Origin of the sequence: Pararhodobacter zhoushanensis (assembly GCF_003990445.1) — a bacterium.
GTDB classification, from domain to species: Bacteria; Pseudomonadota; Alphaproteobacteria; order Rhodobacterales; family Rhodobacteraceae; genus Pararhodobacter; species Pararhodobacter zhoushanensis.
In genome coordinates, this window is record NZ_REEZ01000019.1 from 1 (window position 1) to 40,520 (window position 40,520).

Here is a 40,520-nt window from a genome sequence, read left to right on the forward strand (position 1 = left end):
TGAAGCTCAGAGCGAAACTCGCTTCTCGGTCAGTGCTGGGGAACCGGCGAAATCAATGGGGCGGAGACGGCGCATACGGTGCACCTATGTAAAAAATGTCCTCTGGCAGCTAGATCACGGGGCACCGCACCCTGTCCCTAACCGGGTTCATGACAACGATGCGGACTTCGGCCGAGCGGGTGACAAAGGCTTCACCGCCGAACAAATCCGCGAGAACGGGTACGCCTTCACGGTCTTGAGAAACCCGATCGAGCGCTTCCTTTCTTTGTATTTTGACAAAGTAGTTGGACCGGGTTGGCACAATTTCGTCAATCTTCGCGGTGTTTTGGTCGACTATCACCGTCTCAATCCAGACGCTGACACCGTTGAGGGACACCGCAGAAACTGTGAGATACTTATCAACTGGATTGAGATGAGCCTTAATGGCGAGGCAGAGCTGAGCGCGGACTCCCACTGGACGCTTCAAAGCGACCGACTGCCTATCATGAAGCAGCTCGACTTAAAATTATTGATGCTTGCCAATGTTGACACAACACTGAAGATGCTTCTTGAACCGCGCATTCCAGGGCTAGATCCGACGATACTCAAGGTCGAAAGAAACGAGTCACCCAAGCCCGTATCTCGCAGTCAGATCATGACAAAAGAGCTCCGAGAGTCGATTGCCAGAGTCTACAAGAGGGACATGTGGTTGACGTACATGACTTGGAAATACTGGAATAACGAGAAGCCGTCAAACTCGCGAGAAATACCGCGCACCAGTCAGATTTTTGATTATGCTGAGGCGGCCCTAGATTTGTAGACTGAACCGCGCCGGGTTCGCCGGAGGCTGATTGACGTTAGTTACGCGGTCATGGCTTCAGTTTCCAGAGCTGCGAAGAAGTTGGTCTCTGTTTCTGATGGCGGAATGTTCCCTATGGGCTCGAGCAGGCGGCGGTTGTTGAACCAATCGACCCATTCCAGTGTAGCGTATTCCACGACTTCGAAGTTGCGCCATGGGCCGCGACGGTGGATGCCTTCTGCTTTGAACAGACCGTTGATCGTCTCGGCCAGTGCGTTGTCATAACTGTCGCCGACACTTCCGACTGAGGGTTCGATGCCTGCTTCGGCCAGTCGCTCGGTGTACTTGATGGACAGATATTGCGATCCGCGGTCCGAATGATGGACGAGCCCCATGCCCTTGGTCGGGCGTCGTTCATGGACCGCCTGTTAGAGGGCATCGAGAACGAACCCGCATGCCCTGCGACGTCGAGGGCGTTCTGCACGCGTTGAACAGGCTGCTTGCGCCGGGGGGGCACATCTTTTCCGTGCCGATACGGGGCTCAGGACGTCCGAGGATCAATCGCCCGATCTCACCGAGGCGGAACGCAAGGCACGGTTCGGGCACGAAACCCACCGGCGGATTTTCGGCGCAGAGAGCCTGCAAGAGATGCTGACCGCTGTCTGGGGGCCCGGCAGGCATCTGATCGAACCGATAGAGCTGTTCACAAGGGACGAAATGCGCATGACCGGCATTCCCTACAGGCCTGGAAAGGCGTCAGCTCCCACAGCCTTTTCCAGTATCAGAAAGGACACCCTGTGGCGTCATGATCCAACCGCCAGTTCCGAGAGGTGACTGGGTACAGGACCGCTTCTCCCCCTCAGCGGCGCCTCAGTTCAGCCCTGCGGCCTGTCGCAGCGCCTCGTTCATCCGCGTCTGCCAACCCGCCCCTTGTGCCTTGAAACGCGAGACCACTTCGGGGTCCAGACGCAGGGATACCGCGACCTTCGGGTTCTCGGCCTTCGGGCGCCCGCCCGCAGACTTGCGCATCGTCTCGGCCAGCGCCGGGAAGACCTCGGCGAAGGGCTTCGCATGAGCGCGCTGTGCCTCGGTGGCTTCAGGGGCGTCGGGATCGCTGGCGATCATCGCCTGTATCCTGGCTTCGCTGAGCGGCTTCTTGGTCATAGCAGTTCCCTTTCCTTCCAACTGGCGGGGCGCATCGAAATCACCGAGACGCCCTGAGTTCCCAGCACGGCGAAGACGACAGCAATCGTGCCATCCGCCAGCCGGCCGATCGCCATATGGCGGTTCCCCTTCGCCGGGACGACCAAGGACGACAGGAAGAACATCTCGTCCAGATCGGCAAAGTCGAGCCCGTGCTTGGCCAGATTGCTCAACCTCTTGGGCGCATCCCAGGCGATCATCATGCGTGTACCCTACATCATCAATGTGGTTTTTGTAGATACAAAAACAAGCAGAGGCCACGCGAAAAAAGGGGCGTGTGACGGGATGTCTGGACGGCAGGGGCGCTGCCCCTACCCCCGCTCCATCCGCTTGGTGATCCAGCCCAGAAAGGCCTTGTCCGGCGCGCGCAGGGTTTTGCGCCCCGAGGCTTCCCACATCGCCCGCCACTCGGCTTCCAGAGCGTAGATGTCCCAGCCGGGGGCCGCGGCGCGGGCGGCTTCCAGTGTCTCCGAGGCCAAGGGGCCAAGACCCGTCCCAAAGCCTGCGACCGGTCGGCGCGGGGTCACGCGGATGATGTCGCCGGGCATCTCTTCCAGCCGGTAGTCGGGCAGATTGTCGGCGGCGATCATGTCGCGGATCATCTTGCGAAACACCCGCGACGGCGAGCCTGACCCCGATTTAAGATGCAGCAGCTCCAGCCGCACCCCCCAGTGCGCCTGCCGGCCGCAATGCTTGCGCGCCAGCTCGTAGATGCGCCGTTCCAGCGGTTTGCGCAGGCGGAAATAGTCGCGGCTGATGGTCAGCACCGATTTCGACAGCACCGCGCGGTACAGCCAGTCCGACAGCGTCACCGCGACCGAGATCATCCGCCCGCCCCGCGTCTTGCGCGCGATCTCCCAGCTTTCGATCAGGCCGAAGCCGCGCGTCGTCTCGATCCCGCCAGTCACGATGTTGGTGGTGATGCGCGTGCCCGCCAGCCGCTCGAAGGCCTGACACAGCCGGTTGTACCCGTCGCCCGAAGTCTCGCGGTTGGTCGACACCATGAGGTCATGCGCGCGCAGATGCAGGGTGCGGCTGATCGTGCGTCCCGCATTCACCGCCGCCATCAGCTGGCTGATGCAATAGATCAGGATGTCCTTGTCGTGGATCGTCGCCAGACCGCGGACCGAGGGCGTCACGGTGATGGCTACATCGTTGTGACGATAGCTCAGGATGCGTAGATCGGGCCGGGTCGACAAAGAGAAGACCGGATGCTCCATTGTGCCCAGATCATCCTTGGGCGAGGCATCGAAGATATCGCACAGGAAGAAATCCCGCTGCGGATGGCGGTCAGGAAGCAGAGCGCTGGTCATCGCGGTGTCCCCTCCGTTTCCGCTGCTGTCCGGGCCGCGCCGGATTCGGGGTTTCCCGGATTCGTGGTTTCAATGACATCCAGTCTACGGGTCGCCTTGGAGCCTGTCCAGAAAGCGCCGCGTCATCTTCGGGGGTTCAGAGTCGGGTTGTCGGGGTTTCAGAATCGCCCAAACGTGGTTCTAGATTCACCGCGCCCGGCTGAATGGCGAATTTCAGCTTATATTTCAGCAGGCTAGCCAGGCACTCTGGAACCCTTAACGTATAAATAACATAAAATAACTAAGACGCAGCTGAGGATGGGCAAAACTGGCAGCCGGATCGCCGGTGAGAAGCCTTTGAAAGGGCTGAGAATACAAAAGATGTAGCGTAAAAGCTTTCATGTTCGCGAAAATCGGGTATCTTGCCGGAAACGGCGAACATGGAGCCTTTCGTGACCAGCGAGCAGAGCCTGCCCCCCTATTTTGGCATCCAGCCCGACGCGGCCCTGAGCGAGCTGGGCGGCCCTGTCGGCACCGGCAGTTTTCAGTCTCTGGCGCAGGCCTGCGGGCGGGGCCATGACGATCTGGTACAGCGCGGGCTGAATGAAAGCGGGCATCGCGAATTGCGGCTGTTCTCGACCTGGGAAATCACCCGCTACCTGATCCCGATCGCCCCCGGACATTTCCGCCGGGTGATCAAGGCCAACCCCGAGCTGCCGCAGGGCCGCAGCGAAAGCGAGGGCGGCGCGCGCTGGTTCAGTCTGGACGAGGTTCTACGCCTGCGCGCGCATTTCGCCAGCGAGGGCGCGCGCAGCAAGGAATATCAGCCCTACCGGCCCAAGGGCCTGCCCGCCAAGATCCTTGCCGTGGCGAACTTCAAGGGCGGCGTTGGCAAGACCTCGACGGCGGCGCATCTGGCAATGTCGGCGGCGCTCGATGGGTACAAGGTGCTGGTGATCGACCTCGACAGCCAAGGGTCCATGACCTCGATCTTCGGCAACCGGGTCGAGGATGAATGGCAAACCGTCTTCCCGCTGCTGGCGCGGCACTACGCGAAACATCTGCGCGCCGACAACCAGCGCCGTCTTGATCGCGGTGATGCGCCGATCCCGCTGGACGACCAGCTGGCCGATGCGCTGAAGATCACGTCCGACGAGGTCATCCAGCACACCCACTGGCCCAACATCGACCTGATTGGCGCGCAACTGAACCTCTATTGGGCCGAGTTCCAGATCCCCGTCTGGCGCATGGCCGCGCGGGGCTGGAAGCTGTGGGATGCGCTGACCGATGTGCTGGCCGAAGACGGGGTGCTCGACCGGTATGATCTGGTGATCCTCGATACGCCCCCGGCGCTGGGGTATCTGACGATCAACGGGCTGGCCGCCGCCGATATCCTGCTGGTGCCGACCGGGGCCAGTTTTCTGGAATTCGATTCCACCGGCCGTTTCTTTGACATGCTCTACGCCACCTTCCAGTCGATCGAAGAGGGCGAGAACATGGCCGCCCGCGCGTTGGGCCGGCCCGAGCTGTCGTTCGAATGGGACGCGGTGCGGGCGGTGATTACCCGTTTCGACGGGGTGCAGCAGACCGAGATGGCCTCCTTGATGCAGGCCTGGCTGGGCCGGTCGCTGATGCCGTCACGCCAGGGGTTCACCGCGCTGATCGGGCAGGCCAGCGAGCAGGTCGCCGGGATCTACGAGGCCGATTACCGCGACTTCAACCGCGAGACCTATATCCGAGGCCGCGAAACCTTTGACGAAACCTATGCCATGGTGAAGCGCCTGTTCATCGGGGCTTGGCGGCGCGACGAGCTGGCGCGTGAGGCCGAAGAAAAGGCCGCGGGATGAGGGGGCTTTGGTGTTTTACGCAGGGTCAGGGGGCGGAGAAATCCGGCAGCATTGAAAAAAAATCGTTATTTTTCAATGTATTAAATGGCACGCGTTTCGCGCGCGAAACAGCCCGTTGCGAAACCTTCCGCCCGGCACTCTGCCCCGCGCTTTCCAGCGGTTCGTTTGAAAAGTCACCTAAAATCAATGCGTTGATCCAGCCCTGTTTCGCACGCGAAACAGGCAGCGGTCGCCGTCCTCACCCGATGTTTGCCCTTCCGGGTGACGCTGTTCCCCTCAAGCCTCGCCTCGAAAGGACTGCCGCATGGCCCGCAAACGCCTCAGCCTGACCGGACCCTTCGCCGCGCCGCCCGCGGGCGATCCGCTCGACACCTCTTCGCTTCCGCCCCGGCTGGCAACCCGGGCGATGGGCCTTGGCGTGCCGCCCATCGCCCGGGTTGCCAGTGACGCGTCGGCCACGGCGGCTCTGGACGAGATGACTCAGGCCTGGGTCGAAGCGCAGGCCGCCGGGCGGATGGTGCAGAGCCTGCCGCTCAAGGCAGTTCATGAGACTTGGCTGGTGCGCGACCGGTTGTCTCTCGACAATGAGGAGATGGCCGATCTGATCGAGTCGATCCGCGACCGGGGCCAGCAAGTGCCGATCGAGGTGGTTGCGCTGGAAGATGGACGCTTTGGCCTGATATCGGGCTGGCGGCGTCTGCGCGCGCTCAGGGTGCTGTCACAAGAGCACGATGGTGCGCGGTTCGGCCAGATTCTGGCATTGCTGCGCAAACCGGCAGGTCCGGCCGAGGCGTATCGCGCCATGGTCGAAGAGAACGAGATTCGCGCCAACCTATCCTATTACGAGCGCGCCCGCATTGCCGCTCGTGCCGCCGAGGCCGGAGCGTTCGAGGATGCGCGCGCTGCAGTCAACGCGCTGTTCGCAGCGGGCAGCCGGGCCAAACGCTCGAAGATCGGCAGCTTTCTGGTGCTGGTCGAGGCGCTGGATGACAAGCTGCGCTTCGCCGAGGCGATTCCCGAACGGCTGGGTCTGGGGCTGGCCAAGGCGCTGGACGAGGTGCCGGGTTTTCGTGACCGGCTGCGCGACCGGCTGCGTAAAGCAATACCCGACAGCGCGGAAAAGGAGTTGGCGCTGTTGACGCGCGCGCTGGTCTCGAATCGACCTGCTCCCCCGGTAGAAGCCCTTAAGAAAACAGCATTATCTGAGGAAAGTCGCAACCGCGAAGAGTTAATGCCTGATCCAGGCCTGACCGAGCCGCAAGACAAGGTCTCGATTCTAGGGCCAAAGCGTGTTGTCGAAGAATTTCGCGTTTTCTGCCGCGCGCACAACTTGACCCTCTGGCAAGGCCTTGAAGACCTGATGTCCACACGAAGGAGTTGAGGTATTCCGGATGTTTCATGCCATTTTTAAGCAAACAACTGGTGTTGTTGCCGATCTCGGAGCGGGCCGGCCTGCAAACATGCTTTTCAGAGCCGTTGCCAATAGCGCGAGGTGCATTTGGGCATGGATGCCGCTACGTCGTACATCCGTGCCGTGGGTTTCTCCTCAGCAGTGTTGGAGGATCGTCCCATGCTACCGGAACTGCTCGGCCGTTTTCCGGAAGGCTAAGATTTTTGCACCGTGGCCGCTGATTGCGCTTAGGACACGGGCCGCTGCAGTGCGGCAGTCATTGATTGGCATGCCACTCCAACTGAACCGTTCCGCAAGAAGAAATGACCGATGGAAGAGCGCCGCCCAGCTGTAATCGCTCGAAGCAGGAACCCTACGTGCACCTGGCACTAGGCAGGGCACTGTGGAACCGCTGCTTCAAGGCCTTTGGCGAACGCGTAGCTGGAAGAGGCTTGGAGAACCAACCCGGTTATGGCAAAGGATGAGGCGAGGCTGTTCGCCTTTGATGAATTCTTGGTTGAACTCTTCCCCAAGAAGATGCGTCGCCCGGTCTACCTGCGCCGCGCACTGGAGGTTTTCCAGTTGCGTGCAGAGGGCTTGAGTGGCGGGCAGCGACCCGGCTGTAACCCTTCCGGTTTCCTTCCGTTGGAAGGGTCGCGGAAGGAAACCGGAAGGATATCGGAACGATTGCGGAGGGATTTGGCATGTTTGCGGCCTGTTTCGTTCCGAATTATTCCGCGCTGAAAAGACAAGAAATAATAAGAAAAGAAACTGGCGGGAACCGAGATTGACCAACCGACACGGCGAGAGGTGCAGCGGATTTGGCTTAGAAAACGCGGGGATAATGACGGATGCTGAGGCACAAAAGGCGGGCGAGAAAAGGGTTACGGAGTATCTGATCGACCCACTGGTTGGGCTGTGGTTGTTGCGCCCGGCGGGAATGAAGGTGGAGCAGTTTGACGCCATGCTCGAGGAGTTGGCGCGCAAGCTGCCACATCTGACCTCCGACAATCTGGCCACGCTGGCTGAGCAGATCATCTCGCGCCTGAAAGGCAAGACACGAGCGCCGCGCGGATGTGCTGGACTGTGTCAGCGTGCCTGACGACCATGGCGCGCGCCTGCGCCTGAGCGACGTGTTTGACCGGATGAAAGCGACGCGATCTGTCACGATGTTCCATTCTTTCTCACGCCGGGTGAGGTCTCGGCGTGGCGGCGCTTTCGCGACACGGTCGAGACGGTTGAGGGCTATTCGGTGGGCTGTCGCCCAAGTTGGCGCTCGCGTCCATGTAGCCGCAAAGCGGAGGTGGTTCTGGCACAATGTCGTCAATGGATTGGCACCTGAACCAAATCTGAAATGTGCTTTCGAGCGTGCGGTGCAGACCATGCGCTGACTCCGGCACCGCCCTCCCCCGGTTTGGGTCCTTCCCGCCGAAACCCTGCACGCGGGTAATTCGCGCCCCGGTTCGGGTGGGGGCTGGGTGATCCGCTGGGGGTGTGAATAGGGGTTGTGATTGGGCAATGGCCGAAACTCCGGCGCTTTTTCCGGTCGACGTCGCTGACGATCTGCGCGGCATGCTGGCCGCGATTCCCTTGCCCGAGGGTGTCGCCGACGTCCACATGAATAAGGAAGAAATCGAGTAGGCGATCGGCAAGACGGTCAACGCGGTTGCGAAGTGGACGCGCACCGGAATGCCGGTTGTGCAACGGGGTGGGCAGGGTTGCTCTTATGTTTACCGGCTGTCGCATTGCCGGGCGTGGGTCAACGATCCCGAGGCCCGCGAAAAGGCGGCGTCGGTGCACAACGCAGTACAGGTCAAGACGCGGCATTGCGCGGGCGCTACAAGGCGCGCGGGGGCAATCCGCGTCATGCGCCGGGTATGCTGCAATCGCCATCCGGTTCTTCTACGATACGGACACCTTTCCACAGGGTGTGCCCAAAGTCACCGCCATTGTGCGCGGCAAAAATGACATTTTCGACCCGCGCACCGGCGAGCGGGGCTAAGTCCAGACGCAGAACGCACTGATGACGGCTTCTTTGCCCTCGCAATGGCCGAGGTCGTGTGTGTCGGCTGATACCTGCCGAGAAAAGCCTTCGGGCTTGAGGCTTGAGTGTCGAAACGCCGAAGAATCCTGATGTTTCCCTGTTGTCTTCGACCTCACTATGCTTAAGATAATGACCTATAAATGCAGATATTTTTAGATCGTTATGAACATAATTGAAGCAGCTCTGCCCGGGATCTTGATACTGACTCCTCGCCGTTTCGGCGACACGCGTGGGTGGTTTAGCGAGAGCTGGAACCGTCAGGCGTTGGAAGCTACTGGCCTGCATCTCCCTGAATTTGTCCAGGATAACCATTCTCTCTCGCGCGAGGTTGGAACAGTGCGTGGCTTGCACTTCCAGTCTCCGCCACATGCGCAGGACAAGTTGGTCCGTTGCGGTCGCGGTCGGATCTTTGACGTGGCGGTTGATGCTAGACGCGGCAGCCCGACATATGGTCGTTGGATGGGCGAAGAGCTAAGTGCGGAGAATGGCCGTCAGCTCTGGGTCCCCGCAGGTTTCCTGCATGGTTTTATGACACTCGAAGCGGATTCTGAGATCGTCTACAAATGCACGGATTATTACGCGCCTGAGTGTGACGGTTCGGTGCGCTGGGACAGCTGTGGCATTGACTGGCCTCTGTCCGGGGCCACTCCAGAAATTTCGGAGAAAGATGCTCAGTCCCAGACCTTCGCGGATTTCATCAGTCCCTTCACCTACAGTGATTTGCCATGAAGCTTCTTGTAACCGGGGGGGCCGGGTTCATCGGTTCAGCTGTGGTGCGGCTTGCTGTTGCGCGCGGTCACTCGGTGGTCAATGTCGATGCCCTGACCTATGCAGCCGACCTGCGCAACGTAACCGAGGCGGCGGCCAGCCCGCTCTATGTTTTCGAGCAGGCCGATATTCGTGTTCGCTCAGCGTTGGATCGGATCTATGCTGTTCACCAGCCGGATGCGGTGATGCATCTGGCGGCCGAAAGCCATGTTGATCGCTCGATAGATGGTCCGGGAGACTTCGTCGAGACTAACATCACTGGCACCTACCAGATGCTGGAAGCCGCACGCGCTTACTGGGTGAGCCGGGGCAAACCCGAGAAGTTCCGTTTCCATCACATCTCTACCGACGAGGTCTTCGGCTCGCTGCCGGCCGATCCTTCGGTGAAATTCACCGAAGACACTCCCTATGATCCCCGCAGCCCCTATTCCGCGTCCAAGGCCGCCTCGGATCACCTGGTCCGCGCTTGGCACGAAACCTATGCCCTGCCTGTGGTGCTGACCAATTGCTCTAACAACTATGGGCCTTTCCATTTTCCGGAAAAGCTGATCCCGGTGATCATCCTGAATGCGCTCGCCGGCAAGCCGCTGCCTATCTACGGTGACGGGTCGAACATCCGCGACTGGCTTTATGTCGAGGACCATGCCGACGCTTTGCTCTTGGTAGTTGAGAACGGTGAACTGGGTCGCAGCTATAACATCGGCGGCGAAAACGAGCGTACCAACCTCGAGCTTGTGAATTCGCTCTGCGCGATTCTCGATCGGTTACAACCAAAGCCGCAGGGATCTTATTCTGACCAGATCACCTTCGTCACCGACCGGCCCGGCCATGACGTACGCTATGCCATCGATCCGTCGCGGATCCGGGCTGAGCTGGGCTGGCGCCCCTCGGTAACGCTAGAGGAGGGCCTCGAGCGGACTGTACGCTGGTATCTCGACAACGAGGTTTGGTGGAGGCCCCTGCAGGATCGCCACGGAGTCGGGCAAAGGCTGGGAGTGCGAGGATGAGTGTGGCGAATGGATTCGCGCTTTCTCCGTACTACGCTCAAGGTGATGGTTTCTTCAACCATACGGATCGTCGGCCCTATCACTCCACGCAAGTGGCATTGCCGGATGGCGCGCGTGACTTGCCCTCGCGGATCGATTCCCTTGGCCACTTCAACCACCCATGTAACCAGCAGACAGTATTGGCATTGAAGTCCGAGGGATCATCATGACCGAACGGTTTTTGTCTGACCCGGTTTTGGTATTTGGCAAAACTGGCCAGGTTGCGACTGAGTTACAGCGCTTGCTACCAAAAGCAATCTTTCTGGGCCGCGATATGGCCGACTTGGGTCAGCCTGAACGCTGTGCACAGGCCATCCACGAACATGGTCCCGCGGCTGTAATCAACGCAGCTGCTTGGACCGCGGTTGACAAGGCGGAAACGGAAGAAGCGGCGGCCATCGTCATCAATGGTGATGCTCCGGCGGCAATGGCGAAGGCCTGCGTCGCGCTTGGCATTCCCTTAATTCATATCTCAACTGACTACGTCTTTGATGGAATGGGTGATACGCCCTTCGCCCCAAATCATCCGACCGCTCCCTTGGGGGCATATGGCCGATCGAAGCTGCACGGCGAAGAGGGAGTGCGAGCTGCGGGAGGCATTCATGCGATCTTGCGCACTTCTTGGGTGTTTTCAGCACATGGCAACAACTTTCTCAAGACGATGCTGCGGCTGGGCCGCGAGCGCGAGGCGCTGACCATCGTCGCTGACCAGATTGGCGGTCCCACCCCGGCTAGCGCCATCGCCGAGGCCTGCATCCGCATTGTTCATGATTTGATCGCCGATGCGGGGAAGAGTGGAACATATCATTTTTCTGGCGCGCCCGACACCAGTTGGGCCGATTTCGCGCGCGAGATCATGGTGCAGGCCGGGTTGGCCTGTACGATTACCGACATCCCAACCAATGCCTACCCGACACCCGCTCGCCGTCCGGCGAATTCGCGCATGGATTGCTCGAAGTTAGCGGTGTTCGGTCTTGAACGTCCCGACTGGCGGGCTGCAACCACTTTGGCATTGACCGAGCTAGGAGCGATCTGATGACACATCGTAAAGGGATCATCTTGGCTGGCGGGTCGGGCACACGGCTGTATCCGATCACCATCGGTGTATCCAAGCAGCTGCTGCCGATCTACGACAAGCCGATGATCTATTACCCGCTATCGGTGTTGATGCTGGCGGGTATCCGCGAAATCGCTGTGATTACTACTCCGCAAGACCAAGACCAGTTTAAGCGCACGCTGGGGGACGGATCGCAGTGGGGCATCGCCCTGACCTATATCGTCCAGCCCTCGCCGGACGGGCTGGCCCAAGCCTTTATCCTAGCGGAAGATTTCCTCGCCGGTGCACCCTCAGCGCTGATCTTGGGCGACAACATCTTTTTCGGCCATGGCTTGCGTGAGACGCTGCTGCGCGTGTCGATGCGTACAGAGGGTGGCACGGTTTTTGGCTATCACGTTGCCGATCCCGAGCGTTATGGCGTTGTGGCCTATGGCGCCAAAGGGCAGGTGACGCAGATTGTGGAAAAACCGTCCAACCCGCCATCAAACTTTGCGGTGACTGGACTTTATTTTGTTGATGGTACGGCCCCGCAGCGGGCCCGGGCGGTCAAGTCTTCGCCGCGCGGCGAGCTGGAAATAGTGGATCTTCTTGAAAGCTATCTGAAGGATGGCACGCTGGACGTGGCACGAATGGGTAGAGGGTATGCTTGGTTCGATACCGGCACACATGGCAGCCTATTGGATGCTGGAAACTTTGTGCGCACGCTGCAGGTGCGCCAAGGAACGCTGGTCGGAAGTCCCGACGAGATCGCGTTCAACAAGGGATGGCTGGACGTGGCCGATCTGGAAAGTACCGGGCACGCGATGGCAAAGAACGATTATGGCAAGCATCTGCTTGAAGTGGCACGAGAAGCTAGCCACCATCCACTATGACCCCAGCGATCAACAGTGTCAGCGTCGGCATCATTTCCTGGGAGGGTATGGAGCAGGCCGCCGCTTTAATAGCGGCTCAGGCAGCGGCGGTTGCCGCCGATGTCGTGGTGATTCATTCTGATAGGGCGGACACCCGCCCACAGGCTAGCGGGCGCTGGATCCATGTATCGCAAGAACTGTTCTTCGGTCGCAAGTTCGACGTTTTGCTGTCGTCAATCATGCCAGATAAAGCGCTGCTGCTCATTCAGGCCGATGCATCCTGCGTCGACTGGGGTGGCCTGATCTGCCGTTTCGCACAAGTGCTGTCAGAGCGTCCTTCGGTTGGGCTGTGGGTGCCGCGCATCGATAACACTCCTTTTGATGTCGCGATCGTCGCTGATGGCACGGCGGAAGACAACTTGATCCATGTGACGCAGACCGACGCCATTGTGCTGGGAATAACCCCTAACGTTGTGACCCGGCTTGGGGCGCTGGACTATTCAGAAAACAACTTAGGATGGGGGATTGATTGGGCGGCAATTGCCTTTTGCGCCCGCAAGGGCCTTGAAGTCGTCTGCGATCTGTCTCAGCGCGTCACGCACCCTAAATCACGCAGCTACAATTCGGATACCGCCGATTATCAGATGGCTCATTTCATCGAGCAATTGAACCCGGCCGACCGTGCCTTGATCCAACGCCTTAGGGGCACAATCAAACTGCAAGTTCAGCGGCGCTTTGCCATGAGCCACGTTGATATGCCTCTGCCTTTTAGAAAGACGGATATGACCAACCCATCCGGCAATGAACCGATGAGCTTGCTCGAGCAGGTTAGTTTCCTTCTTGTTCAGCATGGGAAAATCCTAATCAACCTACCGGCTGGGCAGACGGCCAGCACACTGCTAGCCAACGGTGAACGTAGCGAGGCGATTGAACGTTCAGGTAGTTCACCACTGCCCTTCGTGCTGGATTTTAACGAAGATGCACAGGAAGGGATCTACAAGACGCTGACAACCGGTCAGGAATGGTCCTGTCCACGGCAGTCTACGATCAATTTCGCCTTTGACCCCGAGATTGGGCCAGTGCGCACCGAACTAATCGTGCCGCTCGAACTTCCTTCTACATTTGGGGATCTACATTTATGCTTTGGTGCTGCGGTTCATCGGGCCGATGTCGACTTGCTGATTCAGTGGCATGACGATGTGGACGATGGGTACACGGAAGAAATGTGGATCAAGCTGGACCCCCAGTTCCGCGGCGCGTTTGCGGTGGGGGACTACCAGAAGATCGACGTGCGGATCCCTGATACGGGGTGGCCACGCACCCTGCGCGTCAGCCTGTGTTATTGGGGTCGCAAAGATGAGGAGGACGGCGAGCCGGCCGTGGTGCTGTGTACGCGACCCTATCTGATGCCGTCTGCGCAGATGGCATCGACCAGCTCGCATATGGTGGTGATCACTGATGGTGAGATCCACGGTCAGTTGCACGAAATTGCCGTACCGCCCACGGATGGTGACGTGACGCTGATAGTGGGTGAGCGAGCTTACCCTCTGCTGCAAAAACCTCCCCATACTGCGCGGCTGGTTCTGGAAGAGGGTCGCTTAGTGGCCTCATCCGATGCGTTTGGGCGTTACTCGCTGGTGATCAATAACCGTCCCACGGGCTTGCTGTGGCTTGGACCCGAAAAGCAACAGCTGTCGATCTCCAATGATCTTCTGGACAACGTCAGCACCCGGATCGAGTTGTGTGATCCTACCGGTAATATTGTATGCGCGAGCTATTCTCCAATGATTTTTTCAAAGTCCAAGATCCATACAACGCTAGAGGAACCTCAGGTACCCGAGGTTTTGCAACAACCGGACGAAACTGTCGCTCCGGAAACCGTGCAAAGCGATCAAGAGCATCCGGATGCTTGGGCTATCGCGGAATTCTTTGAACAGGATTTCTATCTTGCCAGTTTCCTGTCCGACGAACGGCCGAAAGATCCCAAGTCTCACTACCTAACCAAGGGATGGAAAGAAGGCCGTGACCCAGCACCCTGGTTCTCGACGTGGCATTACCTGTCTATGCATCAAGACGTCGCTGCCGCTGGAATGAATCCGTTCTTGCATTATTGTGTTGCGGGCCATCGTGAGGGTCGTGCGCTGACGCAACTTGGTCGGCAGCCCGGTAAGTCGGTCTTCGATGCCCAGGCCTTCGCTGTCGCTCCCGGGCCGTATTTCGAGGAGTTTGACCCAACGATTGGAGTAGGGCGGCGTAAACGGGCCAAGGTGCTGGCCTATTATCTACCACAATTTCATACTGTGCCGGTCAACGATGAAAGCTGGGGCACCGGGTTCACTGAATGGCGCAATCTGCCGCGTGCGTTGCCGCGTTTCTATGGCCATATTCAGCCGCGGATCCCGCGCGACCTAGGCTGCTACGACCTGTCCGAAGGGGACGTGATGCGCCGCCAGATCGCCATGGCAAAGGCTGCGGGCTTGTTCGGTTTTTGTTTCTACCACTATTGGTTCGATGGCGAACGCGTGCTGGAAACCCCGGTCGAACGGCTGATAGCCGACTCGACTCTGGACTTTCCCTTCTGCTTGATGTGGGCCAACGAAAACTGGACCCGCACTTGGGACGGCTCGGAGAACGAGATCATCCTAGGCCAAAATTATCGCGAAGAAGATGATATTCCCTTCATCGACGATGTCGCCCGCCACATGAAGGATCCGCGCTACATCCGGGTTGACGACAGGCCTGTGTTCTTTATCTATCGGCCCGGGCACATTCCAAACGCTAAGGAGCGATTGGCTGAATGGAGAGATATTTTCCGTGAACGGCACAACCTCGATCCGTTGATCTTCAACGCGCAGGCCTTTGGTGATAATGACCCGCGCGTTTTCGGCCTTGATGGGGCTATCGAGTTCCCACCCCACAAGGTTCTGTCCCGCGCGCCGAACATTGCGGGAGACCTATCGCTTTTTGACAGCAATTTTTCAGGAGACATTCGTGACTATGAAACACTGGTTTCAGCTGCGGCTCTATCTCCAGATTCGGCTGACTTTCCCTTAATTAGGACAGTCTTCCCTTCCTGGGACAATGACTCGCGTCGTCCAGGGCGGAGCACCATTATTGCAAACTCGACGCCTGAAAAATTCGCTGTTTGGCTGGACGAGGCGATCAGATACAGCGAAATTAATCCCATCTATGGCGAACCCATAGTTTGTATCAACGCTTGGAACGAATGGGCCGAAGGCGCGTATCTCGAACCTGACGTCCATTTTGGGAGCGGATACCTTAACGCGATGTCTCGCGTGCTGCACGGCGTAAACCGTGACGAAGGCGTGGCCAAGCACACTCGTATCTTGCTTGTCGGCCACGATACTCTAGCATTTGGCGCACAAACTCTGCTTTGCCGAATCGGATCGACACTAAAGGAACGCTTTGGCGTCGACGTGACGTTTCTGGTTATCGACAGCAACACGCACGACGGTTCGTTCAAGACGACAACGCAATTGATGCAATCAATTGGGGAACTCGTTTTTTTGGATCAGATCGGTGAAAGAGAAATCAATGGTTTTCTGAGAGAGCAGGGCTTCTCCTTTGCTATCACGAACACCACGCCTTCTGGCCGTGTTGTGCCCGCTTTGAAAAAAGCGGGCCTCACGGTCATCTCTTTGATCCATGAATTGCCGAAGCTGCTGAAATCCTATGATTTGGTCACCGAAGCTGAGGCGATTGCGCATGAGGCCGACCATGTGATCTTCCCGGCCGAGATCGTCCGGGATGGGTTCGAAGGATTTGCCGGGACCATTGCCCACAAGGCCGAGATCTTTCCACAGGGCCTTTATAACACTCGCGTCTTGGAAACCCCGTTGGGCGACGACGGTTTGCGCGCGGAATTAGGGCTGGGCATCAACGCGAAGATCGTTTTGGGTGTCGGCTATGCCGACCTGCGCAAAGGCATCGACCGTTTCGTGAGCGCGGGCCTGTCACTATGTTCGACGCATGACGATATCGTTTTCCTGTGGGTCGGTGCCCCGGCAGGAGAGGCAATCCATTGGTTCCAACCGGAAATTGACGCTTCTGGTCTCGGTGATCGGATACGAATCCTGGGGCATCGCGAAGACATCGCGCGCTTCTTTGCCGCAGCCAACGCGTTCTATTTGTCCTCACGTGAGGATCCCTTCCCCTCGGTCGTGCTCGAAGCTCTGGCTGCCGGGTTGCCGGTCATCGGGCACAAAGGCTGCGGCGGGTGCGATGCGCTGATTGATAAACACGGAACGCTGGTCGACAAGTCCGACCCAATGGTGCTAGCCGGTGCGCTGTTGGTTGCGGTCAGCACATCTAACAGCCGTGCCGTGAATGCCCGCCGCGCCGACATCGAACAGAATTATAGCTTCCCTGAATATGTGTTTGGGCTGATTCAGCGGCTGATGCCCGACCTGCCTAGCGTCTCGGCGGTAGTACCTAACTACAAATATGAAGCCTATATCGGTGAACGTTTGCGCAGCGTTTTTGACCAGACTATGCCGCTGCGCGAGGTAATCGTGCTCGACGATGCCTCGCCCGACAATAGTGTCGCTGAAATCCAACGTGTTGCGGAGGCTGCGGGGCGGAAGATTGACCTGCACGTTAACGCCAAGAACAGTGGTTCGCCCTTTCCACAATGGCGCAAAGGAGTCGAGCTGGCACAGGGCGAATATGTCTGGATCGGGGAGGCCGACGACCTAGCGTACCCAACATTTGTCGCGCGGTTGATCGACCAGATGCGTCTTGCAGGCAGTGTGCTTGGTTTTACAGACAGCAACCAGATCGACGAGAATGGAGCGCCGCTTGGCGACAGCTATCGCCACTATATCAACCAAATCGAACCGGGTGCCTTCGACAAGCCCTTTGACATGGATGCCCCCGAATTCCTAGCGCGCTTTTTAGCGGTCAAGAACGTGATCCTGAACGTCTCAGGTGTGATCTTTCATCGGCAGACGCTGCTTGACGCCTTCGACGCAGTGGGGGAAGAGTTGTATTCCTACAGCGTAGCCGGCGATTGGTGTCTGTACGCGGAAATCTGTGCCCAGCAGGGCAACCGCGTCAGCTTCATCCCCGAACCCCTGAACACCCATCGGCGTCACCGCGTTAGCGTGACGCATGCCCTGAAAGTAGATAAGCACTTGTCAGAGATTGCAGAGATGCACAACCGAGTTGGTTCACGCATTTCTTTGAGCCGAGACACTATCGAGAAACAAAAAAAACACTATACCCAATGCGAAGTACACTTGGCGAAGAATGGCTAGCTTTCTAACTTAATATCAAAAGGAGCAACGGGAATGGAAAACCTTGTTGGCAAGGCAATTTCAAACCTAGGAATTTCACTCCCTGATGGTCTCATTGATATATCGGACATCCTTGCACGTCTACACATAAAAAAAGTCTACATTATTTCCATGACGGGTAGGTGTGGATCAACGTGGCTCGCCTCCGAACTTGCTTGCTTTGGGAACGCTGGGCGGCCGAGTGAGTATTTTTCCGAACAGCGCATACCTCACGAACATAAAGACATTGATTTTTCTAGCGTTGAGGAATTTCTAGAATCTTTGATACAAAAAGGAAGAACCGGTGAAACGTTTGGTTTTAAAATCGATGCTAATCGTCTTCGTTGGCTTTCAGAAATCATCGACATCAAGGCGTCTTTTTCTAGTTTAGAGCCCGTTTGGATCGATATGCGCAGAAGAAATATAGTCAAGCAAGGTATTTCATTTCTGCGGGCTAAACAGACTGGCGTATGGCATGTGTTTCAGGGATCAGGCAGATCTGTTGATGCCTCCAAAATACAAAACGGCGCATTCGAAGATAACGCTCTTTGGTCCGAAATAAACAGGATCAGAGATGCTGAAGAATGGCTTGATAGTTTCTATCGTTCAAATGACATCAGGCCGATGAGGATAGTTTACGAGGACATGGTGGACTCAAGCGCCATTATTATCCGGCGAATTCTTTTTAGAATTGGCTGGAATGATGTCCACGGTAAAATTGAAGATAAAGAAGGTGAGGGGGTGATCAAAACAATTAAAATTGGGGACGATAACTATTTGGCTGGCGAGCTTGAGTTTGTTTCGAGAAATATCGCCGCTATCGAACGCCTGTTGAGCGAAAGGGATATTCATGACGGGTATTGAGGAAGAACTTGAGCGCGCGAAAGATATTTGGGCCGCCTCTGAATTCTACACAAATGCTGAGAACTCTACAGAATACTTTTGGGATCCTGAAACACCTTTTGGGCGTCTTCTTGAAGATATAGACCTGAAGGGATATGTTCTTGAGTTCGCGTGTGGTCATGGGCGACACACCGAGATTCTTGTTCGACATGCAAAAAAGGTCATATTTTCAGATCTCATCCATAGAAATGTGGATCTGACTTTGAGCAGGCTCGCCGGCTCAAAGAACGCTGTTGGTTATCATTCCGATGGCAAGTCGTTAAGCTTTTGTAAAAGCTCGAGTATTGATACAGTTTTTTCATTCGGAGATATGATTTTTATGTCTCCGGATTTGATTGAACTTTATCTGCGCGATATCTATCGCGTACTCAAAGTTGGCGGGCGAGCAATCTTGCATCACTCAAATGTCGATGCTGACCTCGCCTCGTTTTCCGCACTCGGTGGTCGCTTCAGGATGACCTGCGAAAAATTTGCCTCGATGTCCGAGGATGTCGGTTTTTCGGTAGTTCGCCAAGCTACAGTTGATCATAGTCTTGCGCCGGCACTGGATGGATTAACTATTGTTGAGAAGCCGGGCTTGAAGCTGAAAATGAGGCGCTCTAAGAGACGCTAAAAATGGAAGATTGGGCTTTCGCTCTTCTTTTTCTGGAACGTTAAGAACAAGGCAAGAGCAAACGTGGAAATGGTATCCCCTATCTTGATTCTCGGCACTGGGCGCTGTGGATCTACTTATCTGCAAACCTCTCTCTCTGGTGTCAGTGATATTTGGATATGGGGTGAGCATGACGGTATCCTTCGCGGGCTATTCACTTGGGCGCGCAACACACGCAGCAGCAAGGCGCTCAACACTTTCAGCTTTCCGTATGTCGGCGAGGATCCTTACGAAACGCTCCAGCGCGACGGCACCCGAGCGGCGTGGGTTTGCCCTTTCGACAAGTCTGACATCGAAGAAATCGAACGCAACATTATTATCGAATTGTTTTCGCGTCGATTGCCTGATGGGAAGAAACGTTGGGGTTTCAAGGAAATACGGTACGGCCCCAATTCCGGAGTCCCTGAGCGAATGCTGACGCTCTTTCCTGCGGCAAAGATTATTCACGTCGTGCGCGACCCTAGGACATCGATCTCGAGCTCGATCCGGGCCTGGAACCGGGAGGTATTCGATGCCGGTACGGATACCGGCGCGCTGGAGAACCAAATTGCCGGTCTTGTCGCATCTTATGTTGATAGATGGGTGGGGACGACACAGTACTTCGAAGCGCTTTGTGCGACGAATGCTGACCAGGCGCGCACAGTTAAAATCGAGCAAGCTGACGACGAATTCCCTGCTATTCTGGATTTTCTGGAGGCCGAACCAGTTAGGTCATCCGTTGAAGTTGCTAGCGAGACCAACCCCGCTCGCAACGACCCTGAAGTATCGAAGTTAATCGATAGGTATTTAGAGGAGGCGATGGCCGAAAATAGTGTCCTTGCAGAACTCTCTAGAAAGCTTGGTTACTCTTAGTGCCGCCCCCGATACTAACCCTTATCCTCGGCGTTCATCGCTCTGGCACCTCACTCCTCTCACATGGGTTGGCGGCGATGGGGGCTTCATTGGGGGCGTTCGATGATACTCGCGATCCCGACAATCCAGACGGCTATGCTGAACACCCATTGATACGTGGGTTCAATGATAGGTTGCTGGGCTATCTAGGCGCGTCGTGGGACAATTGGGGGTTTCGGGCCAGCAGCGTCGATTTTGACACACCCGAACTGGGGCCTTGGAAGGACGAGGCTGTCCAGATGTTGCGGGATACATTTGCAGGGCCTGGGCCCTTCGTCCTCAAGGATCCTCGCCTCACCACCCTGGCCCCTTTCTGGGAAAGGGTGGTGCCTGCCGCGGGGTTCTACCTGCGGCGTATCGTTATTTTGCGGGATCCCGCCGAGGTTGCCGAGAGCCAGGTGCAGCGCGTCGCGCGTCGTCCGCAGGAGTTTCCAGTTATTGCTGCGGCCGAACCGATGGCCGCGCTTTGGGTCGTCTCAATGCACGAGGTTTTGTCAGCCTTGGGCGACGATAACACCATGGTGGTCAGCCATGCCGATCTGCTGCGTAATCCAGCTCAGGTGCTGGCCGCCATCGCGCCCTTCGCCGGGTTGTCTCCCAGCGTCGAAACGGTTGCGGCTTTTGCTCTCGACGGAGTCAAACCATCTTTGTACCGTGCCCATGTGTCCGAGGTGTCGAAGGGCCCTTGGATGGCCGCCGCACAGGCATTCGTTGCTGATTTTGGTCCAGCCTGCGGTCCGCGGTCGCTGACCCGCTCCGAAGCCCGTGCAATCATTGACAAGCAGACCGGTCTGGTACCGCTGATGTCAGGGCTTAGCGCGGCACGCGACAGTATCTTTCGGATGCGAGAGAGTCAGGCCTTGCACCAGCAGACTGTGACCGACATCACCCACTATGTTTGGATACTGGCACCTTTGATAGCACATGCTCCTTCAGCGCAACTGTCCAGTGCGATCAAAAAAGCTCGTGAATTGGCTGAGGAAACGCCGCTGGAACGGTCCAGCTTCGCCTTTGGTCACAGTCTGACGCGCTTGTATATAAGTGCCGGTCTCTTGGATGAAGCCGCGAACTGGCTGGACCGCCTGCGCCCACATTTTGGGCATGTCCCGGCCTATAGCGCACTTGAGCATACCTTGGCTGAGGCGCGCAAGGCCCAAGATACGCCGTTCTCGGCCTCCTAGCACGGTCGGTTCCTGCGGTTCGACATGTTCTGATCTCCTCGTCTTGGGGATCAGCAGACCTCAGATCGTAGCTTCCGTCACTGTCCGATTTTCGGGGGGTAGCCCAGTGATTTGCGCCGGGGGCAATGATCTGCCACGGGATTTTTATTCCACCGACGATTAGAGCCCGGCTCAACTTGAGGACGGACAATGAAGCGAACGAGATTCACAGACGAGCAGATCATCGGGATCGACGTTGTTCATTTTGCAGGTCTGCAAGAGTGTGGCGATGGTGGCCCATGTGCGACCGCCACTATCCGAACCGGCGAACAGGCTGTTCTTTCTCGTGATTGTCTGGGGTCTGATGGCGCGCTCAACGATGTTGGAGTCGAACTCGACAAGGCCGTCGGTCAGGAAGCGCTCGAAGATCTCGCGCCGGGAGATGGCATAGCGCAGGGCCTGAGCCAGCTTCGATTTTCCCGGGATGCGGGGCAAGGTCTGCTGCCAGAGGGCGAACAGATCGGCGTCGATGGGTGCGGAGGCGGCCTGGCGTGCACCTCGGGGCCTTGGCCACGAACCTCTGCCTCAAGCTTCCAGAGCTCGGTCATCCGCTCGACCGTGGCGGTGGCGATTTCGGAGGCGCCGGCAACATGGAGCTCGAAGAAGCGGCGCCGACTGTGGGCCCAACAACCCGCCAGGCGCAGGCTGTCGTTGCCCCCGTTCTTGCGTATCAGCTTGTTGTAGGCAGCATAGCCGTTTACCTGCAGGATACCGCGGTAGTTGCCGAGGTGACGGCGCACGCAGTCGCCGGACTGGCTGTCCTCGAAGCGATAGGCAACCAAGGGCGGGCCACTGCCGCCGAAGGCGCTGTCGTCGCGGGCATAGGCCCAGAGCCAGGCCGTCTTCGTGGCGTTGGTGTCGGGGGCGAGGGGCTCCTCGTCCGTCCAAAGCAGCTTCGTCCGACGCGTCATCACGCACCCACAGTGTCTACTATCCCATAGTGGACACTATCGATCACCCTCTATGCGCGGCAGAGCCGCGACGCCGGACGCTTATGATAAACACACTTGCTAGCCGAAGACTCCAGCTTCGAGCGGTCTAGTTTTCGGGCGCTGCGTAAGGGCTGGCTATATGCCTCGATTCTTTGATGGCCGCGAATGCCAATGCTACACCAGCTGCGCGTCAAACATGGGCCCCCGCTCTTCGGCCAGCCGACAAAAGCGGGACGCGTTCACCTGAGAGTCGCTGCGTTCGAGGGGGAAGCTGCATGGCGGATTCCCGATTGAGAAATGTAATATTTGACCGTGACCCAATCTTCTAACGTGCATAATGGATTGCTTTTGCGCACTACCTGCTAGAGCTAGTCAGTTCCCCTCCATTCCCGATAAGTTCGCCTTATCGTGGATAACCTATTCTCCAAGTTCGCCGGTGCCGACGTTCGGACTTGCTTGCTAAGCGAGGGGCGCGCCAGTTCCGACACGGTCTCCTCACCTTTCAGCGCCTCAAGGGAAGCAGGATGCAGCAAGGGGCAGCGAAATGCGCTGCCCGCCGCCGCCCCCCCGGGGGGGGGCCTCTAAAAATCTGACAGATCCTTTTTTCAACATCCCGGCTTCTGTAACCGCGATTTCGTGCAATCGTCACAAAACTGCGGGAAAAGGCGCCCGATCCCCCAAGCAGACGCTGCCTCTGGTCCGTGATAGCGCCATGCATGCTTAGGTCAGATCGCAGGGCTCGCGTTTCTGGCTGGGCGCCTTGCCAACAGATTTTGACGCTTTTTGCCTTCTTGTGCTGCGTGGTATCGTTCGGACATGAACGATCCGTGGTCATGCTGGGCACGCGGGTTCCCAACCTCAAGGCGCCGGTCAGGCGGTCCTTGTGCGGCAGCTTTCGCAAAGTTCAGAACGACCAATGAGCGTTACGCGTAGCAAGCGCCAAGAGGACGCGCGGTTTCGCGTTCTGCGCCTTTTGCAGCAGAACCCGGAATTGTCCCAGCGCGCTCTGGCCGAGGCCGCGGGGATCAGCGTCGGCGGTGTGCATTACGTTCTCAACGCTCTGATCGAGACCGGGCTGGTCAAACTGGGCAATTTCACCGCCGCCGACGACAAGCGGCGCTACGCATATATCCTGACACCGAGCGGACTGGCCGAGAAAGCCCGGCTGGGGCGGCGGTTTCTGGCGCGCAAGATCCGCGAATACGAGGCGCTGCGGGACGAGATCGACACGCTCTCGACCGAGCTTCAGGGATCCGACGTCCCGGCGCAGGCGCTGGCTTCGGGATTTGGCAGAAGCTCGGGCTGATCCGGCGGCGGGCCGCGCGGCGACCCTTTTCAAACAGAGAGTGCGACCCTGTTCAGGATTGCAGGCAAGGAAGTATCCGATGTCATACGCTGACACCCAGAACGCGCCCGGCGATGCCTCTGAGGCCGTGCAGAATCCCGACCGCGGCCTGCCCGCTGTCCCCGAGGGCACGCCGCATTTTCTGATCGTGGGCGCCTGCAAGGCGGGAACGACCACGCTTTATGACGATCTGGCCCTGCATCCTGACAGCTTCATGCCGGCCGACAAGGAACCTGACATCCTGCATCGCGGCCAGGATCCGGATGAGGTCCTGACCATGTGGCGCCGGCATTTCCGGGGCGCGCCGCAGGGCGCCCTGCGGGGTGAGGGCTCGACATATTACACCATGACCCCCGACCGGGCGGATGTCTCCGGGCTGGCGCGTCGCGTCCTGGGGCCTGAGGCGCGGATCATCTACATCATGCGCCATCCGTTGCGCCGTATCGAAAGCCACCTCGGCCATGACCATATCGCCGGGCGGGTCGCGGCAGAAGATTTCGACCGCGCGGCCCTGGAAGAGACGCGCTATGTTGCGTGGAGCGATTATGCGCGTCAGATGGCGCCCTGGATCGAGGCCTTCGGCCGCGAGAACGTCCTGCCGGTGATCTTCGAGCGCTTCGTTTCCGAACGCCACAGCACCGCGCGCGCGGTTGCCTCGTTCATCGGACTGGATCCTGACCGCCTGCCCGCGCGCAGCGGGGTGTCGAATGCGCGCGACAGCATGCGCGTTCCCAAAGGCAAGATGCTCTCCCGGCTTCTGAATTCGACCACGTACCGCCAGCGGCTGCGCGGTCTGGTGCCCGATGGCATGCGCCAGGTGCTGCGTCAGGCCGTGTCGCGGCGGGCTGGCGCCCCGGTGGAGGTTGCCCTGGAAGAGGAAACCCTGGCCGAGCTCAGGCTCCGCCTGTCCCATGTCCCCGGGGCGCTTCGCGCGCTCGGGATCACCCCGGGCGACTGGTAACGCAATGACCAAACGCGGGTTCATCGCCCTGTTTGTCGCGCGCGGCGGCATCGTCGGGGTCAATGTCCTGTCTCTGCTGGTGGTTGCGGCCGTCATGGAGCCGGCGGCCTTCGGGTCCTTTGTCTATCTGTGGTCCCTGACCCTGTTCCTCGCCGCGCTGGCGGGTATGGGGAGCCCGGCCTATCTGTTGCGCGAGACCTCGGCGCGGCAGGGCGACCCGCAGCGCGGACTCTCGCGCCTTGAGGCGGTGAAAGTGGCCCTGATCCTGCCGCTCGGCATGCTGGCGGTGTTGTGTCTCGCCGCGGTCCTGCTGCCCGAGGCGGCCCTGCGCGCTCTGGGCCAAGGCCCTCTGGACATGGGCGAGGTGCTTCCGGTCGGACTGGCCGCGCTTGTCGTGATGGTGCTCACGCATGCCGCGACACCGTTCCGGCTGGACGGACGGGAAACCTTGTCGATGGCGCTGCGTGACGGCGCGCCGCAAAGCCTGATCATGCTGGCCGTGCTGATCGGCCAACTGGTCGGCCTGCAGGACGCCCATGTCGCGCTTTTGCTGTTTGCCGCCCTGGGCCTGATGCTGGTTGCTGGGCTTTATGCCCTCATCCGCATCAGGACACCGCTATGGCGCGACGGCCCCGGCCTGCCGCGGGGCGGACAACCCAGCTTCTGGGGCAGTTCCGTTCTGGGCGCGACCGTGTCGCAGGTCGATATTCTGCTCGGCGGGCTGGTGCTCGGGCCCGTGGCACTGGGCCATTATCAGATCCTGAAGCGGATCGCGAACCTGACGGCCCAGCCGCAGGTCATTGCCAACTGGTCCGTGCTGGTGCGCATCGGCAGGTCGCATGCTCAGGGGAAGCTTGCGGATGTGCAGCAGGCCTGTCGTCAGGGGCTGAAGCTCGCCTTCTTCCCGGGGATCGGCCTTTTGCTGATTCTCGTCGCCCTGCTTCCGCTGGCGCTGGGGTTCTATGACATCGAAAACTCGGCCGAAACCTGGACGATCTTCGGGTTGCTGGCGCTTGGCAGCCTCGCGAATGTCGCCTTCGGCGTGAATTTCACCGTGGCGGCGCAAAGCGGGCTGGAAAAATTCTCGCTGGGGGCACGGGTTGTCAGTCTCGGGCTGATGGCGGGCGGAATCCTGCTTCAGGGTGACGCTATGACCAGCCAGGGTCTGGCGCTGTCGGTGCTGGTTGCCGTGGCCGTGTCGAACCTGTTGCTGTCCTGTCTGATCTGGCGAAGACTGGGGGTCGATACCACGCTTCTCAGCCTGCTCCCCGGCAGGAAGGGGCGGAGTGAATGATCCCCATCCTGTTCATTTCCTCGGTCGTGTCCGTTGCCATCCCGCTGTTGCTGGCGCGTCGTTACGGCAGCGTGCCGCTCGTCTCGCCGCTTCATATCCTTGGCTATCTCGTCTTTTTCGGAATGTTCCTGAAGACCATTTACCTTGGTGTTTTCGACGGCGAGATGTTTTTCCAGCTCTACATCGACGACCCATGGGCGGTGATCGAGGGGTATCTGTTCGTCACAGGCTTCGTGCTGATGATCTGCCTTGGTTATGTGGTGTCGATCCGCAAGGTCTGGCGCATGCGAGACGACGCGCTGGTGGCGGGGGTGGTGTCACAGGTGCGCTATCCCCGGGTTCTGATGCTGGTCGGGGTTGCGACGGCGCTGGCGGTGATCGGCTCGATGATGGCGGCGCGTGGCCTCGGGGGGGTGGCGACCGCCTTCGATACCGAGACGCTCGAGACCATGAGTTCGTCGCGGGTGGTGCGTATCGAAGGGGTCGAGGGATTTGGGGCGACCGGCGCGATTTCGCGCGCGCTCCTGTTCATCCCGACGCTGGCCCTCATGGTGTTCATCACGCGACACACGCTGCTTCGGCGGGATCTTCTGATCATGCTCGCCTTGCTGGCGCAGGAGTTTTTTCTGACCATTCTCGAAGGGAAACGTTTCGAACTGGTCAACATCCTGGCGCTGTTCGTGTTCGTCTCGGTCATGATGGGGCGGCGTTTTTCGCCGGCCAGCATCTTCAAGGCGGCGGGCGGGGTCGCTCTGGTTCTGGCGCTGTTCGTGACGATGACCAACCTGCGCAACACTCACTCGCAGGCGCAGACCGCAAGCGCGACCGAGACACTGACCAACCAGATCTTCGGCTCGACCTATTTTCTCGATGTCAACGTACCCATCCTGATCATCGCCTTGTCGCGGCCGGATGACCGGTTCTGGGGGGAAAGTTATACCTACTGGACCTTTGCCTGGGTCCCCCGGGCATTGTGGCCGGACAAGCCGGTCGTCACCCTAGGGCCCTATGTCAAGCAGGAGGTTCTCGGCATCCGCAACACGGTGGGGGGCGTCAATCCGACAGGGCCCGGGGAAGCCTTTCTCAACTTCGGCTGGCTGGGCATGCTGGTGGGGTTTGGCCTTGGCGCTCTCTACCGGGCGATCGAGTATCTGACCCTCTCGCCGGGTGGCCTGCGGCGGCGCTACGGGTTCTGGATGTACCCTATCGTTGCCTATCCCTTTATCACGGCAACCATGCAGTCATCCTTCGCCGCAGCCCTGACGACGAGCCTGTTCAAGGCCCTCCTGATGATCCTTGTCCTGAAGCTGTTCTCCCTTCGATTCCGGCTGGGTCCGGCCACAGACCGCGTCACACGGCCAACGCCGGCCAACCGGCCCGCTTAAAGGAAGCCCCTGATGAAACTGCAGAAACTTGGCAGCCCCTGGCTTGCCGGGCCGAGACTGGTGCGTGCGGTCCTCCGCCGTGCGGCGACGTTCTTTGCGACGATGCTGCACCGGGCGACGCTCGGCTCTCTGGGGGCTAATTCGCGGCTCCATGCCGGCGTGACCTTCACGCAGCCCGGGCGTGTGCATATCGGCTCGGACAGCCTGATCTGGGGGGGCGTGACCGCCAGTGCCGATGGCGCGGCGCGCGGGATCGAGATCGGCGACAGGGTGCAGATCAACCGGCGCGTATCGCTCGACATGACCGGCAAGCTGGTGATCGGGGCGGATACGCTGATCTCGGAAGACAGTATTCTCTATACGCATGATCACGGCCTGGATCCGAAGTCGCTGCCGACCGCGCGTGACAAGATCATCGGCGAGCGGGTCTGGATCGGCGCGCGCGTCATCGTCCTGCCGCAGTGCCATGCGATCGGCGAGGGGGCTGTGATCGGCGCCGGATCCGTCGTCACCCGCGACATTCCCGCTGGCGCGATTGCCGCGGGCGCGCCGGCGCGGATCGTCGGATGGCGGCCGGGCTTCGGGCCGGCGCGGCAGAGCGAGGGGACGGCATGACCCTGTCTTCCCCTCTGCCGCAGGGCGAAGACCTGCGCATCGCGCATACCCTGTCGTCCATCGAGAACAAATCGGCAGGCCCCTCGCACAGCGTGCCGGGTCTGGCCTATGCTCAGGCGGCCCTCGGGGCCACGGTTTCCCTGCATTCGCTCGGCGGGCAGCCGGAACACGCCGCGGCCGGCCTGCAGGACCATCGCTACCGGCGCGATTTCGCGACCGTGCCGGGATTGCGCCGGATGGGTCTGTCCCGGCAGATGCAGCAGGCGATCCGCGGAGGCCGGCATGAGTCCGACGTGATCCACACCCATGGCCTGTGGCTGATGGCGAACGGCTGGTTTGCGCCGCAGACCCCGTTTGTGATCTCGCCGCGGGGCATGCTGTCCGAGGTGGCCCTGGGTTTCTCGCCGATGCGCAAACGCCTGATGCGCTGGATCTCGCAGGATGCGGCCTTTGCGGCGGCGGGGATGTTCCATGCCACGGCCGAGATCGAGCGGAGCGATATCCGCGCCTATGGCCTGCGCCAGCCGGTGGCGATCATCCCCAACGGGATTGACCTGCCCGAACTGCAACCAGCCCCGGACGCGGGCACCCCGCGCCGAGTGGTCACCCTGGGCCGCGTGCATCCCAAGAAGGGGCTCGACCTGCTTCTGGGCGCCTGGAGCCGGGTCGAGGCCGCGCATCCCGGCTGGCAGCTGGAAATCATCGGCCCCGATCAGGCCGGTCACCGGGCTGAACTCGAGGCGCTGGCCGCGCAACTGGGTCTCAAGCGCGTCACCTTCTTCGGGCCGAAATACGGCGCGGACAAGCTGCTCGCCATGGGGCAGGCCGATCTGTTCATTCTGCCCTCGCGCAGCGAGAACTTCGCGATGACCGTGGCCGAGAGCCTGGCGCTGGCGGTTCCGGTGATCGCCACCCGCGGCACGCCCTGGCCGGGTCTTGTCGAGAAGGATTGTGGCTGGTGGGTCGAGAGCACGGCAGAGGCGCTTGGCGGTGCCCTGTCGCAGGCCCTGGCGCTGCCGCCCGAGGTGCGGGCCGGGATGGGCGCGCGCGGCCGGGTTTGGATGAAAGACGAATTCTCCTGGGCGAGGATCGCACAGATGTCGATCGAGGCCTATCGCTGGCTGCTCAAGCGCGGCGACCAGCCGGATTTCGTGCATCTCGACTGACCCGCCTTTCCGGCGTCGGGCGCGCCGGCGCGCTCACACCCTGTTCCGGGCTCTGCCCGGTCTTGCTCCGACGGGATGAAGATCATGAAAATCGGACTGCTGACCTATCATTTCAGCGACAATTACGGTGCGCTGTTCCAGGCCTTTGCCCTGCGGCGCTGGCTGCAGGAGCGCGGCGCCGAGGCAGAATTCGTCAATTACCATCCGCCTTATGTGGAAGAGGGCGGGCCGCTGGACCGGCCCTGGAAACTGTCGCTTTGGCGCAAGAATGCCACGATCCTTTACATGAAGCAGGCCCATCTCCGGCACCGGTTCTTTGGCGACAAGCGGCAGACGGCAGCCTTTGACCGGTTCCGCGCCGAGCATCTCGGCGTCAGCGGCCCGCGGCTGCGTCAGCCCGAAGATCTGCGCCCGCTGATGGCCGGTTATGACATGCTCGTCTGTGGCTCTGACCAGATCTGGAATCCGTCCATTCAGCGCGGGCTGGATCCGGTGTATTTTCTGGACATTCCCGGCAGCGACGGCCTGCGCAAGGCCGCCTATGCCCCGAGCTTCGGGCGCAGCACGATCGAACCGGGGTATCGCGCCGAACTGGGGCGGCTTCTGGGCGGGCTGGACGCGATCTCGGTCCGCGAAAGCAGCGGGCTCGACATCCTCGAGAGTGCCGGTCTGCCGCGCGATCGCGCGCTGGTCGTGCCGGACCCGACCATCCTGCTGGGGCGCTTCGACAGCTTGCTGTCCTCCGGCAATGCGCCCGACAACAGCGTGTTCTGCTACGCCCTGCGGACCGACGAGGGGATCCGCGAGGTCGCCGAAGAGGCCGCCCGCCTCACCGGGGGGGCGCTCTACGCGCCGCGCAATCCGCACCAGCGCTGGCGCGACATCGGCCAGGGCGTCATTCCGGGCCCGCGCGAGTGGCTGGACATGCTGGCGCGCGCCGGGATGGTCGTGTCGAACTCCTTCCATGGCGTCGCGCTGAGCGTGGTGATGAACAAGCCCTTCGTCGCGGTGTCCCTGCCGGGCAAACGGGCCGGCATGAACGCCCGTGTGCAGAATCTGCTGACGCTCGCCGGGCTGACAGACCGCATCGTCGAGACCGCCGATCCGGCCCGGGTCCGCGAACTGGCCCGGACGCCGGTCGACTGGGTGCAGGTGAACGCCCGGCTCGCGGCGGTCCGCGCGACGGCGGAAGCGTATCTCGACGCGAATATCGAGGCGGCCCGCAATCAGACGGACCGCGCTTCGGGACTTAAAGAGAGGGTTTTGAATTGACCGAGGGTGTCGAACGCGTCCTTGCTTCCGGATTGTGCGTCGGCTGCGGCGGCTGCGCTTTTGCGGCCGGCGGGCGGATGGAACTTGATACGCACGGGTTTTTCCAGCCCGTGCTGGACGATGCGGTGGGCGGGGCGAAGGGTCGCGAACTCGACGCGGCCTGTCCTTTTCTGGCCCCCGAGCTGAACGAGGACGTTCTGGCAGACCGCCTGCTGCCCGCGACGGCGCACCGCGATCACAAGATCGGAAAATACGACAGTGTGTTCAGCGCCCATGCCGAGGAAGGCGGGTTCCGCCGCGCCGGCAGTTCGGGCGGCATCGGCTCGTGGCTGGCGGCCGAATTGCTGCGCAAGGGTCTGATAGACGGCGTCATCCACGCCCGGCCTGCGGTCCGGGACGGGGGCGAGGATCCGTTCTTCCGCTACGGGATCAGCCGCAGCCTCGACGAGATCCGGGAGGCTGCGCATTCGCATTACCATGTGGTCGAGATTTCGGAGGTGCTGGCAGAGGTCAAGCGCGTCCCGGGGCGCTATCTGTTCATGGGCGTGCCCTGTCTGGTCAAGGCGGCCAACCGGGCCAAGCTGCTGGACCCGGTTATCGCCGAGCGCCTTGCCTATACGCTTGCCCTGGTCTGTGGCCATTTCAAGAGCGTGCACTGGGCCATGTCGCTGGGTTGGGGCGCAGGTGTCCCGCCCGAAGACATCAAGGCGATCACCTTTCGCGTCAAATCCGAGAATGTCCCGGCCAAGGCCTATTACTTCGGCATCCGGCAGCGCGGCAACGACGCGGTCAGCATCCATGACTCCGCCCCGCTGACGGGGGGGAAATTCAACCTCGGTGCCATGATGCCGGATGCCTGCAATTACTGCGACGACGTGGTCGGAGAAACCGCCGACATCACCATCGGCGATGCCTGGCTGCCGCGCTACGCCTTCGACTGGCGCGGCAAGAACATGGTTGTCTCGCGCAATCCCGACCTGACCCGGCTGATCCGGGCCGCCGCCGAAGAGGGGCGCGTGGTCATCGAGCCGATGACCGCGAAAGAGGCCGCAGAGGCGCAGGCGGGCGGGTTCCGCCAGCGGCGCGAAGGGCTTGCACACCGGTTGGCACGGGCAAAGGCCAAGAAGCGCTGGGTTCCCGAAAAGCGCGCCCTGCCGGACATGGTCCGTCCGGGACCGTTGCGCGCGCGGATCTACAATCTGCGCGAAGAGGTCTCGACCCGGTCGCGCACCGCCTTCCGCGCGGCGCTCGATCGTGGCGATATTGCGATCTATGATCAGGAAATGGCGCGTGTCTTCAAGCGCTTGCGCCGCCTCGAACTTTCGGCGGCGGCTTTCCGCATCCTGTCTGTCCGCCTGCGCGCGCTGTTCTCGCGGAGGCGGTCGTGACCAGCCAGCCGACCCGTCTTTATGTCGACAGCCGCAGCCATAGCGACAAGGCCAGACGCGCGCTGTGGCATGTCACGCGCAGCCTGCTTTTCGCCCCGCTGCGGGGGCCGCTGTTCAAGCGCTGGCGGCTGTTCTTGTTGCGCAGCTTCGGCGCGACCATCGGCAAGGGCTGCCGGGTCGATGCCTCGTGCAAGATCTGGTGGCCGGGCAACCTGAGGATGGGCAATTACGCCTGCCTCGCGGACGCCGTGGATTGCTACAATGTCGCCCCGATCACCCTCGGCGATTACGCGACCGTCAGCCAGCGCAGCTTTCTGTGTTCGGCGAGCCATGCAACCGACCAACTGTCGCGCCCGCTGATCTTCGCGCCGATCACCCTCGAGACGCATGCCTGGGTCGGGGCCGAGGCCTTTGTCGGGCCGGGCGTGACCATCGGGGAGGGCGCCGTGCTGGGCGCGCGGGCGGTGGCAACCCGGAACCTCGAGTCCTGGACCATCTATGCGGGCATTCCGGCCCGGGCGCTCAGAAAGCGGGAGATCCGGGAATGACGCTGACCGTCGTCATCCTCACCCGGGACGAGGCGCAGCATATCGCCCGGGCCATCCGGTCGGTGCAGGCAGTCGCGGACCGGATCCTTGTGGTGGACAGCGGCTCTGCGGATGCCACCGCCGAGATCGCCCGTGATCTGGGCGCAGAGGTGCTGGTGCATCCCTTCGTCACCCAGGCCCGGCAGTTCAACTGGGCGCTCGACCAGCTGCCGGCCGATACCGACTGGATCTTCCGGCTCGATGCGGACGAGGTCGTTTCGCCCGAGCTGGCCCGGGCGCTGGCCACACGCCTGCCAGCGCTGGGGCCCGAGGTCGCCGGGGCCGAGGTTCTGCGCCGCATGGCCTTTCTGGGACGGCAGATCCGCTGGGGCGGGCTGTTTCCGGTGCCGATCGTGCGCGTCCTTCGCCATGGCCGGGGGCGCTCCGAAGATCGCTGGATGGACGAACACATCCTGCTCGACGGGACGGCTGTCCAGCTCGACGGCGAATTGCTGGACGATAATCTCAAGCCGCTGGGCTGGTGGATCGACAAGCACAACGCCTATGCCAGCCGGGAAGCCATCGAGGTGCTCGATGCCGAGTTCGGCTTTCTGGGCAGGGTCCAGCGCGGCGCCGATCCGGGACGCAACGCCGGGTTCAAGCGGCTGCTCAAGGACAAGGTCTATACGCGGCTTCCCGGGGGTTTCCGGGCGCTTGCCTATTTCCTCTATCGCTATGTGGTGCGGCTGGGCTTCCTCGATGGTCCGCAAGGCACGGCCTTTCACGTGCTGCAGGGGTTCTGGTACCGCTATCTGGTCGACATGAAACTGTTCGAGGTCAGGGCGCATATGCGCAGGACCGGAACCGATGCGGTGACCGCCATCCGTACGATCCTGAACATCGACCCGACCGCGACACGCGCGCCGGGCGGTTAACGCCGGTTGCGGCCCGGGCTGAGCCGCCCGCGCGGATCCTTGAGAAACGACTGAAGCACCCTCAGGGCAGACACCGCGACAAGCAGGTCTGCCCGGCGTCGCTGTGGACAGGAAGACCGCGCTGCCGGTGCCTCTTTCCGCCCCCGGCCACGGTCGAAAAACCCCAATATGAGTGAAATGAAAATGCACATCGTCGTGGTCGGAATTGGTTACGTGGGCTTGTCAAACGCGGCACTTCTTGCCCAGAACCATACGGTAACTGCCGTAGACATTTCCCCCCAGCGCGTCGCAATGCTCAATGCGCGCCAATGCCCCGTCGTGGACCCCGAGCTTGAGGACTTCCTGGCGAACCGCACGCTGGATCTGCAGGCAACGACGGATCTTCCGCAGGCTCTGGAGCAGGCCGATCTGGTGATCATTGCGACGCCGACGGATTACGATCCCAAGACCAACTTCTTTAACACCTCCTCGGTCGAAGCCGTCGCGGCCGAGGCCACGCGACTGCGGCCAGAGGCAACAATCGTTATAAAATCCACGGTTCCGGTCGGATTCGTGCACAATCTGCGCCTGGAAACCGGCAATCAGAACATCCTGTTCAGTCCCGAATTCCTGCGCGAGGGCCGCGCGCTTCACGACAACCTGCACCCCAGCCGCATCATCGTCGGGGATCATACCGACCGCGCCCGGGTCTTCGCCGATCTGCTGGTCGAAGGCGCGGAAGACCGCGATGTCCCGGTGCTCTTCACCGCACCCGCCGAGGCTGAAGCCATCAAGCTCTTCGCCAACACCTATCTGGCGATGCGCGTGGCCTTCTTCAACGAGCTGGACAGTTATGCTCTGGCGCATGGGGCCGATGCCCGGCAGATCATTGCCGGGGTCAGCCTCGATCCGCGCATCGGAGATCACTACAACAATCCGTCCTTCGGCTATGGCGGCTATTGCCTGCCCAAGGACACCAAACAGCTGCTGGCGAATTATGCCAATGTACCCCAGAATCTCGTCGCGGCGATTGTCGATGCAAACCGGACGCGCAAGGATTTCCTGGCCGAGCAGATCGTCGCCAGACAGCCCGCGATTGTCGGGGTGTTCCGGCTGGTGATGAAAGCCGGTTCCGACAATTTCCGTCAATCGTCGGTGCAGGGGATCATGAAGCGGATCAAGGCCAAGGGGATCGAGGTCATCGTCTATGAACCGGCGATGCAGGAGGACAGTTTCTTTGGCTCGCGGGTGGTACGCGATCTGGACGCCTTCAAACGCGAGGCCGAGGTGATCATCGCCAACCGGCTCACCGCGGATATTGCCGATGTTCAGGACAAGGTGTTCACGCGCGATCTGTTCGGTCACGACTGAGCCGGGATCCTGATCGCACCCGGCAGGACCGGCGCGGTCCCCCGAAAGACGACAGGGCCTTTGGGGCCGGTCCAGAGACAAGGCGTGGCGTTCAGCCACGCCTTTTTGCGTGTCCGGAGGCGCGATTGCGCGGACAAAGCCGAAAACCGGAAGGCCGTCAGCGGCCCAGAAGACGATAGGCCAGCCGGCCGACGGCTTCGTTGAGCGCAACGTTCAGACGACCCAGATTGCGCGGCAGGTTCCAGCTGATGCCCGTCCGGAACTCTCCGGTTCTGAAATCGACGGGATAGGGCCGGATCGTATCCCAGCCCACCGCCGAAAAACTGGCCAGGGCGCGGCCCATGTGAAACGCACTGGTCACCAGCAGCCATGTTTCGCCCGGCTGCGGCGCGCTTTCCTCATAGGCGAAACGCGCGTTCTCGGCCGTATTGCGGGAGCGGCTCTCCCAGGTGACCCGGGCCGGATCGATACCCAGCGCCGTAAAGAAGTCCAGCGCCACGCCCGGCAGCGGCGGGTCGGTGAAGAGCCCGGTGCTCAGACGACCGCTTCCCCCCGAGAACACAAGCCGGGCCTGGGGATGCGCCAGGGCCAGCGCCGCTGCTGCGGTCAGCCTTTCTGCGGCGTCATTGATCTGCGGTTGCCCCCAGAAGGCCGTGGCGCGCGGGTCTTCGACGCCGCCCAGCACGACAATGCCGTCAAGGGAATCGGGTGCTGACACGGGCGGAAACGCGCCCTCCTGACCGCGCAGGATGAGCTCTCCCACCGGGAACAGGCCGATGGTCAGAAAGGCGACCAGCGTCACCACACCGGCCCCTGTCGCAAGGCGGCGGCGCCCCGACAGGCCGCCCGCCACGGTTGCCACAAGTCCGGCGGCCAGCCATGTCTCGCCCTTCAGGGCAAGGCTGACGAGCTGGGAAAGCAGAAAGAACACGCTCGGCGTCACGTCAGCCTCACAAAAGGCAGGCAGGGACCCGCGTCACCGCTGCGCGCCCCGGAAATCCGGGGCGGCGCAGGTCAGGCTCTGCCTGCTAGGCACCATGCGGCACCGGCGGGCGCAGGATGGCCAGCGCAGGATGGTTCATCAGGCAGGCCGCAAAAAACTGCGCGCCCGCGCGGGTGATATGCACGCGGTCTGCGGAAATGATGTTCCCGGCATCGTCGAAGACACGAATGGCTTCCCCATCCTCTGACGCGCAGCCGATCAGATCAATGTAGTGTTCAGGCGGAACGGCCTGGGCATTGCCGATGTTGTCGGCAATGATTTCGGGGAAAATCTGCGTCGTATAGGTCGGTCTGCCCTCGACGGGCAGACGCACGAAGGCATTGAGATTATACCCGAAATGCTTGGGTCCGACGAAAACGATCTTGTCTGAACCGGGCGCAGCGCTGGCAATCAGGTCGTTGCAGGCCGGGGGCAGGGCGACGACAGGGACATAAATCACATCCGCCTGGGCAACCAGAGCGCGGTCCTCCCCGGACAGCGTGTCAGGCTCGCAGACCGCAAGAGTGACGCGGTAAATGATCTGGGCTGCGTCCATCAGGCCCGTCTCGATCAGGATATTGGCAAAGTCCCGGGCCTGGCTGTTGCCGATCACCAGCACCCTGGTGCCGGCGTCGGGGTCGAAGGCCGCAGCGGAATACCGCGAGATCCGGTGGTTATAAGAGATATGCATCCCCGCCGCGATGTCGCTGTCCGGGCCGAAAACCCGGGACGGGAAACCATTCGCCATATGGAACAGGCCGCCGACGAGCGCCAGGGATACCGTCGAGACCAGCGAGAAGCTGACCAGCGCGGGGACCGATACGACCGAGCCCCGGCGGAAGGGTTGCTCGACGAAGCGCCAGCTCAGATAGGCGATGACGAAGCAGGCGGCGAGCAGCAGGACGAAAAGCATCTTGCCCGGCTCGTCGAAGCTCAGGACGCGCGCGAAGGTGAACAGCGGCTGGTGCCACAGATACAGGCTGTAGCTGATCAGCCCGATCCCGACGAGCGGCCGGAGGCCCAGCAGGCTTGCCACGACGGATCCGCTTCTGGCGTAGAGAAGCACCAGCAACGTGCCGATGACAGGCGCGGCCGTCCAGTACGAGGGATGCGGGGTCGAGGCGGTGAAAAGCAGCATCGAGGCTAGGATCAGCAGCAGACCCAGACCCGACAGCAGATTGTTCGCCTGAAACTTGCGGCGATGTTCCCAGAACGCCGCCAGCGCCCCGGCTCCCAGCTCCCAGGCGCGTGTGTGCAGCAGGTAGAACGTGGCATCGGGGTGTCGCGTATAGAGCAGGATGCAGCTGACATAGCTGACGATCACGATCAGCCAGACCAGTCCGACGGTCTTGCCCCGCAACAGCGGATAGGCAACCATCAGCAACACGGGGAAGATCAGATAGAATTGTTCCTCGACCCCAAGGCTCCAGGTGTGGATGAGGGGTTTGAACTCGGACGCGAGGTCCCAGTACCCGCTCGTCATGGTCAGCAGGACGTTGTTGAGCGACAGCATCGTCGCCACGACGCTCTGGCCGAAGTTCTCCAGCGGGTCCGGCAGCATGAAGAACCAAGCCATCGGAATACAGGCCAGAACCATGACCGACAGGGCCGGCAGGATACGCCGCGCCCGCCGTTCGTAAAACCGCCAGAGCGAGAATTCACCCGCGGCGATTTCCTTGAGCAGAATTCCCGTGATCAGATAGCCGCTGATGACAAAGAAGATGTCGACGCCCAGATAGCCACCGGTCAGCGGGCCAATCCCTGCATGGAAAAGCATGACGGGCACGACCGCAAGCGCGCGCAGCCCGTCGACTTCTCTTCTGTACTTCATATCGAGAGATTTCCAGGTTCATGGCTGAACGGCGCGTGGCGTTTCCCTTTCATTGGTAAGGGTCGTCTGCCCGGATAAAAATGCGCAAAAAATGATGACTGTTGATTTGTACTCAGAACTGAGCCGGTTTTTTCACCGAGAAGTGAGCCACCTCTGATTATGTGTTTTTGGTTCATGCTGGGGTCAAGATCTGTGTTGCCTCCTTCCTTTTAGCGGCGGATGCGGCGGCTGAACTGGCCTTGAAGCGGAAGCTGTCGTTCCCGGTCTCGAGGATGTGGTAGCGGTGGGTGAGGCGGTCGAGCAAGGCGGTGGTGATGACCAGGCTAGTTCGCTCGTAGAGCTTGCTCAGCAGATGGAAGAGCAACGCCCCACCTGTGGCGCTGAACGGCAGGTGACCGCGATTGTGAATCAAGGGCTGGAACATGACGAGTTCTGCGGCAAGTTCTACGGATTGATTCGAGACAGGTTTCAAAAACACAAGGTGGAGCTAGTCCAAGGCATGACCGAGACACCTAAACACGTCCTCGTAAGTGGGGGTGCGGGATACATAGGTTCGCACGCCTGCAAACTTCTTGCTGCGCGTGGCTATGTGCCGGTCTGTTTCGACAACCTGTCGACAGGTTGGCTACAGGCCGTAAAATATGGCCCCATCGTCGAAGGGAGCCTGATGGACCGTGCCGCGCTGGATGCTGCCTTTGCGGTATATCAGCCCGTCGCTGTGATGCATTTTGCCGCCTTCAGTCAGGTCGGTGAGGCGATGGTGGATCCAGGAAAATATTGGCGCAACAACGTATTTGGATCGCTCAATTTAATCGAGGCCTCGGTTGCGGCCGGAGTTCTGGACTTTGTCTTCTCGTCTACCTGCGCCACTTACGGTGAGCAGGATGGCGTACTTCTGGACGAGGCCAGCGCGCAAAAGCCGATCAACGCATACGGCTCATCCAAGCGCGCGGTCGAAGAGATCCTGCGCGATTTTGGCGTGTCGTATGGGCTGCGCTCGGTGATCTTTCGCTATTTCAATGTCGCGGGAGCGGATCCTGACGGCGAAATCGGTGAGTGCCACCGACCCGAGACGCATCTGATCCCGGTGATGCTGGAAGCGATAGATGGCCAGCGCCCGGAGCTGGTGATCTATGGCACCGATTACGACACGCCTGACGGGACCTGCATCCGGGATTATGTCCATGTAATGGATCTGGTCGATGCGCATGTGCTCGGGCTTCAGTGGCTGCTGGATGGCAAGGAAAGCCGTGTGTTCAATCTGGGCACCGGCGCTGGGTTCACAGTGAAAGAGGTCATCGGCCACGCCCGTGCCGCGACTGGGAAAAAGGTGCCCCACAGCTTCGGTCCTCGTCGCAGTGGCGATGCAACCGCGCTGGTCTCAGGCTCACACCGTGCACTGCACGAACTTGGCTGGGACCCAAAGCGTTCCAGCCTGAAGCTGATGATTCAGGATGCCTGGACCTGGCACAAAATCGGCGGCTTCCATGGCTAAATTGCGCGGACCTTAGTACAAAGGAAAAGGACCATATTAGGCTCTTGCCGTGCGCGCGCTCTTAGGTGTTCAGTCCCGGCCTCTGGTGGATCGGGTCGATGGTGAATCGATCCGGCTCCGCTGTCCAGATTTTGCAGATGTATTCGTAGGGCGTGAGGCCGCTCAGCGTCTTGAGCCTTCGGGCGAAGTTGTAGGCTGCCAAGAAGTTGGCGAGGTGTGTTCGCAGCTGGTCGTGGTTCTCGTAGTGGAAGCGCTTGACCGTCGCGTCTTTGATCGTGCGGTTTATCCGCTCGACCTGACCGTTGGTCCAAGGATGGTTGGGCTTGTCCCCCTCGACATCCGGAAGACGCGAGATCCCATGCCGCTGCAGACAGCGATGCAGAGTTGACCGCGTCAATTGCGGGATCGACGGCTGCAGGGCATAGAGACAGTCGTCCAGCGGAAGGAGCGTGTGGCGCCGGAACGCGATGATCGCCGCCTCCTCGGCTTCGGTCAGAACCGTCGAGCGCGGTTCCGTCGGCCCGGTCTTCATATCCTCGACTGTCACGCGCTTGCGCCACTTCGCAACCGTCTTGGAATTGATGCCCAATTCCCGGCTCAGCTGCGAGAGCGAAGCTAGCGATCGCTGTATTGCTGCTCTGACGGCGTGCGTTGTCGTGGCGCTTCCGTGACGAACCTGTCCCATAGTGCTTCCTTCCATTCTTGAGCAAGGACCGCACCATCAAACCTTGGGATCAAACACCTAGAAGCTGCGTGCCAAGCAGGGCCGCCGTCTTATGAACGAACGAGAGGGTAGCGCGACAGCCTGCCACCCTCCCTGCGAGCGCAATCAACTGATAGGAACAGCCTAGTTCGCGAAAACGATACTCCGATCTAGGTAACCGTTGCACGCCAACCAGTCAGCCAGAATCCTCTCCATCATGGACCCTATTGTACGATGCTCGTCTTTGGCTGCTTCGCGCAGCGCAAGTTTGAGCGACGGCGTTACTTTCGCGCCGACAACCGTTGAGCGTGCCTCACGTTCAATCGCCATAGTTCTGTATGTCCTTCGCCGCAGCTCGTTTGGTTCACGGTAGAAATATGCTCAGATGACCGCAAGAACGACTAAGCACTGACACTGGTTGTGACCCTAATATCAGGGGAAGCCGGCGGTGGGAGACCGATCGAGACCATCGGCTCCTTCACGATCAAAGGTGACACCCCGGCCTAACTGATCAGTACACCAAATATACCGTCCTGCCACAAACTCGACTCTCAAAGTATCACCGATAGCGTAAGATACGATGCCGCCTCGGCACATATCGACTGCTTGCACAGGTTCCGAAGCAATCAGGATTTCGCCACTTCTAGCCTTGTAAATATGTGCCAGATGATCAGCTCTTTGCTCCGCTGCCCGCCCTGCATCTTCGTGACTACCCACCGCTCTTACCCCGTGATCGCTGTGATCGCTCGCAAATGATGCTTGCCTTGGCTCCACTCTCAGATGGACGATGGCTTAGGCCACTCTCCAGTGGAAAGGTTAACAAGGCGTTAAGAACGGGATAGGAATGGTACAATGTGCCTTCCAGACAGCCTGCGGGTCGGACTAAAGTCTGGTAGGAGTTCACGCTACACTCAGACATCAATGCTCCCGACGGAGAGGCCGTGTGATAAGTATTGAGAATCGACTCTTTTGCTCAAGCAAGTACCCTGAGGTGCAGTACCTAGTCATACCAAAGTGCGGGTGCACCGTAAGCGACGTCTCCGCCCCATTGATGTTCCGCTTGCGGTCGCCCGCTCGGTGGCGCTGTCGACTGGCGTTTGCGG

General features: G+C 60.2%; 33 protein-coding genes and 3 pseudogenes. 26 read left to right on the plus strand and 10 right to left on the minus strand.

The window, feature by feature from the left end; genetic code table 11:
- Positions 1 to 799: sulfotransferase family 2 domain-containing protein (locus tag EAE28_RS23125; protein WP_164736758.1), on the plus strand; the 799-nt coding region annotated here is incomplete at its 5' end.
- A 41-nt stretch (positions 800 to 840) separates the two neighbouring features.
- Here the strand turns inward: EAE28_RS23125 and EAE28_RS23130 are convergent.
- The 4 genes and pseudogenes from EAE28_RS23130 to EAE28_RS23145 form a co-directional block, all read right to left on the minus strand.
- A pseudogene (locus EAE28_RS23130) lies at positions 841 to 1,230 on the minus strand (DDE-type integrase/transposase/recombinase); the annotation flags it as partial.
- Positions 1,231 to 1,648: 418 nt separating this feature from the next.
- The gene (locus tag EAE28_RS23135; RefSeq protein ID WP_127110780.1) at positions 1,649 to 1,942 is read right to left on the minus strand and encodes a BrnA antitoxin family protein; all 294 of its coding nucleotides are present in this window, start codon (positions 1,940 to 1,942) and stop codon (positions 1,649 to 1,651) included.
- The gene (locus EAE28_RS23140; protein ID WP_127110782.1) at positions 1,939 to 2,184 is read right to left on the minus strand and encodes a BrnT family toxin; all 246 of its coding nucleotides are present in this window, start codon (positions 2,182 to 2,184) and stop codon (positions 1,939 to 1,941) included. The genes EAE28_RS23135 and EAE28_RS23140 overlap by 4 nt, the downstream gene beginning before the upstream one ends.
- 108 nt (positions 2,185 to 2,292) lie before the next feature.
- On the minus strand, positions 2,293 to 3,294 hold the full coding sequence (locus tag EAE28_RS23145) for a replication initiator protein A (protein WP_127110784.1): 1,002 nt from the start codon (positions 3,292 to 3,294) through the stop codon (positions 2,293 to 2,295).
- A gap of 431 nt (positions 3,295 to 3,725) precedes the next feature.
- Here EAE28_RS23145 and EAE28_RS23150 point away from each other — a divergent pair, with 431 nt between their 5' ends.
- The 4 genes from EAE28_RS23150 (at position 3,726) to EAE28_RS24390 (ending at position 8,151) form a co-directional block, all read left to right on the plus strand.
- Complete coding sequence (locus EAE28_RS23150) at positions 3,726 to 5,120, plus strand: AAA family ATPase (RefSeq protein WP_246022608.1); 1,395 nt, start codon at positions 3,726 to 3,728, stop codon at positions 5,118 to 5,120.
- Between the two features lie 304 nt (positions 5,121 to 5,424).
- Entirely contained in the window at positions 5,425 to 6,501 is a 1,077-nt protein-coding gene (locus EAE28_RS23155; protein WP_127110788.1) for a ParB/RepB/Spo0J family partition protein, read from the plus strand.
- 853 nt (positions 6,502 to 7,354) lie between these two features.
- Positions 7,355 to 7,612, plus strand: coding sequence for a hypothetical protein (locus EAE28_RS23165; protein WP_127110791.1), 258 nt, complete (start codon positions 7,355 to 7,357; stop codon positions 7,610 to 7,612).
- Positions 7,613 to 8,028: 416 nt separating this feature from the next.
- Positions 8,029 to 8,151: a hypothetical protein gene (locus EAE28_RS24390; RefSeq protein WP_281279622.1), complete on the plus strand. Its 123-nt coding sequence runs from the start codon at positions 8,029 to 8,031 to the stop codon at positions 8,149 to 8,151.
- A 223-nt stretch (positions 8,152 to 8,374) separates the two neighbouring features.
- Here EAE28_RS24390 and EAE28_RS24290 read toward each other — a convergent pair whose 3' ends face one another.
- Positions 8,375 to 8,866, minus strand: coding sequence for a hypothetical protein (locus EAE28_RS24290; protein ID WP_246022612.1), 492 nt, complete (start codon positions 8,864 to 8,866; stop codon positions 8,375 to 8,377).
- On the opposite strand from EAE28_RS24290, the gene rfbC reads away from it, so the two are divergent.
- From rfbC to EAE28_RS23215, 9 genes are all read left to right on the plus strand, one after another.
- Positions 8,750 to 9,283: a dTDP-4-dehydrorhamnose 3,5-epimerase gene (gene rfbC, locus EAE28_RS23175; RefSeq protein WP_246022610.1), complete on the plus strand. Its 534-nt coding sequence runs from the start codon at positions 8,750 to 8,752 to the stop codon at positions 9,281 to 9,283. The two genes, EAE28_RS24290 and rfbC, sit on opposite strands and share 117 nt — an antisense overlap.
- Entirely contained in the window at positions 9,280 to 10,329 is a 1,050-nt protein-coding gene (rfbB, locus tag EAE28_RS23180) for a dTDP-glucose 4,6-dehydratase (RefSeq protein ID WP_127110794.1), read from the plus strand. The genes rfbC and rfbB overlap by 4 nt, the downstream gene beginning before the upstream one ends.
- Positions 10,330 to 10,534: 205 nt before the next feature.
- Positions 10,535 to 11,404, plus strand: coding sequence for a dTDP-4-dehydrorhamnose reductase (gene rfbD, locus EAE28_RS23185; RefSeq protein WP_127110795.1), 870 nt, complete (start codon positions 10,535 to 10,537; stop codon positions 11,402 to 11,404).
- Positions 11,404 to 12,297 carry a glucose-1-phosphate thymidylyltransferase RfbA gene (gene rfbA / locus EAE28_RS23190; RefSeq protein WP_127110797.1) on the plus strand — a complete coding sequence of 298 codons (894 nt, stop codon included), beginning with the start codon at positions 11,404 to 11,406 and terminating at the stop codon, positions 12,295 to 12,297. The genes rfbD and rfbA overlap by 1 nt, the downstream gene beginning before the upstream one ends.
- Positions 12,294 to 17,552 carry a glycoside hydrolase family 99-like domain-containing protein gene (locus tag EAE28_RS23195; protein WP_127110799.1) on the plus strand — a complete coding sequence of 1,753 codons (5,259 nt, stop codon included), beginning with the start codon at positions 12,294 to 12,296 and terminating at the stop codon, positions 17,550 to 17,552. The genes rfbA and EAE28_RS23195 overlap by 4 nt, the downstream gene beginning before the upstream one ends.
- A 33-nt stretch (positions 17,553 to 17,585) precedes the next feature.
- Positions 17,586 to 18,434 (plus strand): Stf0 family sulfotransferase, encoded by an 849-nt coding sequence (locus EAE28_RS23200; protein ID WP_127110801.1) that lies wholly within the window; start codon positions 17,586 to 17,588, stop codon positions 18,432 to 18,434.
- Positions 18,421 to 19,086: a class I SAM-dependent methyltransferase gene (locus EAE28_RS23205; RefSeq protein ID WP_127110803.1), complete on the plus strand. Its 666-nt coding sequence runs from the start codon at positions 18,421 to 18,423 to the stop codon at positions 19,084 to 19,086. Before EAE28_RS23200 ends, EAE28_RS23205 begins: the two co-directional genes overlap by 14 nt.
- Positions 19,087 to 19,155: 69 nt before the next feature.
- A complete protein-coding gene (locus tag EAE28_RS23210) occupies positions 19,156 to 19,977 on the plus strand; it encodes a sulfotransferase (protein ID WP_246022611.1) in 822 nt (273 codons plus the stop codon).
- Positions 19,977 to 21,197, plus strand: a complete 1,221-nt coding sequence (locus tag EAE28_RS23215) for a sulfotransferase (protein WP_127110807.1) — start codon at positions 19,977 to 19,979, stop codon at positions 21,195 to 21,197. Before EAE28_RS23210 ends, EAE28_RS23215 begins: the two co-directional genes overlap by 1 nt.
- Positions 21,198 to 21,422: 225 nt before the next feature.
- Here EAE28_RS23215 and tnpC read toward each other — a convergent pair.
- Positions 21,423 to 22,084: pseudogene (tnpC, locus tag EAE28_RS23220) on the minus strand (IS66 family transposase); the annotation flags it as partial.
- Positions 22,085 to 23,084: 1,000 nt separating this feature from the next.
- Here tnpC and EAE28_RS23225 point away from each other — a divergent pair.
- From EAE28_RS23225 to EAE28_RS23275, 11 genes are all read left to right on the plus strand, one after another.
- The gene (locus tag EAE28_RS23225; protein ID WP_127110809.1) at positions 23,085 to 23,474 is read left to right on the plus strand and encodes a MarR family EPS-associated transcriptional regulator; all 390 of its coding nucleotides are present in this window, start codon (positions 23,085 to 23,087) and stop codon (positions 23,472 to 23,474) included.
- Between the two features lie 79 nt (positions 23,475 to 23,553).
- On the plus strand, positions 23,554 to 24,474 hold the full coding sequence (locus EAE28_RS23230; protein WP_127110811.1) for a sulfotransferase family protein: 921 nt from the start codon (positions 23,554 to 23,556) through the stop codon (positions 24,472 to 24,474).
- Between the two features lie 4 nt (positions 24,475 to 24,478).
- A complete protein-coding gene (locus EAE28_RS23235; protein WP_127110813.1) occupies positions 24,479 to 25,768 on the plus strand; it encodes a lipopolysaccharide biosynthesis protein in 1,290 nt (429 codons plus the stop codon).
- Positions 25,769 to 25,794: 26 nt separating this feature from the next.
- Positions 25,795 to 27,153, plus strand: coding sequence for an O-antigen polymerase (locus tag EAE28_RS23240; protein ID WP_127110814.1), 1,359 nt, complete (start codon positions 25,795 to 25,797; stop codon positions 27,151 to 27,153).
- A 12-nt stretch (positions 27,154 to 27,165) separates the two neighbouring features.
- A complete protein-coding gene (locus tag EAE28_RS23245; protein ID WP_220443993.1) occupies positions 27,166 to 27,768 on the plus strand; it encodes an acyltransferase in 603 nt (200 codons plus the stop codon).
- Positions 27,765 to 28,934 (plus strand): glycosyltransferase, encoded by a 1,170-nt coding sequence (locus EAE28_RS23250; RefSeq protein WP_164736759.1) that lies wholly within the window; start codon positions 27,765 to 27,767, stop codon positions 28,932 to 28,934. Before EAE28_RS23245 ends, EAE28_RS23250 begins: the two co-directional genes overlap by 4 nt.
- A gap of 84 nt (positions 28,935 to 29,018) precedes the next feature.
- Positions 29,019 to 30,206, plus strand: a complete 1,188-nt coding sequence (locus EAE28_RS23255; protein ID WP_164736760.1) for a polysaccharide pyruvyl transferase family protein — start codon at positions 29,019 to 29,021, stop codon at positions 30,204 to 30,206.
- A 77-nt stretch (positions 30,207 to 30,283) separates the two neighbouring features.
- The gene (locus tag EAE28_RS23260; RefSeq protein ID WP_127110820.1) at positions 30,284 to 31,594 is read left to right on the plus strand and encodes a Coenzyme F420 hydrogenase/dehydrogenase, beta subunit C-terminal domain; all 1,311 of its coding nucleotides are present in this window, start codon (positions 30,284 to 30,286) and stop codon (positions 31,592 to 31,594) included.
- Positions 31,591 to 32,142 (plus strand): DapH/DapD/GlmU-related protein, encoded by a 552-nt coding sequence (locus tag EAE28_RS23265; RefSeq protein ID WP_220443994.1) that lies wholly within the window; start codon positions 31,591 to 31,593, stop codon positions 32,140 to 32,142. The genes EAE28_RS23260 and EAE28_RS23265 overlap by 4 nt, the downstream gene beginning before the upstream one ends.
- On the plus strand, positions 32,139 to 33,056 hold the full coding sequence (locus EAE28_RS23270; protein WP_127110822.1) for a glycosyltransferase family 2 protein: 918 nt from the start codon (positions 32,139 to 32,141) through the stop codon (positions 33,054 to 33,056). The genes EAE28_RS23265 and EAE28_RS23270 overlap by 4 nt, the downstream gene beginning before the upstream one ends.
- Before the next feature lie 183 nt (positions 33,057 to 33,239).
- Entirely contained in the window at positions 33,240 to 34,406 is a 1,167-nt protein-coding gene (locus EAE28_RS23275) for a nucleotide sugar dehydrogenase (protein ID WP_127110836.1), read from the plus strand.
- Positions 34,407 to 34,563: 157 nt separating this feature from the next.
- Here the strand turns inward: EAE28_RS23275 and EAE28_RS23280 are convergent, their stop codons facing one another.
- The 3 genes and pseudogenes from EAE28_RS23280 to EAE28_RS24060 form a co-directional block, all read right to left on the minus strand.
- A complete protein-coding gene (locus EAE28_RS23280) occupies positions 34,564 to 35,349 on the minus strand; it encodes a YdcF family protein (RefSeq protein WP_164736761.1) in 786 nt (261 codons plus the stop codon).
- 85 nt (positions 35,350 to 35,434) lie between these two features.
- Complete coding sequence (locus tag EAE28_RS23285) at positions 35,435 to 37,219, minus strand: acyltransferase family protein (RefSeq protein WP_127110826.1); 1,785 nt, start codon at positions 37,217 to 37,219, stop codon at positions 35,435 to 35,437.
- Between the two features lie 172 nt (positions 37,220 to 37,391).
- Positions 37,392 to 37,661 (minus strand): annotated as a pseudogene (locus tag EAE28_RS24060) (ATP-binding protein); the annotation flags it as partial.
- A 57-nt stretch (positions 37,662 to 37,718) separates the two neighbouring features.
- On the opposite strand from EAE28_RS24060, the gene galE reads away from it, so the two are divergent.
- Positions 37,719 to 38,714 carry a UDP-glucose 4-epimerase GalE gene (gene galE, locus EAE28_RS23295; RefSeq protein ID WP_127110828.1) on the plus strand — a complete coding sequence of 332 codons (996 nt, stop codon included), beginning with the start codon at positions 37,719 to 37,721 and terminating at the stop codon, positions 38,712 to 38,714.
- Positions 38,715 to 38,775: 61 nt separating this feature from the next.
- On the opposite strand, the gene EAE28_RS23300 is transcribed toward galE, so the two are convergent.
- A complete protein-coding gene (locus EAE28_RS23300; RefSeq protein WP_127110830.1) occupies positions 38,776 to 39,399 on the minus strand; it encodes an integrase core domain-containing protein in 624 nt (207 codons plus the stop codon).
- Positions 39,400 to 40,520 lie beyond the last annotated feature (1,121 nt).

What these genes read in the sequence shown, in the direction of transcription:
- EAE28_RS23135 (WP_127110780.1), bottom strand. Translation starts at nt 1,942, where the DNA reads ATGACCAAGAAGCCGCTCAGCGAAGCCAGGATACAGGCGATGATCGCC.
- EAE28_RS23140 (WP_127110782.1), bottom strand. Translation starts at nt 2,184, where the DNA reads ATGATGATCGCCTGGGATGCGCCCAAGAGGTTGAGCAATCTGGCCAAG.
- EAE28_RS23145 (WP_127110784.1), bottom strand. Translation starts at nt 3,294, where the DNA reads ATGACCAGCGCTCTGCTTCCTGACCGCCATCCGCAGCGGGATTTCTTC.
- EAE28_RS23155 (WP_127110788.1), top strand. Translation starts at nt 5,425, where the DNA reads ATGGCCCGCAAACGCCTCAGCCTGACCGGACCCTTCGCCGCGCCGCCC.
- EAE28_RS23165 (WP_127110791.1), top strand. Translation starts at nt 7,355, where the DNA reads ATGACGGATGCTGAGGCACAAAAGGCGGGCGAGAAAAGGGTTACGGAG.
- EAE28_RS24390 (WP_281279622.1), top strand. Translation starts at nt 8,029, where the DNA reads ATGGCCGAAACTCCGGCGCTTTTTCCGGTCGACGTCGCTGACGATCTG.
- EAE28_RS24290 (WP_246022612.1), bottom strand. Translation starts at nt 8,866, where the DNA reads ATGGTTATCCTGGACAAATTCAGGGAGATGCAGGCCAGTAGCTTCCAA.
- rfbB (WP_127110794.1), top strand. Translation starts at nt 9,280, where the DNA reads ATGAAGCTTCTTGTAACCGGGGGGGCCGGGTTCATCGGTTCAGCTGTG.
- rfbD (WP_127110795.1), top strand. Translation starts at nt 10,535, where the DNA reads ATGACCGAACGGTTTTTGTCTGACCCGGTTTTGGTATTTGGCAAAACT.
- rfbA (WP_127110797.1), top strand. Translation starts at nt 11,404, where the DNA reads ATGACACATCGTAAAGGGATCATCTTGGCTGGCGGGTCGGGCACACGG.
- EAE28_RS23195 (WP_127110799.1), top strand. Translation starts at nt 12,294, where the DNA reads ATGACCCCAGCGATCAACAGTGTCAGCGTCGGCATCATTTCCTGGGAG.
- EAE28_RS23200 (WP_127110801.1), top strand. Translation starts at nt 17,586, where the DNA reads ATGGAAAACCTTGTTGGCAAGGCAATTTCAAACCTAGGAATTTCACTC.
- EAE28_RS23205 (WP_127110803.1), top strand. Translation starts at nt 18,421, where the DNA reads ATGACGGGTATTGAGGAAGAACTTGAGCGCGCGAAAGATATTTGGGCC.
- EAE28_RS23210 (WP_246022611.1), top strand. Translation starts at nt 19,156, where the DNA reads ATGGTATCCCCTATCTTGATTCTCGGCACTGGGCGCTGTGGATCTACT.
- EAE28_RS23225 (WP_127110809.1), top strand. Translation starts at nt 23,085, where the DNA reads ATGAGCGTTACGCGTAGCAAGCGCCAAGAGGACGCGCGGTTTCGCGTT.
- EAE28_RS23230 (WP_127110811.1), top strand. Translation starts at nt 23,554, where the DNA reads ATGTCATACGCTGACACCCAGAACGCGCCCGGCGATGCCTCTGAGGCC.
- EAE28_RS23235 (WP_127110813.1), top strand. Translation starts at nt 24,479, where the DNA reads ATGACCAAACGCGGGTTCATCGCCCTGTTTGTCGCGCGCGGCGGCATC.
- EAE28_RS23245 (WP_220443993.1), top strand. Translation starts at nt 27,166, where the DNA reads ATGAAACTGCAGAAACTTGGCAGCCCCTGGCTTGCCGGGCCGAGACTG.
- EAE28_RS23250 (WP_164736759.1), top strand. Translation starts at nt 27,765, where the DNA reads ATGACCCTGTCTTCCCCTCTGCCGCAGGGCGAAGACCTGCGCATCGCG.
- EAE28_RS23255 (WP_164736760.1), top strand. Translation starts at nt 29,019, where the DNA reads ATGAAAATCGGACTGCTGACCTATCATTTCAGCGACAATTACGGTGCG.
- EAE28_RS23260 (WP_127110820.1), top strand. Translation starts at nt 30,284, where the DNA reads ATGGAACTTGATACGCACGGGTTTTTCCAGCCCGTGCTGGACGATGCG.
- EAE28_RS23270 (WP_127110822.1), top strand. Translation starts at nt 32,139, where the DNA reads ATGACGCTGACCGTCGTCATCCTCACCCGGGACGAGGCGCAGCATATC.
- EAE28_RS23275 (WP_127110836.1), top strand. Translation starts at nt 33,240, where the DNA reads ATGCACATCGTCGTGGTCGGAATTGGTTACGTGGGCTTGTCAAACGCG.
- EAE28_RS23285 (WP_127110826.1), bottom strand. Translation starts at nt 37,219, where the DNA reads ATGAAGTACAGAAGAGAAGTCGACGGGCTGCGCGCGCTTGCGGTCGTG.
- galE (WP_127110828.1), top strand. Translation starts at nt 37,719, where the DNA reads ATGACCGAGACACCTAAACACGTCCTCGTAAGTGGGGGTGCGGGATAC.
- EAE28_RS23300 (WP_127110830.1), bottom strand. Translation starts at nt 39,399, where the DNA reads ATGGGACAGGTTCGTCACGGAAGCGCCACGACAACGCACGCCGTCAGA.